Here is a 42,361-nt window from a genome sequence, read left to right as displayed (position 1 = left end):
TGTGCGGCTGCGCTTCGCTTGCCGCGAGCGGGGGCTCCGCCACCCGCACCCCCCTTGCGCCTTCGCTTCGCTCGGCTGCTGTGGTTGCTCGCCGCTGACACGGTTCCAGCTGGGGCTGAGCGCCGCGTCGACGGTTCCGGCTGGGGCTGGCCGGTCTTGCACGGTTGTGTGCTCGGGGTTGCTCGCTCCTAAACGGCTCAGGTTGGGGTCGGCCGCCGCCCGACAGCTTCCGGGCTGGGTTGCTCGCCGCTGGACAGTTGCCGCTGCGGCTTCTCGGCCTGCGCGGTTGCCGGTTCGGGTTGCCCGCGTCGGAACAGGTGCCGGATGCGGAGGGCAGTCGGCGGTTCATCTGCCCGGCCCGCGGATCTGTCTGACCGGTCGGTGGATCTGTCCGGCCGTCGGCGGAGCCGGCTGGGATGTACGATGGGCGTCTAATTTGACGGCTATCGAAGGAGGCTGGGGTGGTTGGACTTCCCGAGGTGATGCGGGGGTTGGAGCAGCCGACGTTGGATGGGCCTGGAGCTCTGCGGCTCGTGGATGGGATTGGGGTGCCGGTCGCGGGGGCCGGGGAAGTGTTGGTGCGGGTGGGGGCGGCGGGGGTGAACTTTGCGGATGTGATGCAGACGCGGGGGACGTATGACGGTGGGCCGCAGGCGCCTTATCTGGCTGGGTTTGAGGCTGCGGGGGAAGTGGTTGCGCTCGGAGAAGGGGTGAATGCGGTCTCGGTGGGGGATCGGGTGATCGGGACTGGCTATGGGGCGTTCGCCGAGTACATGGTGATGGGGGCGGACTCTGTGGCGGCGGTGCCGGCTGGGTGGAGCGATGAGCAGGCGCTGGGGTTGGTGTTGAACTGGGCTACCGCGCTGGCGGCGTTGCGGCCGTTGGGGAGGTTGGGTTTGGGGGAGACCGTGTTGGTTCACGCCGCGGCGGGTGCGGTCGGGCAGGCGGCTGTGCGGATGGCGAAGTACTACGGGGCGACTGTGGTCGGGACCGCCTCTGCTGAGAAGCATGAGGTGGTACGGCGGTTGGGGGCTGATCACGTGATCGACTACCGGACCGCGGATCTGACGGGAGAAGTACTGCGACTCACTGGCGGCCGGGGCGTGGACGTCGTACTCGAGTCCGTTGGGGGCGAGACGTTCCGTCAGAGTGTGGCTGTGGCGAAGCGGGTGACGGGGAAGGTGATCGTGTACGGCGTCGCTGGTGGGGAGGCGTCGATCAGCAACTGGGAGCTGAACTTCAGGCACCAGGTGCACGTGATCGGACTGCACATCGGCGTGCTGACTCAGCAGGCGCCGGAGATCTTCGCCGAGTTGATGGACGAGCTGAACCGTCTGATCGCATTGGGTGTCTACCCGCCGGGGGAGCCAACTGTGTACGACTTGGCCGATGGTCCGAAGGCTTTGGCCGAGTTGGAGGCGCGCGCGACGGTCGGGAAGATCGCGCTCAGGCCGTGACGGACTGAGCCACGCGGAGGCCTAGGTCTTCGATGGCGAAGGTTGGGTGGGAACGGCGCCGGACGGTAGAGCCCACGGAGCGTTCGGGGTCGTCGAAGCCGCCGCCGCGGAAGATGCGGTAGGAGCCGTACGTCGCTGGGTCGTAGAGGTCCCAGCACCATTCCCAGACGTTGCCGAGCATGTCGTGCAGTCCCCACGCGTTGGGAGCCTTCTGGCCGACGGTATGCGCTCGCCCACCCGCGTTGTCGGCGTACCAGGCGATGTCGTCGAGGGGGCCGTAGCGGTACGCCGGGATGCCTGTGGTGCAGGCGTGTTGCCACTCGGCCTCCGTTGGCAGGCGGTAGCCGGGTGAGGTCCAGTCGCACGTGATCTCTTCACCATCGATCGCATACGCGGTGGAGAGACCGTCGTCGGCGGACAACTTGTTGCACAGGGCAACTGCGTCGTACCAGCTGAGGCCGGTCAGAGGTCTGTTGTCAGTTCCGGCGACCGGGTAGCGGGCGAGTCGGAAGTCGGACAGCGTTACCTGCCAGCGGGTGTTGAGGCGGTCGTCCCGGAGGGCGATGGTGCCCGCTGGGATGTCGACCATGGGAAGCATCGTCCAACCGTACGTGCGTCAGTAGTACCTCCTCAGCTTCGGCCATAGCGTGGACCAGGGCTCGGCGGTTCCGGCGCACTGGACGATCACAGTGCCGTCCTCGTCGTTGGAGACGATGTTGTCGATCGTGCCGACCTGTGAGCAGTCCCGGAAATGGTCCTCGAATGATGGGGTCCGCTCCATCTCGACGAGAAGGACCGGTCCGGTGTTGGTGTCCGGCGGGATGCCCCAGTCGGCGAAGCTCATGTGACCGGAGTACGCCGGTGGCAGTCCGTGGGAAGGTCCGTAGCGGAGTAGCGCGCCGGCTTCGCCGTAGTTGCCGGCGAAGATCGTGGCTGTCGATCGTTGTTCCGGTGGGATTCGCTCCCACGCGGCCGCGACGGCGGTCGTCAACGTCGGCCAGCCGATCTGCTCGCCTTGCTCCTTGTTCACCGGGATCACGAAGTCGACGGCCGACGCTGGAAGCACCGGCAAGGTGAACAGGGCTGAGGTTAGAGCGGTGAGTACGAATCCGACGAACGCGGCAGTCCGGTGGCGATCGATCCAGCCGAGCGCTGGCTCGCAGCCGGCTGCCACGAGTACGAGCAATAAGGGCAGGGCGTAGTACGACTTGCCGCCGACTGCTAGCACGACGACGCACAGCAGCGGATAGGCCAAGGCGACGGATCGGGCCCACGGCATCCGCCACAGTCGGCGGAATCCTGCTATCCAGATCGGCACCAGGAACGGTGACAGTTGCAGGAGCTGGAGGGGGATGAACATGATGCGGTTCTCGGTGCCGTCGTCTTCGCTGATGCCGCCTGCGACGGTGAGTTGGGGCCAGTCGTGCTGGAACTGCCAGATCACGTTCGGCAGGGCGACCAGGCCGGCTACCGCGATGCCGGCCGGCAACCACCAGGACCGCAGCACGTCGCGGGGACCGACGGCAAGCAAGGAGATGAGCAGGGCGGCGATCGGGAGTACGACGAGGTACTTGTTCTCCAAGGCGATGCCGGCTGTCAGGCCGAGCGCGAGCCACCAGCGGCCGTCACCGGTTCGGAGGAGCTTGACCGCGAAGAGGCCGATCAGCATCCATGCCAAGAGGTCGTAGGTTGCCGTCGATACCAGGTGGCCGACGCCTACCACGAACCCGGATACCGCGGCGCAGACTGCGGCTAGTAGTTGGCCGCGGCGGTCGCTGCCGAACTCTCTTGCGATTAGTGCCACTACGATGACTGTGATCACGCAGCTGATAGTTGATAGCACGCGGAGGCCCATCACGGTGTCGCCGAACACGGTCGTTGAGAGCCGCGCGAGTAGTGGGGTCAGTGGTGGCTGGTCGATGTATCCCCAGGCGAGGTGGCGGCCGGCGGCCATGAAGTAGAGCTCGTCGCGGTGGTACCCGTACCGCCCGGACAGGGCCGTCAGCACGAGGCCGACGATGACCGCGACGGACACGACGGGGCGAGCTGCGAAGGCAGGCACTGGTGGGCGGGTCATGCAGGGAATGTTGTCAGCCGATCGGGTCCCTCGCCAGGAACTGATTCGGAACTTCCAGAGACGCCACCGACAGAGGCCGCCACCGGGAGCAACTGCAGGCGGTCACCAGCGGTAGCTCACTCCACCCGCGGTGGGTAGCCGCCGGCGGTAGGCCACGCCGCGCACGGAGAGTAGCTGGGACCGGACACTGTCAGTGAGGGATGATTTGATATGTCAACCGGACAACAGGTGAGGTGACGGCGTGGCGTTGTTGTACGAGCGGATCTGCGCGGAGGTTCTGGAGCAGATCCGGCGCGGTGTTCTCCGGCCGGGTGATCGGGTGCCGTCGGAGATGGAACTGGCCGCGCAGTTCCAGGTCAGCCGGATCACCTCGAAGCGAGCCCTCGAGGTGCTGCGGGAGGCCGGGCTGGTCGAGCGCATCCGCGGCAAGGGGACGTTCGTCGTACGACGGCTGCCCGATCTGACCGGGGTCACGGTGCCGCTCCGCGGACGCCCGCGGCAGGAAGCCCGGTCGATCGCGCTCATCGTGCCGGACATGTCGGAGGCGTACGGCCTGGACCTGCTGAACGCGATCGAGGAGCGCTGCGCGGAGTACGGCGCCCACCTGGTCATCCGGCGAACCCACGGGCGGCAGACCGACGAGGAGAAGGCCGTGGACTCGCTGGTGACGTCCGTGGACGGCCTGATCGTGTTCCCGGTGCACGGCGACTTCTACAACGCCAGCCTGCTCCGGCAGGTGCTGGCCGGCTATCCGGTGGTGCTCGTCGACCGGCATCTGTCCGGGATCCCGGTCTCGGCGGTGCACACCGACAACGTGGCGGCCGCACGGGCGCTGACGTCACGCCTGCTCGACCAGGGGCACCAGCACATCGCCTTCCTCTCCCCACCGCCGGTGAACACGTCCTCGATCGAGGAACGGCTGGAAGGGTTCCGATCCGCGTTCGGAGAGCGCGGACGGGCCTATGAGTTGACCGATCTGCGCAGCACACTGCCCGGCTCGACCACCACCGAGAGCGTGCGGGCGGACATGGAGGTGATCCGCGCGTTCCGCGACCGGCTGCCGGAGGTGACGGCGTACTTCGCGTGTGAGTACAACCTGGCCCGGATGGTGGATCGTGCGTTGGGCGGCGACCGGGTGATCGCGTGTTTCGACTCACCGGGGGACTCCATCGGCGGACCGCCGTACCTGCACGTGAAGCAGAACGAGACGGAGATGGGGCGGCGTGCAGTCGATCTGCTGCTCGCTCAGCTGCGTGGTGAGGCGGTGCCGAGCGTGTCCATGGTGCCGTTCGAGATAGTCGATGCCGTCGGCAACACCTGACTTTCGGCAGTACGGCGGTAGCCGCGCGACTGTGTAGCGTCTGGGCATGAAGTGGCGGCGCCTGGGAGACGTGGGCCTATGGGCCGCGCTGAGCTTCCTCGTGCTCGCGGAGAGCGGTGCCCGCAGCGATCCGTACTGGTTCCAGGCCGCATGCATCGGCGTACTGTTGCTCGCCATCTTCAACCGCCGCAGATGGCCGCTGGCGTCCCTGACTGTGGTCGCGCTGGCGGAGATCCTCATCCTCGCCTTCGCACTCGGTACGACGAACGGCGTGCAGATCGCACTGGTCCCGGCGATCACCTTGCTGAGCTATCTGGCTGGACGGCGAGAGACACAGCTCAAGCACTTCGTGATGGTGTGCAGTTGGTCGCTCAGCGGCATGCTAGTGCTCGCACTCCTCATCCAGAGAGACACTCAGGTCACCGAAGCGATCCTGAGCTGGCTGCTGATGCTCCTGCTCGCTCTGCTGTTCGTCGTGCTGCCGTGGCTGATCGGCCGGTACCGCGCACAGCAGGCGTTGCTCGCCACGGCCGGCTGGGAGCGGGCCGAGCGGATCGAGCGTGAGCAGCGGATGGCGATCGACCAGGAGCGGTTGCGAGAGCGCTCTCGGATCGCCGAGGACATGCACGATTCGGTCGGCCACGAGCTGAGTCTGATCGCACTGCAGGCTGCTGCTCTGGAGCTCGATCCCTCGTTGCCGGAGCAGCACCGAAGCGCCGCAACGTCCTTGCGTGAGGCGGCGGCCACGGCGACCGAGCGGCTCGGCGAGATCGTCAGCGTGCTGCGGGATGCGGATGCGGATGCGGATGCGCCGGTGGTGCCGCACGACGAGACTGTCGGCGCACTGATCGACCGGGCCGCCGCATCCGGGCTGGCGGTGCGCCTGATCGAGGAGGGCGACGGGGAGTGTTCTCCGATGGTGGATCGGGCCGTGCATCGCGTCGTCCAGGAGTCGCTGACCAATGCCAGCAAGCACGCACCGGGTGCGGTGGTGACGGTGACGGTCACGTCCACTGATGACGACGTACGCGTTGCGGTCGCGGACACGGGTGCCACGCGGGCCCTCCAGTCCAGGTCCACGAGCGGCCGTGGACTAGAGGGGCTGAGAGAGCGGGTCCGGCTGGTCGGCGGATCGTTGACAGCCGGGCCGCGAGACAGCGGTGGCTTCGAGGTGGTCGCAACGATTCCCCGAGCAGGTGGCCGTCCGGAGCCGCCGGCGGTTCCCACTGCGGCGGTCGAACGGGCCACGGTACGCCGGAGTGCCCGGCGCGGCCTGATCACCGCCATCGCCGCGCCGCTGATCCTCGGCGCGGTCGTCGGTGTGGTTGCCTTGGGCTACTACCTGGTGGCCGGCTACAGCTCGATCCTGCGGCCGAGTCAGTACGACGCCCTGACCCTCGGGCAGTCCGAGGACGAGGTGCGCAAGGCACTTCCCGCAATGCAGATGATCGACCCGCCCACCGAGCGCTATGACCCGCCGGCCGGGTGGAGTTGCCGCTACTACCGTCCGGACGGTCCCTTCTCGATCAACTACGCCTACCGGCTGTGCTTCAGCGAAGGCGTTCTCGTCGCCAAGGCGATCGCGCAGACCGGTTCAGTGCCACCGACCCCGGAGGGGAACAGATGATCAGGGTCATGCTGGCCGACGACGAGGCGATGGTGCGGGCCGGCGTACGCGCGATCCTCGGCACCGACGACGCGATCGAGGTCGTTGCCGAAGCAGCCGATGGGGTGGAGGCCGTGGAGGCGGTACGGCGGCATCGGCCGGACGTCGCCGTACTCGACATCCGGATGCCACGGATGGATGGACTGGCCGCGGGTGCCGAGATCCGGCGGATCGTGCCCGAGACGGCGGTAGTCATGCTGACGACGTTCTCCGAAGACGCGTACATCGCCCGTGCACTCGGCGACGGCGCGAGTGGCTTCCTGCTGAAGTCCGGCGATCCGCGGGAGCTGATCGCCGGCCTGAAAGCTGTCGCGGAAGGCGCCGCCTATCTGTCGCCACGCGTTGCCCAACGCGTGATTGCCGAGCTCAGCGCCGGATCCGGTGGCGGTGCGATGGCCCGGGCCGCGGCTGCGAAGGAACAGGTCGCCGTACTGAGTCCACGCGAGCTGGAGGTGCTCGGACTGGTCGGTGCCGGATTGTCGAACGCCGAGATCGCCGGACGGCTCTTCCTGGTCGAAGGGACCGTGAAGGCGTACGTCAGCGCCATCCTGCTCAGACTGGCGGTGAAGAACCGGGTCCAGGCCGCGATCGTCGCCTACGAAGCCGGTCTGGTGACCTCCTGAGCAGTCAACTGACGCCGGGGTACTCGTCGTGGCGACGCTCCGGGTCGTGACATGGTGAGGACACCGTGTCATGGGATAGTGGTCCCTCCCGGAGCCGTCACCTCCGGAACGCACCCAGCAGCCTCCGGGGGCACCGCCCCCTCTCAGAGAATCGGGGATCCAGGTCGTGACCGACTCGCATAACTCCGGACAGCACAAGGACCGGGAAGCGGCGGCGGCCGAGGTCCGGAGAATGTGGCAGCCGACCCCTTCCTGGAGTCAGCCGGACCCCAACCATGACGCCGACCCGGAAGCCGCCGAGACCGACGAGAAGCCGGACGCGCTCTCCCCGGAGTTCCAGAGCGACTTGTGGTCCCGCCAGGCCGGTCAGCAGGCGCCCTGGACCCAGCCTCAGACCCCGCCCCCGGCCCAGCCGCCGACCCCGTCCTGGACGCAGCCGGCCGCGGAGTCCAACGGCTCGTGGACCCAGCCGGCCGCCGAGTCCGACGACTTCGACGAGTCGGGCGACACCGAGGCCGCCGAAGCCACGCCGGAGCAGGCTGACGGTCAGACCGACGTCGGAACGACGCCTCCCGCGCCACAAGGACCTAACACGCCGGTCTTCGGCGGCTCGTCCTTCCACGGCTCCGGCTCAGGACAGAGCCCGGCCGGTGGCCCGGCGCAAGGCGGTCAGCAGCTGTCCCCGGCTGCCCAGCACTTCTTCCCGCAAGGCATCCCCGGTCAGCACCCTCCGCAGCAGCAGCGCGAGGTGTCCTACCGCACCGACGAGCTGATGCAGGCCCTGCCGCTGCCGCGGGAGGCTCCGGCCGAGCGCGGCGTACGGAGTGTGCTGAAGCTGCGTCCGGGCACCTCCGAGCGGTCGGAGCGGATCGCGCGGGCGACTGCCGCGACCGCGTTCCGCCGCCCGGTGACGATCGTCGTCGCGAACCCCAAGGGTGGCTCCGGCAAGACGCCGACCACGCTGCTGCTCGCCGGTGCGCTCGGTCAGGCCCGCGGTGGCGGTGTGGTCGCGTGGGACAACAACGAGCTGCGCGGAAACATGCACCTGCGCACGCACGACACGAACGCCCGGTCCACCGTCACGGACATGCTCCAGGCGATGCAGATGCTGACCCAGCCGGACGCCCGGCTCGGCGACGTGGCGGCGTACCTGCGGCACCAGGTCGCCGGTCAGTACGACGTCCTGACCTCGGCAACCACGACGTACGCGCAGATCGAGGCGAAGGACTTCGACCAGATCCACCGGCTGCTGAGCCGCTTCTACAAGGTGCTCGTGATCGACACCGGCAACAACGAGGGCTCCAGCAACTGGCGCGAGGCGATGAAGGCGGCCGACGCCCTCGTCATCCCGATCAAGTGGAAGAGCCTGTCCTGCGCGGCCGCGGTGCAGATGCTCGAGGAGCTCGACAACCAGGGCCCGGAGGCGCAGCGCCTGATCCGCCGCGCGGTGATCGCGGTCTCGAACGGTCCCGGCGACGTGAACAAGGAGGTCGAGAAGCAGCTCCGCCCGTACTTCGAGTCCCGTGCGGCCGCTGTGATCGACATCCCGACCGACATGCACATCGCCGCCGAGGGTCCGCTCGACCACTCCGCCCTCCAGCCGGCCACCCGTCGCGCCGGCCTGGAGTTGGCGGCCAAGGTGTCCGAGCAGGTCACGATCGCCCTGAACGTTCCTCGCTGAGGACGGCCGGCGCGGGCGTGATCTCAAGCGTCGCGTTTCGTGAGAACGCGACTGCCGAGCGTTAGACCGCCTACCGCCCAAAGGATGAGCACTGCGGCGCTCAGAGTGGGGGAGAGCGGGTCGGTGGTGCCGGTCAGGTAGTTCTGGCCGGCACCGCCCGGCAGCAGGGCCGCAAGCCAGACCAGTGGGCGCAGTGAGCTCTGGCTGAGCATCAGCGGGACGACCAGGAGCAGCAGGAACGCCACAGTCAGAGTCCCGGCCGTACTGCGGACGACCCACGCGATCCCAGCGGCGAACAGTCCGGCCGCGGTCGCGTAGAAGCCGACCGACAGCAGGTCCACCGCGAACGAGCTCCCGTCCCAGTCGGCCCAGGAGCCCGCAGCCAGTCCGCCCACAATGGATGCGACCGCGGCCAGCAATAGTCCGTAGCCGAACAGCACCGGTGCCAGTACGACCGCCTTCGCCAGTACGACGTTGCGCCGGACCGGAGTCCACTGGAGCGTGGAACGGATGCTGCCAGTTGCGTACTCGGACGTCACGGTCAGCAGTGCGAAGGCGGCCACGACCACCTGCACGATCAGGATGACTGACGAGCCGAAACCACCGACCGCCTGCTTCCCCGCGAGATCGCCCGGCTCGAGATGGGTGTTCTCGTAGGCGAGGTTGAAGCCGTACTGGAGGCCTAGGAGCGCCGTCAGCAGTGCGGCCGAGACGATGTTCAGCCAGCTGGACCGGACTGTCCAGAGCTTGGTCCACTCCGAGCGGACGGCGTTCATCGCTTCCCTGCTTCCATGAGTTGAGGCTCTACCTGAGCTTGAGGTTTCCTTCGGCGCAGCCGATGCCGGACGAGCTCGACGATGAGGGTCACCATGAGCGCCAGACCGATGCCGAGGATCACGCCCTTGAGCGGGTTGTCCTCGAAGGCCTTACCGCCGATGTAGCCGACCAGGGTGCAGTACAGACCCCAGCTGGTGGCAGCCAGCCCGGCGTACGTCGAGAACTTGCGCAGGGGGTAGCGCACCGACCCCATCGTCAGCGTGACGGCGGTGCGCCCGCCGGGCACGTACCGAGCGACAACGAGCACCAGTCCGCCTCGCTCAGCTAGCGCTCGCCGTGCCCACAGCACAGCTGCGTGCCGTCTGGTCCCTGGCTTCATCCGGTCCAGGAGCCGTCCACCGGCGCCGCGGCCGAGCGCATAGGACACGTGGTCGCCGATGAACGCGCCGATCGCCGCGACCACGATCACGGCGTACAGGTTGGGTTCGCCGTTGGCCGCTGCGAACACTCCCGCGGTGACGACCAGCGTCTCGCTCGGGATCGCCGGGAAGAAGCCATCCAGCGCGGCGAAGCCCCACAATGCGAGGTAGATCCACCACGAGGACATCAGCTCTTCGGCGAAGTGCAGGAGCTGGTCACTCACGATGCCACCGCCACGCCGTACTGAACGCTGTCCGCGGTGAGCTCCATGTAGGCCTCCTCCAGCGAGGCCCGCTCGGTGTGCAACTCGTGCAGCCGTACGCCGAGCTCGTGAGCCAGATCGCCGACCCGCTCCACCGGTACACCGGTCACGACCAGCCGATCATCCGAGGACGTGGACTCCACTCGTTCCGCCTCTCCGATCAGCCGGTCCCGCAGGACGGCGCGCTGCCCATGATCGGGGACGCGGATCGCGACCGTGGTGCGGGACGACCCCGCAATGACGTCCGCCACGGGTGCGTCGGCGATCAGCCGGCCACGGCCGATCACGACGAGCTGGTCGGCGGTCAGCTGCATCTCACTCATCAGATGGCTGGACACGAACACCGTCCGGCCCTCGGCCGCGAGTGAGCGCATCAGTTGGCGGACCCAACGGACGCCGTCGGGGTCGAGGCCGTTCACCGGCTCGTCGAACATCAGCACCTCGGGATCACCGAGCAGTGCGCCCGCGATGCCGAGGCGCTGGCCCATGCCGAGCGAGAACTGCCCGGACCGCTTCCGGGCGACCGAGTCCAGGCCGACGACCGACAACACCTCGTCGACCCGGCTGACCGGGAGGCCGTTGCTGCGAGCCATCGCGATCAGGTGGTTGCGGGCCGTCCGGCGCGGGTGCAGTGCCTTGGCATCCAGCAGCGCGCCGACTTTGGTCAGTGGTGCCGGCCAGGCGGCGTACGGGCGTCCGCCGACCAGCGCAGTGCCTTCGGTCGGAGCGTCGAGGCCGAGGATCATCCGCATCGTGGTCGATTTGCCGGCGCCGTTCGGGCCGAGGAAGCCGGTCACCCGGCCGGGAGAGACGGTGAGGTCGAGCGAATCCACCGCACGGGTGTCGCCGTACCTCTTGGTGAGTCCTTCGAGAGTGATCACGCTCTTGAACCTAGGAATTCGGGCACCCCGGCCACATCGGACCAAGGGCTGGCCCGACCCCCGACTTTCGTCAGGTCCCGCGAGCCTGTGGATACGCCGTCAGGGCGCGGCGCCGGAGTCGATACCATCTGTGGCGTGACCGGCAATCGGCCGGCCACGCGGACCCGAGGAGTGAACGTGTCGGAAGTCAAGGTCCATCTGATCGGCGTCGAGGGCGAGGCTGAGCGGAGTGTGACCGAGACGACGACGATCGGGGAGCTGTTCGCCGAGATCTTCGGCCAGGACCGCTCCGCCATCGCCGCCCGCGTCAACGGTGAGCTGCGGGATCTGTCCCGGGTGGTCGCGGACGGCGACGAGATCGAGCCCGTGAAGGCATCGTCGGAGGACGGCCGGGCGATCATCCGGCACTCGACCGCGCACGTGCTCGCGCAGGCCGTGCAGGATCTGTTCCCGGACGCGAAGCTGGGCATCGGCCCGCCGGTGGAGAACGGGTTCTACTACGACTTCGACGTCCCCACGCCGTTCACGCCGGACGACCTGGGCAAGCTCGAGAAGAAGATGCAGCAGATCATCAAGGAGCGGCAGCGGTTCAGCCGGCGGGTGGTCTCCGACGACGACGCGCGGACCGAGCTGGCCACCGAGCCGTACAAGCTCGAGCTGATCGGCATCAAGGGCTCCGCGGCCGATGCGGCCGAAGGGGCGAGTGTGGAGGTCGGCGGCGGCGAGCTGACGATCTACGACAACGTCCGGCGTGACGACAGCGTCGCGTGGAAGGACCTGTGCCGTGGCCCGCACGTCCCGGCCACGGGGTACCTGGGCAACTTCAAGCTGATGCGGACGGCCGCGGCGTACTGGCGGGGGAGCGAGAAGAACCCGCAACTTCAGCGGATCTACGGCACGGCGTGGGAGTCCCGCGATGAGCTGAAGGCGTACCTGACCCGCCTCGAGGAGGCGGCCAAGCGCGACCACCGCAAGCTGGGCAGCGAGCTCGACCTGTTCAGCTTCCCGGACGAGATCGGCTCGGGGCTCGCGGTGTTCCACCCCAAGGGCGGCGTGCTGCGGAAGGTGATGGAGGACTACTCCCGCCAGCGGCACGTCGAGGACGGGTACGAGTTCGTCTACTCGCCGCACATCACCAAGGCGCAGTTGTTCGAGACCTCGGGCCACCTGGACTGGTACGCCGACGGCATGTACCCGCCCATGCACCTGGACGAGGAGCGTGGCGCGGACGGGCAGATCCGCAAGCAGGGCCAGGACTACTACCTGAAGCCGATGAACTGCCCGATGCACAACCTGATCTTCGCCGCCCGCGGCCGGTCCTACCGGGAGCTGCCGCTGCGGCTGTTCGAGTTCGGCACGGTCTACCGGCTGGAGAAGTCCGGCGTCGTGCACGGCATGACCCGGGCTCGCGGTTTCACCCAGGACGACGCGCACATCTACTGCACCCGTGAGCAGATGCGCGACGAGCTGCGCGACCTGCTCACGTTCGTGCTCGGCCTGCTCGCCGACTACGGCCTGGACGACTTCTACCTCGAGCTCTCGACCAAGAACCCGGACAAGTTCGTCGGGTCCGACGAGGTCTGGGACGAGGCCACCGAGACCCTGCGGGAAGTTGCCGAGGGCTCCGGTCTCGAGCTGGTCCCGGACCCGGGCGGTGCCGCGTTCTACGGTCCGAAGATCTCGGTCCAGACCAAGGACGCGATCGGCCGGACCTGGCAGATGTCGACGATCCAGCTGGACTTCAACCTGCCGGAGCGGTTCGAGCTGGAGTACACGGCGCCGGACGGTTCCCGGCAGCGGCCGGTGATGATCCACCGCGCGCTGTTCGGCTCGATCGAGCGCTTCGTCGCCGTACTGACCGAGCACTACGCCGGCGCCTTCCCGCCCTGGCTGGCCCCGGTCCAGGTGATCGGCATCCCGATCACCGACGGCCACGTGGACTACCTGTACGACGTCGCCGCGCAGCTGAAGGCGCAGGGGATCCGGGTCGAGGTGGACTCCTCCGACGACCGGATGCAGAAGAAGATCCGGAATGCGCAGAAATCCAAGGTGCCGTACATGCTGATCGCCGGTGACGAGGACATGGCCGCCGGGTCGGTGTCCTTCCGCTACCGCGACGGCACGCAGAAGAACGGCATCCCGATCGCCGACGCCGTCGCCGAGATCATCGAGTCCGTCCAGAAGCGCATGCAGGTATGACAGGTACCCCCGACGACCCGTCCGCCACCGATCAGCCGTTCCCTGCTGGCGCGCCGGACTCGCCGTACGCGCCGGATGAGCTCGAGGTGCAGGACGGGGTCGGGGTGCCGGATCCGTTCATGCGGTTGTGGACGCCGCATCGGATGGCCTACATCGAGGGTGAGAACAAGCCGACCAGTTCGGAGGCCGGCTCGGGGTGCCCGTTCTGCCGGCTGCCGGGTCTGCCGGATGCCGATGCGCTGATCGTGCACCGGGGCGAGGCGGCGTACGCGGTGCTGAACCTGTATCCGTACAACCCCGGTCACCTGATGGTCGTGCCCTACCGGCACGTCGCCGACTACACCGAGCTGACAGCCGACGAGGTCACCGATGTCTCCACGCTCACCCGGCAGGCGATGCAAGCGATCCGGACGGTGTCGGGAGCGCACGGCTTCAACATCGGCATGAACCAAGGCGAGATCGCCGGCGCCGGGATCGCGGCCCACCTGCATCAGCATGTCGTACCGCGGTGGGCCGGCGACACCAACTTCATGCCGGCCATCGCCCACACCAAGGTCCTGCCGCAACTACTCCCGGACACCAGAGCGTTGCTCGCCAAGTCCTGGCCCAGCGAGCCGTAAACGCAGATCGCCCCACCCGAAACAGCGGGTGGGCCGATCGTCGAGCTACTCGCCGGCCGCCGGACTGGACCGGAAAGTTGGTCAGCGCAGGAACAGCGGCAGCAGAGGGTCGACGATTCCCATCAGGGTGTCCAGTGAGACCTCGCGCGCGGGGTTGGTCAGGCAGGTCACCCGGACGACGCGGCGGCCCTGGCGGAAGACCAGCTCACCCTGCTCGGGCAGGTAATAGCCGGGTTGGCCGATCGGGGCGAGGCGAGGTGGGGGCGTTCCCTGGGCCTCCGGGATGCTCGGCTGGTCGAACGCCTCCACGATCGACACCGTCGCGTCGAACGTCCCCCAGATGCAGGTCAAGGCGCCGTTCACCCGGTAGTCCCGCCGCAGTTGGACGTGCAGCCCGACGAACCGCTCGGCCGCCGAGTTGGACACCTGGCACGCCGCGTCCGCCTGCCGCGCCGGCCGAAGAGACCTGGGTACGGCGTCCCGCGCAGCTGCCGCGATCTCGACAGCCTTGGCCCGGTCGATTCCGTCCGCGGTACTGCGGTCGATCCCACCGGCCGGGGTGATCCGCACAGCCCGGTCGCCGACGCGGAAGACCAGGCGCGACTCGGCGATCCGGGCCTCCGGGCCGAGCTCGGACAGCGGCTCGACGGTGCCGGCGTCGGCCATCAGCCGGCTGAGGGAGTCGGGCTGGCTCGGGAGCGCACTGACGCCGATCGTCACGACGCGGTCCTGGACGAGCAGGGTGCACAGGTCCATCGACGGGAGGCCGCCGTCGTTCCAGGCGTTCGGCTTCGCGGTGACGGGGACGCGAAGTTTCGCGGTCAGCGTGCGGGCGATCGCCGTACACACCTGCGGTCCGGGGGCGCCCGCCGTACCGTCCAGCCCTTCGGCCTGTGGGGGAGCGATCACGGTGGGCACGACCGCTGGGGCCGCTGTGATTCGTGGCTGAGAGTGGTCGGCCTTCCGCGCGACCGAGCACCCGGCGGTCGCCACCAGCACGGCGACCACGCCCGCCAGCACCCGTCGCATCCGGCACCTCCCTGCCCCCAGCATCGCGCGATCGCAGGTCTCCCGCAGGCTGAATGGAGTGCCTTGTCACCGGATGGTGATCCGGCTGGACTACGATCGCGTCGCCATGCTTAACAGATTCCGGCAGTTCTGGACCAAGGTGATCGCCCCGATCGCCAACCTCCTGCTCAAGCTCGGCGTGAGCGCCGACGCGGTCACGCTGGTGGGCACCCTCGGGGTGTCCGCCGCTGCGCTGATCTTCTTCCCACGCGGCCAGATCTGGCTGGGCGTGGTGATCATCACCTGCTTCGTGTTCTCCGACATGATCGACGGCTACATGGCCCGGACCTCGGGGACGTCGTCGAAGTGGGGGTCGTACCTGGACTCCACACTGGACCGGCTCGGCGACGCCGCGATCTTCGGCGGCCTGGTGATGTACTACGCCAACGCGAACGCCGGCGACTCCACGCTGATGGCCGCGGTCACCCTGTGGGCGCTGGTGATGGGCGCGACCACGTCGTACGCGCGGGCGAAGGCGGAGAGTCTGGGCCTGAAGGCGAGCGGCGGGCTGGCCGAGCGGGCGGACCGGCTGGTCTCGGTGCTCGTGGTCGGCTTCTTCTCCGACGTCTTCAACCTGCCGATCCTGCTGGAGATCGTCCTCTGGGCGCTCGCCGTCGCCAGCACGATCACGGTGATCCAGCGGACGCTCGGGGTCCGCAAGCAGGTCCTGGCCGACCCGGCCAACGCAGGCCTGGACACGCCGCCGCCGGCCGAACCCGACGCGAAGAGCTGACGAGTGGACAGCCTTCGCCAGCGGGCTGTCGATCTGGCTTTCGCCCTCGCATGGCTCCTGGTACGACGCCTGCCCGAGCGGACCGTTACCTGGCTGTTCCGCCAGGTCGCGGACCGCGTCGTACGGCGCAACGGCCGGGGCGTACGGCGGTTGCGCGGCAATCTGGCCGTGGTCTGTCCGGAGGCGAGCCCGAGTGAGCTCGATGCGCTGTCGCTGGCGGGGATGCGCTCGTACCTGCGCTACTGGCAGGAGGCGTTCCGGCTGCCGGAGTGGACGGACGAGGAGATCGTCGGCAGTGTCCGGACGGTCAACGAGAAGCTGCTGCGGGATGCGTACGCGGCGGGTCGCGGGGTGATCTGTGCGCTGCCGCACCTGGCGAATTACGACCACGCGGGCGCTTGGGCGGGCCTGACCGGGATGCCGGTCTCCACCGTGGCCGAGCGCTTGCAACCCGAGTCGCTGTTCGACCGCTTCATCGCCTACCGCAAGAGGCTGGGGATGGAAGTCCTTCCGCTGACAGGCGGTGACCACGACGTCACCGGCGTACTCGCGGAGCGCCTGCGCGCGGGTGGTTTCGTCTGTCTGGTGGCCGATCGGGACCTGTCCGAGAGCGGTGTCCCAGTGACTTTCTTCGGCCGCCCGTCCCGGATGCCGGCCGGCCCGGCTGCCCTCAGCCTGCGAACGGGCGCACCCCTCATCCCGGCCACCCTGCATTACGACGGCCCCGACCTCGTCATCACGTTCCACGACACGATCGACCCCGAAGGCGGCACGAGCGCGATGACCCAACGCTGTGCCGACGCCTTCGCCGCCGGCATCGCCGCCCACCCCCAGGACTGGCACATGCTGCAGAGGATTTTCCTCGACGAGTAAGAATCATCCCGTGAGGATCGGTGTGGTGTGTCCGTACTCGCTGGGGACGCCTGGTGGGGTGCAGAACCACGTTCGCGATCTTGCCGAGGCGCTACTCCAGGTGGGGCATGAGGTGTCGGTGCTCGCTCCGGTGGACGCTTCTGACCGGGTTCCGCCGTACGTCGTCTCGTCGGGCCGGGCGGTCGGGGTGCCGTACAACGGGTCGGTCGCGCGGGTCACCTTCGGGCCGCGGACGGCGGCCCGGGTGAAGAGCTGGCTGGCCGAGGGTGACTTCGACGTGGTCCACGTGCATGAGCCGACCACGCCGAGTGCGTCGATCATCGCGCTCTGGTCGGCCGGTGGGCCGTTCGTCGCGACGTTCCACACCTGGCAGGTTCGGTCGCGTGCGATGAGTGCGGCGTCCAGCCTGCTGCGGCCGGCGCTGGAGAAGATCGATGCCCGGATCGCCGTCTCGGAGAACGCCCGGTCGATGATGGTCCAGCACATCGGCGGCGAGGCCGTGGTCATCCCGAACGGGCTGTACACGGACCGCTTCAAAGGCAGCCCGCGCCGCGAGTGGCAGGGCGCTGACGGCACCATCAGCATCCTCGGTCGTCTGGACGAACCCCGCAAAGGACTCGGCGTCCTGATGAAGGCGGTCCCCGCCCTGGTCGCCGAGCGGCCTGGCCTGAGGGTGCTCGTCGCCGGCGCGGGGCAGGCCGACGATGCTCGCCGGGTGCTCCCGGCGCATTGTCGCGACAACGTCCTGTTCCTGGGCGCAGTCGATGACGAGGCCCGTGCGGACATGCTGGCCGGTTCGGATCTCTACATCGCGCCCCATCTGGGTGGTGAGAGCTTCGGCATCGTGCTGCTCGAGGCCATGGCAGCCGGTGCTCCGGTGCTGGCGAGTGATCTGGCGGCGTTCCGTCAGGTGCTCGACGGTGGTGCGTTGGGGGAGCTGTTCGAGCCGGGCAACGTGCAGGAGCTCACCACGCGCGCACTGCGCCTCCTGGACGCGCCCAAGGAGCGTGACCGGCTCCGCGCTGCTGGACTGAGCGCCGTACGGCGCTATGACTGGTCAGTGCTGCTCCCGGAGCTGATGTCCGTCTATGAGCTCGTGGCTCGGCGGTAGCGCTCCGCCAGCACCTGCAGGTACTCCGTCAGCTCCGGAGGCCCATCGCGTACGTCGAAGTCCGCGTCGAGCAGACTCAGGTGGACCGCCAGGCTCTGCACCGTGTCCGCCCCAGTCTCAAGCAGACACGTGCGCGAGCCGATCGGCTCGACCACCCCAACCGCAGGCGTCAGCCGTTCGGCCAGCGCCGCCGCCGGAACATGTACGACGACCGCTGCGCGGTACCGCCAGGCCGCTGCGGACACCCGCCGGGACACGTACGCCGCAACGTCGCCACCCTCGGGCAGGTCACGCGGACTGAACCGCGGACCGGTCGGGATCCGCGGCTGTACCCGATCGACCCGAAACGTCCGCCAGTCCTGCTTCTCCAGGTCGAACGCGACCAGATACCAGCGCCGACCCCAGTTGACCAACCGATGCGGCTCTACCCGCCGGAGCGTCGATTCACCGCCGTGAGCCGAGTAGTCGAACCGCAACTGCTCCCTGTCCCGGCACAGCCCAGCCAACTGCGTCAGCAGCTCAGGATCGACCTCTGGACCAGCCAGGTCGGACGGGACCTGCACGGTGTAGCTGGCCAACGCACTGACTCGCCTGCGTAGCCGAGACGGCAGCACCTGCTCCAGCTTGGTGAGGGCGCGCAGTGACATCTCCTCGACACCCGCAACGCCTGCTGCCTTGCGCAGACCTATGACGACCGCCACCGCCTCGTCGTCGTCCAGCAACAGTGGTGGCAGCGTCCCGCCGGCGCCCAGCCGGTACCCGCCCACTGAGCCACGCGTCGCGTCGACCGGGTAGCCCAACGCCCGCAGCCGCTCGATATCGCTCCGGACCGTCCGCGGACTCACCTGCAACTTCTCGGCGAGCTCAGCACCGGTCCAGTCGCGGGGTGACTGCAGCAAGGTCAGCAGCTTGAGCAGCCTGGCGGAAGTCTCGATCATGTCCGGAAGTCTGCCAGGTCATTAGGAAGCTATCCCGCCTAATGGACTTCTAGCGTTGAGCCATGACGAACAACACCGAGATCCGACCCTTCCGCATCGAGATCCCGCAGGCCGACCTGGACGACCTGCGCGACCGGCTGGCCCGGACCCGCTGGACCGGCGAGCTCGACATCGATTACACCGGCGCCGTCCAGACCGGACCACTCCCGCCCGAGTGGGAGTACGGCGTACCGCTGTCCTACGTGCGGCGGCTGACCGAGCAGTGGCTGACGACGTACGACTGGCGCGCGCGGGAGGAGCGGCTGAACTCCTACCCGCAGTTCGTGACCGAGATCGACGGGCAGACGGTCCACTTCCTGCACGTCCGCTCGGCCGACCCGGACGCGATCCCGCTGATCCTGACGCACGGCTGGCCGAACACCTTCCTCGAGTACGTCGACCTGATCGAGCCGCTGACCGCGCCGGCCAACGGCGAGCAGGCGTTCCACCTGGTCATCCCGTCCATCCCGGGCTTCGGCTTCTCCGGACCGACGCACGAGCGAGGCTGGAACCGCTACCGCACCGCGGCCGCGTGGGCCGAGCTGATGCGCCGGCTCGGCTACGAGCGGTACGGCGCTCACGGCAACGACGGTGGTTCGTACGTGTCGCCGGAGGTCGGCCGCGTCGACCCGGAGCACGTGATCGGCGTACACGTGACGCAGCTGTTCTCGTTCCCGAGCGGGAACCCGGGTGAGCTGGACAACCTGACCGCGGAGGAGGAGGGGTACCTGCAGTTCCTGCAGTTCTTCAACGACAACATGGGTGGGTACGCGAAACTGCAGGAGCAGACCCCGCAGAACGTCGCGCACGCGCTGGCCGATTCGCCGACCGGGCAGCTGGCGTGGGTTGCGCAGCTGCTGAGCGGGTGCAGCGACGAGCACGTGCTCACCAACGCGACCATCTACTGGCTGACGAACACCGGTGCGTCATCGGCTCGCTTCTACTACGAGGACAAGCACGCCGAACACCCGAAGGAGCCCACCACCGCGCCGACCGGGCTGGCCAGCTTCGCGTTCGACTTCCGGCCGCTGCGCCGGCTCGCCGAGCGGGACCACGCGAACATCGTGTCCTGGCACGAGTTCGACCGCGGCAGCCACTGGGCGACGCAGGACGCGCCGGATCTGCTGCTGCAGGACCTTCGGGGGTTCTTCGCGGCGCTGAAGTGATCAGCGGCGAGTACGGAAGGCATTGAGGAGTGCACTGCGGGCGTCACCCGGCAGGGCGTCGGCGGGCAGGCCGGTGAGGGCCTGTGCCGTCTGGCGCATCTGCTCGAGGTAGCGCCCGCAGCCGTCGCACAGGGCGAGGTGGTCGATGAAGTCCTGCTCCGCCTCAGGGCTCAGGGCACCCTCGAGGAACGCCGTCACCTGCTCGACGAACTCACGACATTCCAATTCGCTCATGAGTAATAATCCTCCAGTTTGCCGCGCAGGAACGCACGCGCTCGATGCAACAGCACCCGTTGATTGGCCGGCGTGATCCCGAGCAGTTCGCAGACTTCGTCGTACGGGCAGCCCTCGATGTCTCGCAGTACGACGACGACCCGCTGGCGCTCGGGGAGCTCGGCCAGGGCCTCGGTCAGGTACGCGCGGACCTCACCACTCAGCAGACCCTGCTCGGGCGACGGCCAGGCCGCCGGAAAGTCCCACCAGTGGCCCGGGAACGGGTCGCCGGCCGGGCGGAAGCGGCTCGGGTCCACGGTCGGGCCGGAGTCGTCGACGCTGCTCATCGGAACGACCTTGTACTCGCGGACGCCGCGGCGCTTGGCCGTATTCGTGAGGATCCGGTAGACCCAGGTCTTGAGCGAGGAGCGGCCTTCGAACCGGTCGATGCCCTCGATCACCGCGAGCCATGTCTCCTGCACGACCTCCGCGGCCGACTCCTCGGTCGACACGAACGACCGGGCCAGCCGCAGCATCCCGCCGGACCACCCATCCAGCAGCGTCGCGAACGCGTCCTCGTCCCCGGTCCGCAACCGCTCGAGGAGGACGTCGTCAGCCATCGGCTCAGCGTAGCGGGACCGCATGCCGCTGAACCCAGACGAGTGCGGCACCGGCCAAGGCGACCGCGCCGGTGATCATCCAGCCGGACACGTAGACGCCGGCCTGCTTGCTCAAGGCACCGAAGACGAGCGCGAACGGGGTGAACAGCAACCACGAGACCGCACTGATCCCGGAGGCCACGCCGGTCCGGATCGTCGACGGTACGGCGTCGTGCAGCAGGTGGCTGAGGTGGATGCCGATGACCACCAGTAGGAAGGTCAGCGCGACCATGGCGGCGGTCAGCGCGGCCAGGTTGCGGCTCGTCGTCATGGTCAGACAGGCCGCGATCATGATCAGTACGACGAGTGCCACCGGGAGCAATCGGTCGAGGTGGAGCCGGCTCGCCAGCAGGCCGCCGATGCCGAGCGTCCCGACCAGGAGCGCCCAGAACGGTCCGTAGTACGAGGCCTGTGTCTTCAGGGTGATCAGCCACAGCGGACCGAACTCGAACATCGCTTGCAGGAGCATCGCACCCATGACGGTGGCCGCCGCGATCGGGACGAGCCGGCCGCGGTGGGTGATCGCGCGGTAGGTGACGACCAGGTGGTCCCGCAGTGAGGTCCGCTCGCTGACCTGGTGCAGCCTGGGCTCGCGGAACCGGCTCAGCGCGACGAGGTAGAGCAACGCGAACGGCAGCGTCAGGAAGTACGTCGCCCGTGGCGAAAGCGCAGCCGCGATCCATCCACCGGCCAAGGCGCTTCCGACCAGCGCGACGCTCTCGACGAACCGCACCCAGCCGATCCGCCGCTCGTACTCCGCACTGTCCCCGGTCTCCTCGAGCACCACGTCGTACACGATCGCCTCGACGGTTCCGGAGTACATCGCGAAGTAGATCCCGAGGATCAGCGCCGCAACGATGTACGTCACCACGTTCTGGCTGATCGCGCCGATGAACACGCTCACCAGCAGCGCCACTCCGGCCACCATCAGTACGCCCCGCCGCGACCACCGATCCGCCAGCACCCCGGAGACAACCTCCGCCACCGGCACCAGCGCCGCGTACGCCGCGGCCATCAGGCCGATCGTCGCCGCGTCGAAGCCGATCCCTACCAGGAACAACTTCTCGACCGGTACCCAGAACCCGACGCCCTGCAGGAAGCCGGCAACCCACAAGGGCACGAGCCGCGCACCCACGTGCGGACGAGTCTGCAACATGACAACTCCAGGGCTGAGTGGATCCGGTCAGCCCTGCAGTGTCATGAGGGTGGAGAAGCGTTACACCAGCTTCGCGGCGGTGGCGTTGATCGCGTCGAAGTCGCCGGGCGCCGGGTGCCAGGGGAGCTGTAGCGGGTCGTCCTGGTAGCGGGGGATGACGTGCAGGTGGGTGTGGAAGACGGACTGCCAGGCAGCCTCGCCGATGCAGCTGAGGAGGTTGGCGCCGTCGGCGTCCAGGCGCTCGATCACCCGGCCGACGAGCGACTGCGCGAGCAGAGTCGCAGCGATGAGGTCCTCGGCATCGGCCTCGCGGAGGTCGGTGGAGTGGGCCCGCGGGATCACCAGCAGATGCCCGGCGGTCGCCGGGTTGATGTCCATGAAGGCGATCGCCTGGTCGGTCTCGGCCACCCGCGTCGACGCAATGGTGCCGGCCACGATCCCGCAGAAGAGACAGTTCTCGCTCATCGGCCCAGGCTATACACTGCGCGAGCCGAACCCTGCCCATCCTTGGGCCCACCTCGAGGAGCCCGATGTCGGACGAACTCCTGCGGCCGACCATCGCGGCCGCCGCCCGATCCACGGCCCGCCCGTGGCGGCTGCTGTACCTGGGGTACGTCGCTGTGCTCGGCGGGATCCTGCCCGCCACCTGGCTCTCGTTCGTGAACAGCCGCCGCCTCGGAGTCAGTCCGGCCCGGCGACTGCTGATCGTCGTCATCGGGCTGACCGGACTCGTCGCCGAGATCCTGGTGGCCGGCTGGCTGTTCGGCGGCGACGACGGCCAGGCTTTGGCGCGGCTGACGCCGGTCCGCGTGATCGCCGCGCTGGCCTACCTGGTCCAGATGCGCCTGCAGCTCCCGATGGAGCGTGCGTTCCAGTTGCGTGGCGGCGAGCACGCGACCCGGTTCGGCGCCGGCCACATCGTCCTGATCGGAGTCGGTGTCATGGTTGAGGTCCTGATCGTCCTGGTGGCCGGATCATGACCGAACCGGCGGAATCCCGCCTGCAACTGGCCGGCCACTGGCTGCAGATCGGCCGTCCGGAGCGAGCGCTGGGCGAGCTCGACGCGCTGCCCGGCGATGCGGCGCTCGACGTGCGCGCCTACCTGTTCCGCGGTACGGCGCTCCACCAGCTGGATCGGAACGCCGAAGCCATCGACGTACTGCAGGACGGGCTCGGCCGGCACGGACCGTTCCCGCCGCTGCTGCAGGTGCTGGGCTACGCGCTGCGGGCCGAGGGCCGGCTGTCCGAGGCCGAGTCGGTGTTCCTGCAGGGGCTGAGTCTCGACCCGACCGACCCGGATCTGCTGATCGGGTACGCCCGCGTGTGCTTGGCCGCCGGACAGGTGGAGAAGGCGAGCGCGCTGGTCGAGCGGGCGGCGTCGCAGGTTCCCGAGAGCGTCGTGGTCTCGGCGGCCCGGGCCGAGGTCGCGTTCGCGCTCGGCAAGGACCGGGACATGCGTCGGCACAGCGTGGAGGCGCTGTCGCACGATCCCGAGGACCCGCACGCGCGGGCGTTGCACGGCACCGCCTCGATGCTGACGGGTGACGCCCGTGCCGGGTACGACTCGCTGCGGTCCGCGGCCGCGTCCCAGCCGGGTGATGCCGACCTGCGTGCCGCTGCTCGTGAGGCCAAGCTGGTCAACCATCCGCTGATGCTGCCGCTGCGCCCGTTCGCGCGGTTCAACCCGCTGGTCGTCTGGATCGGCGCGGTGGCGATCATCTACGGTCTCCGGATCGCCGGTCTGGGGCCGCTGTCGTTCGCCTTCGCCATGGTCTGGCTCGCGTTCTGCGTCTACTCCTGGGTGGTCCCACCGCTAGTCCGCCGCTGGCTCAACAGAAAGTGGGGCCAATGACTGTGCTTTTGGCCTCGCCTCCGGCTCGGCGGGTCATGGGGCTCTACTCCCGGCCTTCCCCCGTCGCTCCGATCGCTGCGCTCCCTCCGCTCCTCAGTCCAGGCCGGGAGGCCCCATGACCAACGACCGGATTGCCGCGTTGCGGAAGGCGGTTGAGGCCACGCCGGATGACGTGCTGCTGAGGCTGGTGCTGGCTGAGTCGCTGGTGAACGCGGATGCCACGGAGGAGGCCCTCGACCAGTACGTCGTACTGCTCGATCAGCATGGTCTCCCGGATGATCAGTTCGTGCCGGTCGGCGAGTTGGCCGCGGCGAACGGGCGGCTCGCGCTCCTGCGCAACCTGCTCGAGGCGGCCCGGCAGCAGGGTGTGGTCGAGGGGACCGGCCGGCTCCAGCAACTCGTGGACGGCATGATCGCCGAGCGCAGCGGCGTACGGATCAAGGTCGGCCCTGAGGAGGAGCTGGACCCCCTGACCGCGGACACCGCCAAGGAGACCACCACCTTCGACCAGGTCGGCGGGATGGAGGACATCAAGCGGGTCATCCACCGGATGGTGATCCTGCCGCTGAGCCGCCCGGAGCTGTACGAGAAGTACGGCCGGAAGTCGGGCGGCGGCGTGATGCTCTACGGCCCGCCCGGCTGCGGCAAGACGCTGCTCGCGCGGGCGACCGCGGGGGAGTGCGGCCTGCCGTTCATCAACGTCCGGATCGAGGACGTGATGGACCCGTACCTCGGCGTCTCGGAGCGGAACCTGCACGCCGCCTTCGAGCGCGCCCGAGCGAACGCGCCGTGCGTCCTGTTCCTCGACGAGCTCGACGCGCTGGCCTTCGCGCGGCACAAGCACGGCGGATCCGAGGCTCGCCGGCTGGTCGACGTACTGCTCCAGGAGCTCGACGCGATCGGCTCCGAGAACGAGGGCCTGCTCGTACTCGCGGCAACCAACGCACCCTGGGACGTGGACGAAGCGATGCTCCGGCCGGGCCGCTTCGACCGGGTGATCTTCGTCCCGCCGCCGGACGAGGCCGCCCGCGCCGACATCCTGTCCGTGCTGGTGAAGGACGTACCGGCCGACGGGCTGGATCTCAAGGCGCTGGCCGGCCAGACGCCGATGTTCAGTGGCGCGGACCTGCGCGCGCTGATCGAGCGCGGCGTCGACCGCGTGATCGACGAGGCCCTCTCGTCCGGTGGCGAGCCGCCGTTGGGCACGCAGCACCTGGCCGAGGCGCTCACCACGGTCAAGCCGTCCACACTCGAGTGGCTGCACCGCGTGCGCTCGTACATCGAGTTCGCCAACCAGAGCGAGCGGTACGACGACGTCGCGGCGTACCTGAAGTCACGCGACGTCCGCCGCCGGCTCAGCCGAGACACCAAAGGCTGAGCCGGTGCGGAGTCGTCAGGAGGACGACTTGACCTTCGTCGCCGCGGAGTCCGGCATGGGCTCGTAGCGGGCGAACTGCCGGCTGAACGAGGCCGAGCCATGTGACAGCGAACGCAGGTCGATCGTGTAGCGGGTGATCTCCACCTGCGGCACTTCCGCCTTCACCAGTGTCCGATCCTCGCCGACCTTGTCGGTCCCGAGGAGGCGCCCGCGCCGACCGGACAGGTCGCTCATCACCGCGCCGACCAGGTCGTCCGGAATGAGCACCGACACCAGGTCGACCGGCTCCAGCAGATTCACCTTCGTCGCCGCCGCCGCCTCGCGGAGCGCGAGCCCGCCTGCCATCTGGAACGCCATGTCCGACGAGTCGACGCTGTGGGCCTTCCCGTCGAGCAGGGTGACGCGGATGTTCACCATCGGATACCCGGCGGAGACACCTCGCTCCATCTGTGCCCGCACGCCCTTCTCGACGCTCGGGATGAACTGCCGTGGCACCGCGCCGCCGACCACCTTGTCGACGAACTCGAACTCCGCTCCCTCCGGCAGCGGCTCCACCTCGATGTCGCAGACGGCGTACTGACCATGGCCGCCGGACTGCTTCACGTGCCGTCCGTGCCCCTTCGCCTTCCCACCGAACGTCTCCCGCAGCGGCACGCGCAACTCCACCGTGTCCACGGTCACGCCGTACCGGCTGGACAAGGCATCGAGTACGACGTCCGAGTGAGCCTCACCCATGCACCAGAGCACGATCTGGTGCGTCTCCGGGTTCTGCTCGATCCGTAGCGTCGGGTCCTCGGCGGCCAGCCGCTGCAACCCGACACTCAGCTTGTCCTCGTCGGTCTTCGCATGCGCCTGGACGGCGATCGGCAGCAACGGCTCGGGCATGGTCCACGGCTTCAGCAGCAGCGGATCGGCCTTGTCGGACAACGTGTCACCGGTCTCGGCCCTGGTCAGCCGTCCGATCGCGCACAGGTCGCCCGCGACCACGGCCGGCGCCGGCCGCTGCACCTTGCCGAGCGGGAACGACAACGTGCCGATCCGCTCGTCCTCGTCGTGGTCGGCGTGTGAGTTGTGCTCACCGAAGAACGACGTGAAATGGCCCGACACGTGAACCGTCGTGTCGGGCCTGATGGTGCCGGAGAACACCCGGACCAGGCTGACCCTGCCGACATACGGATCCGACGTCGTCTTCACCACCTCGGCGAGCAGCGGCCCGTCCGGGTCGCAGGTCAGGCCCTTGCGCGCGACTCCGTGCGGGGTGAAGACCTCGGGCAGCGTGTGCTCGGGCGGCGACGGGAAGCCGCTGGTGGCCACCTCGAGCAGCTCGAACGTGCCCACGCCGGAGGCGCTGCAGACCGGGATGACCGGGAAGAACGAGCCCCGCGCGACCGCGCGCTCGAGGTCCTCGATCAGCACCTTCTGGTCGATCTCCTCGCCCTCGAGGTACCGGTCCATCAGCGACTCGTCCTCGGACTCCTCGATGATTCCCTCGATCAGCGTGCCGCGGAGCTCCTCGATCTCGTCGCCGTACGACGGATCCGGGGCCGAGGGCGAACGTTTGCCGTCCGCGTAGCCGTAGTACGTCTGCGACAGCAGCCCGATCAGCCCGTCACCAGCGGGCAGGTAGAGCGGCAGGACCTTGTCGCCGAACGCGGCCTGCGCCGCGGCGAGCGCGGTCTGGTAGTTGGCCCGGGCATGGTCCAACTTGGTGATCACGACGGCGCGGGGCATCCCGACCTGGTCGCACTCCTGCCAGACCGACTTGGTCGGCTCGTCGACGCCCTCGCTCGCCGAGATCACGAACAGCGCGCAGTCGGCGGCGCGCAGCCCGGCCCGCAGTTCGCCGACGAAATCGGCGTACCCGGGGGTGTCGATCAGGTTCAGCTTGACGCCGTCGTGCGGCAGCGAGGCGAGCGACAGGCCCACCGAGCGTTGCTGCCGGATCTCGGCGTCGTCGAAGTCGCACACCGTGGTTCCGTCCAGGACGGTGCCGGGTCTGTTCAGGACGCCGGAGGCCACCAGCAGGGCCTCGACAAGGGTGGTCTTGCCGGACCCGGACGGGCCGACCAGCACCACGTTGCGGATGGCGTCCGGGCTGTCCACAGCGGGCGCGGCTCCGGTGCCTTGGGAAGTGTTCGTCTTGTCTGCCATGACGTTCCTCCTGGTCCACCCACCATTCCCCCAACGGCCACTTCGCACAAGAGCCATCACGGTCCGGATTCGCCTGACTCGTCAGCCGCTGCCCCCGCGGGCCGCCTCCCACCGGCGGACCCCCGCCGTAGGTACTGTCACGGCATGCGTAGGGCACTTCGCACCGCGATCGCCATGCTCGTCACCGCACTGGCCCTGGCCGGCTTCGCGCTCCCCGCGTCGGCCGCCACCGGCGACGAGGTGACGAACTTCGCGATCGACTACACCGTCACCCCGGACGGCGTGCTGCAGGTGAAGGAGACCATCGCGTACACCTTCGGCAGCACGGGCAGGCACGGCATCTACCGCGACCTGGTGACCCGGGAGCCGTACACGGACGACGATTCGAAGGACCAGAAGTACGAGGTCTCGAACATCACGGTGCACAGCGACGACGCGCCCGACGAATTCAGCACCAAGACGACATCGTCCAACCAAGGCCGGGACGAGACGCTGCGGATCAAGATCGGCTCCGTGGACAAGACGATCTCCGGGTACGACGCGACGTACGTGATCACGTACGACGTCCGCGGCGCGCTCCGGCACTTCGCCGACCACAGCGAGCTCTACTGGGACGCGACCGGATCGGCCTGGGACGCCGAGATCAAGCGCGTCGACATCCGCGTCACCGTCCCGGAGGGTGTGCAGCAGACCCAGTGTTTTCAGGGGGCGGCCGGATCGACGCAGGACTGCGTGAGCACCGTGAGCGGCGGCAAGGGGATCTTCGGCGCTGCCAACCTCGCTCTGGGCGAGCAGGTGACCATCGTTGCCGGGATCAAGGCCGGCGCGGTCAGCAACGACCGGCCGATCGTGGTCGACCCGCCGAGTTGGATGGAGCGCAACGGGCTGTCGTGGCCGGCGCTGATCGGCTCGGGCGCGGTGAGCCTGGCCGCGATCGCCGTGGCGGTGCTGTACGCGAAGAACGGGAACAAGGACCAGCGCTTCGCCGGGATGCCGCCAGGCACGTTCCCGCCGGACGGTGTTGCGGCCGAGCCGGTGAAGGACGACCTGACCGAGGACCAGATCCCGGTCGCGTTCGCCCCGCCCCGGATCCCGGTCGCCGAGGGCGGCCTGCTGATCGACGCGGAGGCGAACACGACGGAGACCGCCGCGACGCTCATCGACATGGCGGTGCGAGGCGGCGTACGGATCGAGAACACCGGCAATGACCAGAAGGCGGTGCTGCTGAACCCGGCGGTCGCGACCGCGCGGCACGAGCAGGTGCTGATGTCGGGGCTGTTCCCGACGCTGCAGCCGGGGTCGGAGGTCCTGTTGCGCCGCGGTGCCGTGGGTGACCACACGATGCGGCGTGCGCACGACAAGATGATCGCGGCACTGCGGCATCAGGTGAAGCAGCGCGGGTGGTACCTGCGGATGCCGGCGGCCGTCGGCGGATCGGTGTTCAAGAAAGGCACCGGCTGTGCGTGCATGGCGATGATCGCGATCTGGGTGGTCGGCGCCGGGCTGGCCGGGACGATCACCGGCCTGGCGACCGGTGGATTCGGCCGCGGGGTAGTGATCGCGGTGCCGGTGATCGCGGTGATCGTTGCCGTCGGCATCTGGGTCGTCAAGCGCGGCAACGGACAGCGGAACCCGGCCGGTCGGGCGGTCGCGGATCAGCTGATCGGGTTCCGGAAGTACCTGGCCACCGCGGAGGCGGACCAGCTGCGGTTCGAGGAGGGGGAGGACATCTTCAGCAAGTACCTCCCGTGGGCGATCGCGTTCGGGCTGGCCGACCGCTGGCAGAAGGTCTGCGAGCAACTGGTCGCCGCAGGCCGCCTGACTCCCGACCCGTACTGGTACAGCGGTCCGTCGTACTACACCTCCGGCTGGACCGCCGGGTTGGTCGGCTCCACCCTCGCCAGCAGCTTCGACCCGCCGCCCGCCCCGGCCAGCAGCGGTGGAGGCGGCGGCAGCTCCTCCGGCTTCAGCGGCGGCTCCTCCGGCGGTGGAGGCGGCGGAGGAGGCGGCGGAAGCTGGTAAGCGCTAGACAGCGCCGCCGGCGGCGGGAGGAGCTGTCGGGTCGTTGCCGCCGTCTCCGATGACCTCGCGGGCGAGGAAGTCTTCCAGGTGGAACAGGTTGTCACCGGCCCGCTTCGCGACGTTGACGAGCGTCTTCATCGCGGCGACCTCCTCGACCTGCTCCTTCAGGAACCACTGCATGAACTGCTCGCCGACGTAGTCCGACTCGTCCCGCGCCGTCCGGGCCAGCGTCTCGACCTGCTTGGTGACCGTGATCTCCTGCGCCAGCGCCAGTTCCAGCGGGTCCAGCGCGGTCTTGAAGTCCGACTGGACCTCGCCGACCGACGGGATGTGCGGCCGGATGTCCTTGTCCAGCAGGTACTGGACCATCATCATCGCGTGGTTCCGCTCTTCCAGGGACTGCTTGTAGAAGTGCGACGCGAGCTGCGGAAGATCCTGCTCGTCGAACCAGACAGCGACCGCGACATACTGCTGTGACGCGGTGAATTCGTTGCGGATCTGTTCTTGCAGAAGTTTCTCGTACGTGCTCATTGCGTCAATCTAGTGGCCACGACCGGATTTCACACGCTTGGCGAGGCTGACCTAACCGTCGAGATTCCGTCCCAGTTCGAGCACCTCGATACCACCGCCGGGCAGGCTGATCCGCACCGTCGACCCGTCCACCGCGACATCGATGCCCTCGGCAAGCGCTTGCGGCCGGAGCGCGTCCCGCGTCAGCAGTACGGCGCTCACGAGCACGAGCGGCTCGCCGTGGTGCGGAGCCGTCACGTACGGCGTCGCCGAGTGCACACCGAACGGGTTCGCCCCGAGACCCCGGTGCACGCCGGCTTCGTCGTACCCGTGCAACCCGACGACCGCGGACAGCACTCCGTCCTCGTTCCGCGCCGACGCGGACACCGAGCCGGCTGTTGCCTCAGGCAAAGACTCACCGGCGACCGCGAAACCACCGCTGCGCACCATCGAGCCGGCCGGTCCTTCCACCAGGGCGCACCGGATCTCCCAACCGGCGTGGACGACCGACGCCGTCTCAATCCGCCACGGTCCGTCCGTACCCAGCCACGCTTTGTGCCAGGAGGACGCCGTACGCCCGCTCACACCGATCCGCCGGATCCGCCCGCGCGAACTGGACCGCCCGTCCGCGTCGACGAGCGAGATGAGGTTGTCGATGCGCGGCGCGTGGTCGGACAGCTCCGGCCCGGCGTGGTTCGCGTACGCCAACCGGTTGTAGTGCGCGTCCCCCTCCGGCTCCACACCCTCCGGCTCGGCGAACGGCGCGTGGTCGGCGCCATGGTTGACCAACTGCACGATCTGGTCGTGCCGGCTCGCGTGCACGATCCACCCCGGCGCGGGCATCGCCCGTACCTGGTCCGCGTCGTCGAGCGGGATCGAGTCCTCCGGGTCCGTCCACACCGGGTGCTCCGGCGGGAGCACCAGCCCGATGAACCCCTTCGATGCCCAGTACGGCGAGCCTGGACCGGAGTACTGCTGGGTGGTCGGCAGGAACGTGTCGTACCACCCGAGCGTCAGCAGACCACGCTCATCTGGCACACCATGCTGCACGAAGTGCCGCGCAATGCCCGAGCAAATCCGCCGCGTCTGACCGGGCGACAGGGGAGTGGCGTCCAGGACCGCCCCCATCCAGTACGGCGTCGCTGCGGCCATCCGGTAGGTCAGAGAGCGGCCCTGGTAGATCGGTGCGCCGTCGTTGCCGACCAGATGCACCGCGTCTTCCAGGAACAGCCGGAGCCGATCCCGGTACTGCGTCAACCGGTCCTCGTACGCCGCACCCGGCGTGGCAGCCGCCATCCGCGCCCACAGTCCGGGGTAGAGGTGCATGGCCCAGCCGATGTAGTTGTCGAAGTTCTGTCCGTCGCCATCGGAGTACCAGCCGTCACCGACGTACCAGTCCTCGATGCGGTCCAGCCCGCCGTCGATGTCGTCCTGTGAGTACGGCGCTCCGACCGACGCGAGGAACTGCTCACTCACGACCTGGAACAGCCGCCAGTTGTTGTCGTGCGTCGTGGAGCCGTTGAAGCCACCCAGCCACTCCGCGACGTGTTCCTGCGCGCGGGTGTCGAGCCGGTCCCAGATCCACTCCCGCGTCTCATGCAGTGCGACCGCGATCGCTGCTGCCTCGACCATCTGCTGTGAACGCGGGGTGAGCCGCAGCCACGCCTCCGGGTGGTCGGGATTCGCTCCGTTCGCGACACCCCGCGCGTACCGCTCGATCAGTTGCTCGCAGCCCTTGCCCTGCACGCCGGCGATGCGGAACGCGGCCAGCATGAAGGACCGCGCGAACCCTTCCAATGCGTCCGAGTCCGTACCCGACCGACTCGGCCGACCGGGCAGTGCGATCAGCGAGGCACCGGGGGAGAAGTACGGCACCAGCGAGTCGAGCAGGTGATCCGCCAGCGCCTCCCAGTGCGCGCGGCTCCACCCAGTCTGTCGCGACAGGACGCGGTCGGTGTGAGGTAGTACGAGGCGGGTCATGGGGCCTCCCGGTCTGGACTGAGGAGTGAAGGGAGCGAAGCGACTGGAACGACGAGGGAAGACCGGGAGCCGAGGCCCCATGACCCCGCCGGCGCCGAAGGCCCGGCCAAAAGCACTGTCATGCGAGCCTTCCGAGTTCGGTGGGGCTGATGGCGTGCCGCAAGGGCTGGCCGGCGACGATGCGTTCGAGCTCTCCGACGGCGAGTTCGCCGAGGCGGGCGATCTCGTTGCCGACTGCGCCGGCGACGTGCGGGGTGACGAAGACGTTCGGCAGGTCGAGCAGCGGCGAGTCCGGCGGCAGCGGCTCCGGGTCGGTCACATCGAGTACGGCGTCGATCCGGCCGGAGACGCACTCGCGGAGGAGCGCGTCGGCGTCGATGATCTTGCCGCGGGCCGTGTTGATCAGGACCGCGCCGTCCTTCAGCAGACCGAGCAGACGGGCGTCGACCAGGCCGACGGTCTCCGGGATCAGCGGCGCGTGCACGCTGAGGATCTCGCTCCGGCGGAACAGCGTGTCGTTGTCGACCAGCTCCGCACCGAGCTCGGCCGCCTCGGCCGTGGTCATGTACGGGTCGCTCATCAGCACCTGCAGATCGAACCCGCGCAGCCGCTCGGCCACCATCTTGGCGATCCGCGACGCCCCCAGCAGGCCGACCGTCGAACCGTAGCTGCCCGGCATCCCGTGCGGATCCGCCTTCCGCCGTTCCAGCCGGTACTGCGCCGCCAGCCGGAAGGCCCGCTTCCCGGCCAGCACGATCGCGGCGACCGTGAACTCGGCCACCGGCAGCGCGTTCGCGGTGGCCGCCGACGACACCTGGATCCCGCGGTCGAACGCGATAGGGTCGACGATCGCCTTGACCGATCCGGCGGCATGCAGGATCGCCTGCAGCTTGGGCGCCGCGTCGAGTACCTCCGGCCCGATTCGCGGACAACCCCAGCCGGTGACCAGTACGTCGACCTCCGGCAGCGCGGCCCGGATCGCGGGGTCGGCCAGGAAGCTGGTCCCGGGACCGACCGGCAGCACGGTCGCGACCGCCTCCAGGCGCTCGCGGACGCGCGGGACCAGCACACGGTCCCGGCTGGCGTCGTTCATCGCCAGCATCACGGTCAGGGCGGAATCTGGTTCGTCGGTCACGAAACCAACCTAGCAAGCGCTTTCCGAAGCTGTCTTCCCGGTGGCCGAATCTTGGAAGTCCCTGAAAGATTCCGGTCGCCGGAATGTGGGCCCGCACGTTCGGCGTTATGAGGTGAAAGGGCAGGATAGAGGGGCCTACCCGCCCTGCTGGCCACTGTATGAAGGAGACGACGATGCTGCGACCGGACGACCTCTACGAGATCGTCGACGAGTCGGTGGCGACCGGCCCGGCGGCGACGCCGAAGGTCTTGGTGCACTCGCTGGACGGGTTCATGGACGCGGGCCAGGCGGGCCGGGTGACGGCCGATCACCTGCTCGAGGTGCTGGACAGCCGGCTGCTCGCGCGGTTCGACGTGGATCTCCTGCACGACTACCGGGCCCGGCGGCCCGAGGTGACGTTCGCCGAGGACCGGTTCATCGACTACACCCCGCCGCAGCTGAATCTGCACCTGCTGACCGATGACGCGGGCGTCGAGTTCCTGCTGCTCGAGGGTGTCGAGCCGGACAACCACTGGAACCGGTTCGCCGGCGCGGTCCGGCAGCTGATCGAGCTGTACAACGTGACGCTCACGATCGGTGTCCACGGGATCCCGATGGGCGTCCCGCACACCCGTCCGCTCGGCCTGACCGCGCACGCGACCCGACCCGAGCTGGTCACCCGGTCGAACATCTGGGACGGCGAGATGCGGCTGCCCGCGAGCGCCGGCACGATGCTGCAGGTGCGCCTGGGTGAGGCCGGCAAGGACGCGATGGGCTTCGCGGTGCACGTCCCGCACTACCTGGCCGAGAACCGCTTCCCGGGTGCCGCGCTGGCCCTGGTGCACGCGATCTCCGCCGCCACCGGCCTGCTCCTCCCTAGCAAGGCCCTGCTCGACGAGGCCGCCGTCACCGGCCGGCTGGTCGACGAGCAGGTCGAGGCATCGGAGGACGCGTCCGCGGTGGTCAACGCCCTCGAGACGCAGTACGACGCCGCCGAGGGCTCACTGACCCGCAAGAGCCTCCTAGCGGACTCCACCCCGTCCGCCGAGGAGCTGGGCGCCGAGGTCGAGCAGTTCCTGGCCGACCTGAACCGCGAAGACGACCAGTAGCCTCCCCTCCGGGAGGGTACGGCGCGTGTGGCGGGCGGGTGCTGTCAGGATGAGGCATGCCTGAGTCGCTGGAGGATCTGGTCGAGCTGCTCGACCTGGAGATGATCGACGTCGACCTGTTCCGCGGCCGCCAGCCGCAGACGTCGATGCAACGCGTGTTCGGCGGTCAGGTGCTGGGCCAGGCGCTGGCCGCCGCGAGCCGGTCGGTGGACCCCGAGCGGGTGGTGCACTCGCTGCACGGCTACTTCCTGCGCGCCGGCGACACCGCCGTACCGATCGTCTATCGCCCGGAGCCGACCCGGGACGGCGGCACGTTCAGCAGTCGCCGGGTGGTCGCGTCGCAGAACGGGAAGCCGATCTTCTACATGTCCGCGTCGTTCCAGCGGCCAGAGCCCGGGCTCGACCACCAGGATCCGATGCCGGACGACGTCGTACCACCGGAGGAGGCGCCGCGGCTGGCGACCGTCCTCGAGGCGCGCTCGGGCCGGCCGGCCGCCGACTGGGACAAGGAGTGGGCGGCCCTCGACGTACGCCTGGCCGGAGTCACCGGCCGGCAGTTCTGGATCCGGGCCGCGGGCAAGCTTCCCGACGATCCCGCCTTGCACGCTTGCGTTCTCGCCTACGCCAGCGACCTGACGTTGCTCGGGGCAAGCTTGTTGCCGCACGGCATCGTGATCGGCGACCGTCGGATCCAGCCCGCCTCTCTCGACCACGCCCTCTGGTTCCACCGGCCGTTCCGCGCCGACGAGTGGCTCCTCTACGACCAGTCGTCCCCCTCCGCCTCCGGAGCCCGGGGCTTCGCCACCGGCCGCCTCTACACCGAATCCGGCAGCCTGATCGCCTCCGTCGCCCAGGAAGGCCTGATCCGCCCCGTCGGCCTCGACCTGGACACCTCGAAGTAGCTTTCCTCTCCGGATTCCTCTGATACCGTGGAGGCATGTCGAAGCGCGCTGTAGTCACGACGACGCCGGAGTTCGTCCCGGCGCGCTGACACCTGACTGTCTGACAAAGCCCCGGGGCGAGTGCCCCGGGGCTTTGTTGTGCTCTGTGGTTGCTCGCCCCAAACCATGGAGGAAATCATGTACGACCACCGCAAGCTCGGCCGCGAACTCGGCCTGTTCGACTCCGACCCGCTGATCGGCGCAGGTCTGCCGTACTGGCTGCCCGCCGGTGCCGCCGTCCGGCACGCCTTGGAGAGCTACATCGCCGAGGTGGAACGAAGAGCCGGCTACCAGCAGGTCTACTCACCCGTGCTCGGCAAGCGTGAGCTGTACGAGATCTCGGGCCACTGGGCGAAGTACCACGAGGACATGTACCCGCCGATGGATATGGGCGGTGAGCAACTGGTCCTGCGGCCGAGCATCTGCCCACACCACGCGCTGATGTACCGCTCTCGCTCGCACAGCTACCGCGAGCTCCCGCTCCGGTTCTCCGAGCTCGGCGGGCAGTACCGCGCCGAACTCTCCGGCGCCATCGGCGGCCTGAACCGGGTCCGCGCCATGCAACTCAACGACGCGCACATCTTCTGCCGCCTCGACCAGGTCGCGGCAGAAGCAGAGGGCGCTCTCCGACTGATCAATCAGGCGTACGCCGACATGGGCATCAGCGCGTCCCGCTACGTGCTCGCCCTCCCGTCTGAGGACGCCGACTTCAACAGCCCCTCGAGCAAGTACGTCGGTGACGCCGCGAGCTGGGCGCAAGCCGCCGGCCTGCTGCGCGACGTGCTGAAGAACGCCGGCATCGACTACGAGGACGCACCGGGCGACGCCGCGTTCTACGGACCGAAGATCGACATCCAGATGATGGATTCGGCCGGCCGTGAGTTCAGCCTGTCGACCATCCAGATCGACTTCCACCAGCCCGCGGCCTTCGACCTCGAGTACGTCGGTGCCGATGGCAACAAACATCGCCCGGTGATGGTGCACCGCGCGATCGTCGGCAGCATCGAAAGAGCGGTCGCTCAGCTGATCGAGGTGCACGGCGGCGCGTTCCCGGCCTGGCTCGCGCCGGTGCAACTCGTCGTACTCCCGATCTCCGACGACGAGGACAAGGTCGCCGTCGAGGTCGCCCGGCGGGCGTCGGACCGGGGGCTCCGGGTCGAGGTCGCGCACGCGGACGAGGGCAGCCTCGGCGCACGCATCCGCGAGAACCGGCTGGCGCCGTACCAGGCGGTCATCGGCGCGCGCGAGGCCGCGGCCGGTCTCGTCGCCGTCCGCCAGCGGGACGGTCAGCAGCTCGCCGCGGCCGAGATCGGGATGGCCCTCGACGAGCTCCGGGACAGCTGCCAGCCGCCCGCGCTCAGGTCGCAGTGTGTGAGCGCCGGCGCAGGATCCAGGTCGCGATCGGTACCACGATGATCGTCCCGATCAGGGCGCTCAGGAGTCCGCCCCAGTCGAAGATGTCGTCGTCACCGATGCCGAGGCCGAGCGTGAAGATCACGTAGCCGAGCAGGGCTCCGAGCAGGCCGAGTCCGATCGACACCAGCCAGGACTTCGGCCCGCTCATGTGCCGGAAGGCGTCACCGGGCACGAGCATCCTGGCCAGGACTCCGCAGACCAACCCGAGTAGCAGTGCTCCTATCATGTCCACCCCTCCTATGGTTCGGAGTGTCCTCCACGTTCCCCGCGGAGTCGAGTGGGTCAGCTCTCCTGCAGCTGTCCGATCAAGTGGGTGAGCTCGTGCTTCTCGTCGTACAGGGCGAAGTCGGTGGTCTTGCCGGACTGCTCGAAGCCGAACTGCACTCGCGACGGCAGCAGCAGCGGTTTGCGGAAGTCGACGCGGACAGTGAAGGCGTCCGGCAGTTTCCCGGCGCGCTCGATCGAGGCGAGCGCGGCGGCCTTGGCCCACATGCCGTGCGCGATCTGGCGTGGGAACCCGAACGCCTGAGCGGTCAGCTTGAACAGGTGGATCGGGTTCCGGTCGCCGGACGCCCCGGCGTACCGGCGGCCGAGGTTGCCGCGCAGGTCCCACCACGCGGTGGGGTCGAGCTCGGGGTCCTTCAGCAGGTCGACGTGCGCCGACTCCGTCCCGGACGAGCGGCTCAGCAACGTGGTCAGGTCGGTCCACACGACCTCGCCGTCGACACTGACCTCGCTGACCACGTCGAAGACCGTGCCCTTGGGGTGCGGGCGCTCCGCCGTACTGTGCACCCGGATGGCCGGCTCGGCGTGGATCGGGAGCGGCTGCCGCTGGGTGATCGTGTTGGACAGGTGCACGATCCCCATCGGCTTGTACGGGAACGACGGGTCGGACATCAGATCCAGGTGCAGCGGGAACGCGAGAACATGCGGGTACGTCGTCGGCAGCGCCGGGCCGGCCGGGAACCCGGTGACATCCCGGTACGCCGACAGGTGGTCCTGGTCGATCGCGGAGCGGGGGAGCTCCAGCGTGAGGCCGTCGGCGTCCGGCTCGTAGTCGGCCCGACGCAGTGTGGCTTTGACCGTCCGCGCGTAGAGCGAGCCGAATCCGGGGGTGTCGTCGTACCGTCGGGTCGGCATGTCAGGCGCCCAGCATGCTCTGGCCGCAGACCCGGACCACGTTGCCGGTCACGCCCGCCGACGCTGGATCGGCGAACCAGGCGATCGTCTCGGCCACGTCGATCGGCCGCCCGCCCTGCTGCAGCGAGTTGATCCGGCGGCCGACCTCGCGGATCGCGAACGGGACCTTCGCGGTCATCTCGGTCTCGATGAAACCGGGCGCGACCGCGTTGATCCGGATGTTCCGATCGGTCAGCGTCGGCGCGAGCGCCTGGACCAGGCCGATCACGCCGGCTTTCGAGGTGGCGTAGTTCGTCTGGCCGTTGTTGCCCGCGATCCCGGCGATGCTTGCGACGCCGACGATCGAGCCGCCGTCCCGGAGCGCACCGGACTCCAGCAGATGCTTGGTGATCCGCTCGGGGGCGCGCAGGTTGACGTCGAGGACGGCGTCCCACGCGTCGGTGCGCATGTTCACCAGCCGCTTGTCCCGGGTGATGCCAGCGTTGTGGACGACGATGTCGAGCCCGCCGTGCTGCTCCTGAGCGTGCGCCGCGATCCGCTGTGCCGCGTCGACCGCGGTGACGTCGAGGAGGAGCTCGCTGCCCCCGATCTTCGAGATCACCTTGCGCAGCGCGTCCGCGTTCTGCGGTACGTCGACGCCGATGATGGTCGCGCCGTCCCGGGCCAGCGTGCCCGCGATCGCCGCGCCGATCCCACGAGCCGCGCCGGTCACCAGGGCCACCCGGCCCGCGAGCGGCCGAGCCGGGTCGTTGCTGACCAGGGGGCCGGTCCCGATCCGGGCGACCTGTCCGTCGACGTACGCCGACTTGGGGGAGAGGAAGAAACGGAGGGTCGAGTCCAGCTGCTCGTGCGCGTCCGGAGCGACGTACACGAGATTGACCGTGGCGCCGCGCTTCACCTCCTTGCCGAGGCTTCGCGTGAAGCCCTCGAGGGCGCGCTGCGCGATCTGCTGCTCGATGGACTGCGCGAGCTCCGGCGTACGGCCGACAACGATGACGCGGCCCGCCGCCGCGAGCTGGCGGACAACGGGGGAGAAGAAGCGCTGCAGGCTGGTCAGGTCGGCCGTCGAGGTGGCTCCGGTCGCGTCGAAGACCAGCGCCTTCGGCCGGATCTCGCTCGACGCGATGCCCTCGGTCGCCGTACTGAACGAGGCTCCGATGTCCCGCAACAGCGCCTGGATCGCCTTGCCGGCGTCGGTCTCGGAGATCGCGCCGAAGACGACCGGCCCGTCGATCACCGGCGAACCCTCGGTCCAGCGTTGCAGCGGCGTCGGGTCGGGCAGACCCAGGTTCTTCACCAGGGTCTGGCCGAGCGGCGTCCGGGTGAAGGTCTGGTAGCGATCCGTCATTCTCTGCTCCTACTTCTCGAGGATGGCGACGACACCTTGACCGCCCGCGGCGCAGATCGAGATCAGGCCCCGCCCACCGCCGTTCTCGTCCAGTTGCTTGGCCAGCGCGGCGACGATCCGTCCACCGGTCGCGGCGAACGGGTGACCCGCCGCCAGCGAGCTGCCGTTCACGTTCAGCTTGTCCCGGTCGATCTCGCCGAGGGGCGCGTCCAGGCCGAGCCGTTCCTTGCAGAAGATCGGGTCCTCCCACGCCTTCAGGGTGGACAGCACCTGGGACGCGAACGCCTCGTGGATCTCGTAGTAGTCGAAGTCCTGGAGGGTCAGCCCGGCTCTGGCCAGCATGCGCGGTACGGCGTACGCGGGGGCCATCAGCAGCCCCTCGGCGCCCTTCACGTAGTCGACCGCCGCGGTCTGCGAGTGGGTCAGGTAGGCGAGCGGCCTGAGGCTGTGCTTTTGTGCCCATTCCTCGGTCGACAGCAGCACGGTCGACGCACCGTCAGTCAGCGGGGTCGAGTTGCCGGCCGTCATCGTCGCGGTCTCGCCCTTGCCGTACACCGTCTTGAGCTTGGCCAGCTTCTCCAGACTCGTGTCGGGGCGGAGGTTCTGGTCCTTCTCGAGGCCCAGGTACGGCGTGATCAGGTCCTGCTGGAAGCCGCGATCGTACGACTTGGCGAGGTTGACGTGGGAGCGATACGCCAGCTCGTCCTGCGCCTCCCGGGTGATGCCCCACTCGAGCGCGGTCAGGGCCGCGTGGTCGCCCATGGACTTCCTGGTCCGCGGCTCGGCGTTGCGGGGGATCTCGGGTACGACGTCCTTCGGGCGGACGCGCGCGAGCACCTTGAGTCGATCCTGGAACGTCTTGGCCCGGTTGAGGTCGAGCAGGATGTTGCGGAGCTTGTCGTTGACCGCGATCGGCGCGTCGGACGCGGTGTCCACGCCGCCCGCGATGCCGGCGTCGATCTGGCCGAGGGCGATCTTGTTGGCGACCAGGATCGCCGCCTCGAGCCCGGTGCCGCACGCCTGCTGGATGTCGTACGCCGGGGTCGTCGGGGCGAGCTTGGAGCCGAGAACCACCTCGCGCACCATGTTCCAGTCGCGGGCGTGCTTGAGGACGGCACCGGCGACCACTTCGCCGAGCTCCTGACCGCCCAGGCCGGTCCGGTCGACCAGGCCGTTGAGCGCGGCGGTGAGCATGTCGGAGTTGGAGGCGTGCCGGTAGGTCTTGTCCTGCCGGGCGAACGGAATCCTGTTCCCGGCGACAACGGCCACCTTGCGCGGTTCGGTCACGGTTTCTCTCCTGCTCTGCTGGAGCGGGTGGTGCTTCTGGGAAGTGCTTTTCGACCTACTGCGGTCGCGAGGGTGGCGGTGATCGCGGTCGCCCGGACGGTGGCGACATCGGCATGATGCACCACCGGATGCCCCGGCTGCCCGCTCGACACGATCAACCCGACCCTTGCCATGTGCAACGACCCGAGGGTCTGCATGTAGAGGTGATTGGCCAGGTACGCCGTGTCGACCCCGTCGAACACACCTGACCGCTGACCTGCCTCGAGGATATTGGCGATCCGCGCCAGCGCCGCGGCCATCGCCGTACCGAGTTTGGTCATGACCGGCTCGGTGATCTCGCCGAACAGTTCGTCGCCGGTCCGCCGGAGCAGGCTCATCGCGCAGTCGGCGAAGGCCGGATACTCCAGGCAGAAGTCGACGAAGACCTCGGACAAGGCCTTGAGGCGGTTCAGCGGCGCCCGGCGCGGGTTGTCGACTTCGTCGAGCCTTTGATCGAGCTCGCCCAGGTAGTCGACCAGGGTGAGGGCGAACAGCTCCTCCTTGCCGGCGAAGTGCCGGTAGATCAGGGCCTTGTTGATCCCCACGCGCTTGGCGATATCGTCGATCTGTGCGTCGATCGTGCCCCGCTCGTCGAACAGTTCACGGGTTGCGCGGATGATGTCCCGCTCCCGGTCGCGACGACGCTCCGCCGTGGTCCGGCGGCGTCCGATCGCGAGCAGCGCGGAGCTCATGGATCGATCTTAGCCATAGCGGTACCCCTTGGTGCAAACGACGGTTACACTCGTCGGTAACATTGCGCTGTCGTGTCTTCTTCGCCTCGGAGGCTGAAAGATATGTCCGATCCCAAGGCCGCGGTCTCGGCCGACGTGATGACCCTCGCCGGTGAGCTCGGCGCCGAGCGGTCGAAGGCAGGCTGGAGCACCTTCTCGCTCGCCCTGAACGAGGAGCAGAAGGAGATCCGCGACTGGGCCCACACCTTCGCCGCCGAGGTGATCCGTCCCGCCGCGGCCGAGTGGGACGAGCGCGAGGAGACTCCGTGGCCGGTGATCCAGGAGGCCGCGAAGATCGGTCTGTACGGCCTGGACGCGAACGTGAACCTCTTCGTCGACCCTTCCGGCCTGCTGATGCCGCTGGTCCACGAGGAACTGTTCTGGGGTGACGCCGGCATCGCGATGTCCCTGAAGGGCACCGGTCTAGCGTCGTCCGCGATCTTCTCCAACGGCACGCCTGAACAGTGGAGCCAGTGGATGGGGCGGTGCTACGGGACGCCGGACGACGTGAAGGTTGCCGCTTTCTGCTCGTCGGAGCCGGGGGCGGGGTCTGATGTGTCCGCGATCCGTACGCGCGCGACGTACGACCCGCGGTCTGATGAGTGGGTCATCAACGGGCAGAAGGCATGGGCGACGAACGGCGGGATCGCCGACATCCACGTGGTGGTCGCGACGGTCGATCCGGCTCTCGGGACCAAGGGGCAGGCGGCGTTCGTCGTACCCAAGTCTGAAGTGCGCGGGCTGGAGCAGGGCACGAAGCTGCGCAAGCACGGCCTGCGCGCGTCCCACACCGCCGACGTCTTCTTCGACAACGTCCGCATCCCGGCTTCCAACGTCCTGGGCGGAAAAGAGAAGCTCGAGGAGCGGCTGGCTCGCGCCCGCTCGGCTGACGGTCGCCAGGGCCGCAACGCCTCGATGGCCACCTTCGAGATCACCCGCCACATCGTCGGCGCCCAGGCCATCGGCATCGCCCGCGCCGCCTACGAGGTCGCCCTCGACTACGCCAAGACCCGCGAACAGTTCGGCCGCCCGATCATCGACAACCAAGGCATCGCCTTCAAACTCGCCGACATGGCCATGGAAATCGACGCCGCCCGGCTCTTGGTCTGGCGCGCCGCCAACATGTCCGCCGCCCTCATGCGCGGCGAAACCCCCGACTACCGCCACGGCGAAGGCTCCATGGCCAAACTCAAAGCCGGCGAGGTAGCCGTCCGCGTCACCGAGGACGCCATCCAAATCCTCGGCGGCAACGGCTACACCCGCGAGTACCCCGTAGAACGCATGCACCGAGACGCCAAGATCTACACCATCTTCGAAGGCACCAGCGAAATCCAGCGCCTGGTCATCGCCCGCGCGATCTCCGGCATGCGCATCCGGTAGGCGTTTCCGCAGGTCAGAGGCTG

Annotated in this window: 39 protein-coding genes; 19 read left to right on the top strand and 20 right to left on the bottom strand. The window is 68.7% G+C overall.

All coding sequences use genetic code 11. From position 1 onward, the window contains the following. Positions 1-482 precede the first annotated feature (482 nt). Positions 483-1,457, top strand: a complete 975-nt coding sequence (locus AB0E63_RS38840; RefSeq protein ID WP_360377553.1) for an NADPH:quinone oxidoreductase family protein — start codon at positions 483-485, stop codon at positions 1,455-1,457. On the opposite strand, the gene AB0E63_RS38835 is transcribed toward AB0E63_RS38840, so the two are convergent. Both AB0E63_RS38835 and AB0E63_RS38830 read right to left on the bottom strand, forming a co-directional pair. Further along, positions 1,447-2,055 (bottom strand): SUMF1/EgtB/PvdO family nonheme iron enzyme, encoded by a 609-nt coding sequence (locus tag AB0E63_RS38835; RefSeq protein WP_360377548.1) that lies wholly within the window; start codon positions 2,053-2,055, stop codon positions 1,447-1,449. The genes AB0E63_RS38840 and AB0E63_RS38835 overlap by 11 nt on opposite strands. Positions 2,056-2,073: 18 nt before the next feature. Further along, entirely contained in the window at positions 2,074-3,534 is a 1,461-nt protein-coding gene (locus AB0E63_RS38830; RefSeq protein ID WP_360377546.1) for a glycosyltransferase family 39 protein, read from the bottom strand. 241 nt (positions 3,535-3,775) lie between these two features. Here AB0E63_RS38830 and AB0E63_RS38825 point away from each other — a divergent pair, with 241 nt between their 5' ends. The 4 genes from AB0E63_RS38825 to AB0E63_RS38810 all read left to right on the top strand — a co-directional run bounded on the left by AB0E63_RS38825 (position 3,776) and on the right by AB0E63_RS38810 (position 8,825). After that, positions 3,776-4,855: a GntR family transcriptional regulator gene (locus tag AB0E63_RS38825; protein WP_360377544.1), complete on the top strand. Its 1,080-nt coding sequence runs from the start codon at positions 3,776-3,778 to the stop codon at positions 4,853-4,855. Positions 4,856-4,901: 46 nt separating this feature from the next. Further along, entirely contained in the window at positions 4,902-6,482 is a 1,581-nt protein-coding gene (locus AB0E63_RS38820) for a histidine kinase (RefSeq protein ID WP_360377542.1), read from the top strand. Continuing rightward, positions 6,479-7,144 carry a response regulator transcription factor gene (locus AB0E63_RS38815; RefSeq protein ID WP_360377539.1) on the top strand — a complete coding sequence of 222 codons (666 nt, stop codon included), beginning with the start codon at positions 6,479-6,481 and terminating at the stop codon, positions 7,142-7,144. Before AB0E63_RS38820 ends, AB0E63_RS38815 begins: the two co-directional genes overlap by 4 nt. 166 nt (positions 7,145-7,310) lie before the next feature. Further along, on the top strand, positions 7,311-8,825 hold the full coding sequence (locus tag AB0E63_RS38810) for an AAA family ATPase (RefSeq protein WP_360377537.1): 1,515 nt from the start codon (positions 7,311-7,313) through the stop codon (positions 8,823-8,825). 23 nt (positions 8,826-8,848) lie between these two features. Here the strand turns inward: AB0E63_RS38810 and AB0E63_RS38805 are convergent, their stop codons facing one another. The 3 genes from AB0E63_RS38805 to AB0E63_RS38795 are packed head-to-tail and all read right to left on the bottom strand — an operon-like array spanning position 8,849 to position 11,165. Beyond that, the gene (locus tag AB0E63_RS38805) at positions 8,849-9,601 is read right to left on the bottom strand and encodes an ABC transporter permease (RefSeq protein WP_360377534.1); all 753 of its coding nucleotides are present in this window, start codon (positions 9,599-9,601) and stop codon (positions 8,849-8,851) included. Next, positions 9,598-10,245, bottom strand: coding sequence for a DedA family protein (locus AB0E63_RS38800; protein ID WP_360377531.1), 648 nt, complete (start codon positions 10,243-10,245; stop codon positions 9,598-9,600). Before AB0E63_RS38800 ends, AB0E63_RS38805 begins: the two co-directional genes overlap by 4 nt. Further along, positions 10,242-11,165: an ATP-binding cassette domain-containing protein gene (locus tag AB0E63_RS38795; RefSeq protein ID WP_360377528.1), complete on the bottom strand. Its 924-nt coding sequence runs from the start codon at positions 11,163-11,165 to the stop codon at positions 10,242-10,244. The genes AB0E63_RS38800 and AB0E63_RS38795 overlap by 4 nt, the downstream gene beginning before the upstream one ends. A gap of 177 nt (positions 11,166-11,342) precedes the next feature. Between AB0E63_RS38795 and thrS (AB0E63_RS38790) the strand changes: the two genes are divergently transcribed. After that, positions 11,343-13,364 (top strand): threonine--tRNA ligase, encoded by a 2,022-nt coding sequence (thrS, locus tag AB0E63_RS38790; protein WP_360377526.1) that lies wholly within the window; start codon positions 11,343-11,345, stop codon positions 13,362-13,364. A gap of 119 nt (positions 13,365-13,483) precedes the next feature. Beyond that, positions 13,484-13,984 (top strand): HIT domain-containing protein, encoded by a 501-nt coding sequence (locus AB0E63_RS38785; RefSeq protein ID WP_360377551.1) that lies wholly within the window; start codon positions 13,484-13,486, stop codon positions 13,982-13,984. An 81-nt stretch (positions 13,985-14,065) separates the two neighbouring features. Here AB0E63_RS38785 and AB0E63_RS38780 read toward each other — a convergent pair whose 3' ends face one another. Further along, positions 14,066-15,013: a hypothetical protein gene (locus AB0E63_RS38780; protein ID WP_360377523.1), complete on the bottom strand. Its 948-nt coding sequence runs from the start codon at positions 15,011-15,013 to the stop codon at positions 14,066-14,068. Positions 15,014-15,119: 106 nt separating this feature from the next. Between AB0E63_RS38780 and pgsA the strand changes: the two genes are divergently transcribed. Genes pgsA through AB0E63_RS38765 form a run of 3 tightly spaced genes read left to right on the top strand, consistent with a single transcriptional unit; the run spans position 15,120 to position 17,769 of the window. Beyond that, positions 15,120-15,785, top strand: a complete 666-nt coding sequence (gene pgsA, locus AB0E63_RS38775) for a phosphatidylinositol phosphate synthase (RefSeq protein WP_360377521.1) — start codon at positions 15,120-15,122, stop codon at positions 15,783-15,785. Positions 15,786-15,788: 3 nt separating this feature from the next. Next, on the top strand, positions 15,789-16,658 hold the full coding sequence (locus AB0E63_RS38770) for a phosphatidylinositol mannoside acyltransferase (RefSeq protein WP_360377518.1): 870 nt from the start codon (positions 15,789-15,791) through the stop codon (positions 16,656-16,658). Positions 16,659-16,668: 10 nt separating this feature from the next. Then, positions 16,669-17,769, top strand: coding sequence for a glycosyltransferase family 4 protein (locus AB0E63_RS38765; RefSeq protein ID WP_360377516.1), 1,101 nt, complete (start codon positions 16,669-16,671; stop codon positions 17,767-17,769). Here AB0E63_RS38765 and AB0E63_RS38760 read toward each other — a convergent pair. Beyond that, the gene (locus tag AB0E63_RS38760; protein ID WP_360377513.1) at positions 17,745-18,707 is read right to left on the bottom strand and encodes a transcriptional regulator; all 963 of its coding nucleotides are present in this window, start codon (positions 18,705-18,707) and stop codon (positions 17,745-17,747) included. The genes AB0E63_RS38765 and AB0E63_RS38760 overlap by 25 nt on opposite strands. Before the next feature lie 62 nt (positions 18,708-18,769). Between AB0E63_RS38760 and AB0E63_RS38755 the strand changes: the two genes are divergently transcribed. Beyond that, positions 18,770-19,912 (top strand): epoxide hydrolase family protein, encoded by a 1,143-nt coding sequence (locus tag AB0E63_RS38755; protein ID WP_360377510.1) that lies wholly within the window; start codon positions 18,770-18,772, stop codon positions 19,910-19,912. Here AB0E63_RS38755 and AB0E63_RS38750 read toward each other — a convergent pair whose 3' ends face one another. The 4 genes from AB0E63_RS38750 to AB0E63_RS38735 are packed head-to-tail and all read right to left on the bottom strand — an operon-like array spanning position 19,913 to position 22,405. Continuing rightward, on the bottom strand, positions 19,913-20,146 hold the full coding sequence (locus AB0E63_RS38750; RefSeq protein WP_360377508.1) for a zf-HC2 domain-containing protein: 234 nt from the start codon (positions 20,144-20,146) through the stop codon (positions 19,913-19,915). It abuts the gene before it with no gap. After that, on the bottom strand, positions 20,143-20,745 hold the full coding sequence (locus AB0E63_RS38745; protein WP_360377505.1) for a sigma-70 family RNA polymerase sigma factor: 603 nt from the start codon (positions 20,743-20,745) through the stop codon (positions 20,143-20,145). Before AB0E63_RS38745 ends, AB0E63_RS38750 begins: the two co-directional genes overlap by 4 nt. A gap of 4 nt (positions 20,746-20,749) precedes the next feature. After that, on the bottom strand, positions 20,750-21,940 hold the full coding sequence (locus AB0E63_RS38740) for an MFS transporter (RefSeq protein ID WP_360377503.1): 1,191 nt from the start codon (positions 21,938-21,940) through the stop codon (positions 20,750-20,752). A gap of 60 nt (positions 21,941-22,000) precedes the next feature. Continuing rightward, positions 22,001-22,405 carry an HIT domain-containing protein gene (locus tag AB0E63_RS38735; protein ID WP_360377501.1) on the bottom strand — a complete coding sequence of 135 codons (405 nt, stop codon included), beginning with the start codon at positions 22,403-22,405 and terminating at the stop codon, positions 22,001-22,003. A 65-nt stretch (positions 22,406-22,470) separates the two neighbouring features. On the opposite strand from AB0E63_RS38735, the gene AB0E63_RS38730 reads away from it, so the two are divergent. The 3 genes from AB0E63_RS38730 to AB0E63_RS38720 all read left to right on the top strand — a co-directional run bounded on the left by AB0E63_RS38730 (position 22,471) and on the right by AB0E63_RS38720 (position 25,170). Continuing rightward, positions 22,471-22,920, top strand: coding sequence for a hypothetical protein (locus AB0E63_RS38730; RefSeq protein ID WP_360377499.1), 450 nt, complete (start codon positions 22,471-22,473; stop codon positions 22,918-22,920). Further along, complete coding sequence (locus tag AB0E63_RS38725; RefSeq protein ID WP_360377496.1) at positions 22,917-23,792, top strand: tetratricopeptide repeat protein; 876 nt, start codon at positions 22,917-22,919, stop codon at positions 23,790-23,792. Before AB0E63_RS38730 ends, AB0E63_RS38725 begins: the two co-directional genes overlap by 4 nt. Positions 23,793-23,907: 115 nt before the next feature. Further along, the gene (locus AB0E63_RS38720) at positions 23,908-25,170 is read left to right on the top strand and encodes an AAA family ATPase (RefSeq protein WP_360377494.1); all 1,263 of its coding nucleotides are present in this window, start codon (positions 23,908-23,910) and stop codon (positions 25,168-25,170) included. Between the two features lie 15 nt (positions 25,171-25,185). On the opposite strand, the gene AB0E63_RS38715 is transcribed toward AB0E63_RS38720, so the two are convergent. Next, positions 25,186-27,321: an elongation factor G-like protein EF-G2 gene (locus AB0E63_RS38715; RefSeq protein WP_360377492.1), complete on the bottom strand. Its 2,136-nt coding sequence runs from the start codon at positions 27,319-27,321 to the stop codon at positions 25,186-25,188. A 144-nt stretch (positions 27,322-27,465) separates the two neighbouring features. On the opposite strand from AB0E63_RS38715, the gene AB0E63_RS38710 reads away from it, so the two are divergent. Then, a complete protein-coding gene (locus AB0E63_RS38710; RefSeq protein ID WP_360377489.1) occupies positions 27,466-29,343 on the top strand; it encodes a DUF2207 domain-containing protein in 1,878 nt (625 codons plus the stop codon). Between the two features lie 3 nt (positions 29,344-29,346). On the opposite strand, the gene AB0E63_RS38705 is transcribed toward AB0E63_RS38710, so the two are convergent. The 3 genes from AB0E63_RS38705 to AB0E63_RS38695 form a co-directional block, all read right to left on the bottom strand. Next, positions 29,347-29,874 carry a ferritin gene (locus tag AB0E63_RS38705; protein WP_360377487.1) on the bottom strand — a complete coding sequence of 176 codons (528 nt, stop codon included), beginning with the start codon at positions 29,872-29,874 and terminating at the stop codon, positions 29,347-29,349. A 51-nt stretch (positions 29,875-29,925) separates the two neighbouring features. Next, positions 29,926-31,833, bottom strand: coding sequence for a DUF2264 domain-containing protein (locus tag AB0E63_RS38700; RefSeq protein ID WP_360377485.1), 1,908 nt, complete (start codon positions 31,831-31,833; stop codon positions 29,926-29,928). A gap of 118 nt (positions 31,834-31,951) precedes the next feature. Beyond that, the gene (locus AB0E63_RS38695) at positions 31,952-32,968 is read right to left on the bottom strand and encodes a hydroxyacid dehydrogenase (RefSeq protein ID WP_360377482.1); all 1,017 of its coding nucleotides are present in this window, start codon (positions 32,966-32,968) and stop codon (positions 31,952-31,954) included. A 173-nt stretch (positions 32,969-33,141) separates the two neighbouring features. Here AB0E63_RS38695 and AB0E63_RS38690 point away from each other — a divergent pair, with 173 nt between their 5' ends. From AB0E63_RS38690 to thrS (AB0E63_RS38680), 3 genes are all read left to right on the top strand, one after another. After that, positions 33,142-34,056: a PAC2 family protein gene (locus tag AB0E63_RS38690; protein WP_360377479.1), complete on the top strand. Its 915-nt coding sequence runs from the start codon at positions 33,142-33,144 to the stop codon at positions 34,054-34,056. 56 nt (positions 34,057-34,112) lie between these two features. Continuing rightward, positions 34,113-34,958 carry an acyl-CoA thioesterase II gene (locus AB0E63_RS38685; protein ID WP_360377476.1) on the top strand — a complete coding sequence of 282 codons (846 nt, stop codon included), beginning with the start codon at positions 34,113-34,115 and terminating at the stop codon, positions 34,956-34,958. A 177-nt stretch (positions 34,959-35,135) separates the two neighbouring features. Next, positions 35,136-36,413, top strand: coding sequence for a threonine--tRNA ligase (thrS, locus tag AB0E63_RS38680; protein ID WP_360377473.1), 1,278 nt, complete (start codon positions 35,136-35,138; stop codon positions 36,411-36,413). On the opposite strand, the gene AB0E63_RS38675 is transcribed toward thrS (AB0E63_RS38680), so the two are convergent. Genes AB0E63_RS38675 through AB0E63_RS38655 form a run of 5 tightly spaced genes read right to left on the bottom strand, consistent with a single transcriptional unit; the run spans position 36,355 to position 40,919 of the window. Next, entirely contained in the window at positions 36,355-36,639 is a 285-nt protein-coding gene (locus AB0E63_RS38675; protein ID WP_360377471.1) for a hypothetical protein, read from the bottom strand. The genes thrS (AB0E63_RS38680) and AB0E63_RS38675 overlap by 59 nt on opposite strands. A 56-nt stretch (positions 36,640-36,695) precedes the next feature. After that, positions 36,696-37,553: a MaoC/PaaZ C-terminal domain-containing protein gene (locus AB0E63_RS38670; RefSeq protein ID WP_360377468.1), complete on the bottom strand. Its 858-nt coding sequence runs from the start codon at positions 37,551-37,553 to the stop codon at positions 36,696-36,698. Between the two features lies 1 nt (position 37,554). Next, positions 37,555-38,901: a 3-oxoacyl-ACP reductase gene (locus AB0E63_RS38665; RefSeq protein WP_360377466.1), complete on the bottom strand. Its 1,347-nt coding sequence runs from the start codon at positions 38,899-38,901 to the stop codon at positions 37,555-37,557. Positions 38,902-38,910: 9 nt separating this feature from the next. Then, positions 38,911-40,188, bottom strand: coding sequence for an acetyl-CoA C-acetyltransferase (locus AB0E63_RS38660; protein WP_360377463.1), 1,278 nt, complete (start codon positions 40,186-40,188; stop codon positions 38,911-38,913). Next, positions 40,185-40,919 carry a TetR/AcrR family transcriptional regulator gene (locus AB0E63_RS38655; protein WP_360377461.1) on the bottom strand — a complete coding sequence of 245 codons (735 nt, stop codon included), beginning with the start codon at positions 40,917-40,919 and terminating at the stop codon, positions 40,185-40,187. The genes AB0E63_RS38660 and AB0E63_RS38655 overlap by 4 nt, the downstream gene beginning before the upstream one ends. 102 nt (positions 40,920-41,021) lie before the next feature. On the opposite strand from AB0E63_RS38655, the gene AB0E63_RS38650 reads away from it, so the two are divergent. Beyond that, entirely contained in the window at positions 41,022-42,338 is a 1,317-nt protein-coding gene (locus AB0E63_RS38650; RefSeq protein ID WP_360377458.1) for an acyl-CoA dehydrogenase family protein, read from the top strand. Positions 42,339-42,361: the final 23 nt, after the last annotated feature.

The organism is Kribbella sp. NPDC026596, assembly GCF_040638415.1.
In the GTDB taxonomy this organism is placed as follows: domain Bacteria; phylum Actinomycetota; class Actinomycetes; order Propionibacteriales; family Kribbellaceae; genus Kribbella.
The sequence above is the reverse complement of the archived record's forward strand: the minus strand, read 5'-3'. Positions and strand labels throughout refer to the sequence as shown.

Excerpts from the sequence above, each read along its gene's own strand:
- AB0E63_RS38840 (WP_360377553.1), top strand. The coding sequence starts at position 483 with ATGCGGGGGTTGGAGCAGCCGACGTTGGATGGGCCTGGAGCTCTGCGG.
- AB0E63_RS38835 (WP_360377548.1), bottom strand. The coding sequence starts at position 2,055 with ATGCTTCCCATGGTCGACATCCCAGCGGGCACCATCGCCCTCCGGGAC.
- AB0E63_RS38830 (WP_360377546.1), bottom strand. The coding sequence starts at position 3,534 with ATGACCCGCCCACCAGTGCCTGCCTTCGCAGCTCGCCCCGTCGTGTCC.
- AB0E63_RS38820 (WP_360377542.1), top strand. The coding sequence starts at position 4,902 with ATGAAGTGGCGGCGCCTGGGAGACGTGGGCCTATGGGCCGCGCTGAGC.
- AB0E63_RS38815 (WP_360377539.1), top strand. The coding sequence starts at position 6,479 with ATGATCAGGGTCATGCTGGCCGACGACGAGGCGATGGTGCGGGCCGGC.
- AB0E63_RS38805 (WP_360377534.1), bottom strand. The coding sequence starts at position 9,601 with ATGAACGCCGTCCGCTCGGAGTGGACCAAGCTCTGGACAGTCCGGTCC.
- AB0E63_RS38785 (WP_360377551.1), top strand. The coding sequence starts at position 13,484 with ATGCGGTTGTGGACGCCGCATCGGATGGCCTACATCGAGGGTGAGAAC.
- AB0E63_RS38780 (WP_360377523.1), bottom strand. The coding sequence starts at position 15,013 with ATGCGACGGGTGCTGGCGGGCGTGGTCGCCGTGCTGGTGGCGACCGCC.
- pgsA (WP_360377521.1), top strand. The coding sequence starts at position 15,120 with ATGCTTAACAGATTCCGGCAGTTCTGGACCAAGGTGATCGCCCCGATC.
- AB0E63_RS38760 (WP_360377513.1), bottom strand. The coding sequence starts at position 18,707 with ATGATCGAGACTTCCGCCAGGCTGCTCAAGCTGCTGACCTTGCTGCAG.
- AB0E63_RS38755 (WP_360377510.1), top strand. The coding sequence starts at position 18,770 with ATGACGAACAACACCGAGATCCGACCCTTCCGCATCGAGATCCCGCAG.
- AB0E63_RS38750 (WP_360377508.1), bottom strand. The coding sequence starts at position 20,146 with ATGAGCGAATTGGAATGTCGTGAGTTCGTCGAGCAGGTGACGGCGTTC.
- AB0E63_RS38745 (WP_360377505.1), bottom strand. The coding sequence starts at position 20,745 with ATGGCTGACGACGTCCTCCTCGAGCGGTTGCGGACCGGGGACGAGGAC.
- AB0E63_RS38740 (WP_360377503.1), bottom strand. The coding sequence starts at position 21,940 with ATGTTGCAGACTCGTCCGCACGTGGGTGCGCGGCTCGTGCCCTTGTGG.
- AB0E63_RS38735 (WP_360377501.1), bottom strand. The coding sequence starts at position 22,405 with ATGAGCGAGAACTGTCTCTTCTGCGGGATCGTGGCCGGCACCATTGCG.
- AB0E63_RS38730 (WP_360377499.1), top strand. The coding sequence starts at position 22,471 with ATGTCGGACGAACTCCTGCGGCCGACCATCGCGGCCGCCGCCCGATCC.
- AB0E63_RS38725 (WP_360377496.1), top strand. The coding sequence starts at position 22,917 with ATGACCGAACCGGCGGAATCCCGCCTGCAACTGGCCGGCCACTGGCTG.
- AB0E63_RS38720 (WP_360377494.1), top strand. The coding sequence starts at position 23,908 with ATGACCAACGACCGGATTGCCGCGTTGCGGAAGGCGGTTGAGGCCACG.
- AB0E63_RS38715 (WP_360377492.1), bottom strand. The coding sequence starts at position 27,321 with ATGGCAGACAAGACGAACACTTCCCAAGGCACCGGAGCCGCGCCCGCT.
- AB0E63_RS38710 (WP_360377489.1), top strand. The coding sequence starts at position 27,466 with ATGCGTAGGGCACTTCGCACCGCGATCGCCATGCTCGTCACCGCACTG.
- AB0E63_RS38705 (WP_360377487.1), bottom strand. The coding sequence starts at position 29,874 with ATGAGCACGTACGAGAAACTTCTGCAAGAACAGATCCGCAACGAATTC.
- AB0E63_RS38700 (WP_360377485.1), bottom strand. The coding sequence starts at position 31,833 with ATGACCCGCCTCGTACTACCTCACACCGACCGCGTCCTGTCGCGACAG.
- AB0E63_RS38690 (WP_360377479.1), top strand. The coding sequence starts at position 33,142 with ATGCTGCGACCGGACGACCTCTACGAGATCGTCGACGAGTCGGTGGCG.
- AB0E63_RS38685 (WP_360377476.1), top strand. The coding sequence starts at position 34,113 with ATGCCTGAGTCGCTGGAGGATCTGGTCGAGCTGCTCGACCTGGAGATG.
- thrS (WP_360377473.1), top strand. The coding sequence starts at position 35,136 with ATGTACGACCACCGCAAGCTCGGCCGCGAACTCGGCCTGTTCGACTCC.
- AB0E63_RS38675 (WP_360377471.1), bottom strand. The coding sequence starts at position 36,639 with ATGATAGGAGCACTGCTACTCGGGTTGGTCTGCGGAGTCCTGGCCAGG.
- AB0E63_RS38670 (WP_360377468.1), bottom strand. The coding sequence starts at position 37,553 with ATGCCGACCCGACGGTACGACGACACCCCCGGATTCGGCTCGCTCTAC.
- AB0E63_RS38665 (WP_360377466.1), bottom strand. The coding sequence starts at position 38,901 with ATGACGGATCGCTACCAGACCTTCACCCGGACGCCGCTCGGCCAGACC.
- AB0E63_RS38655 (WP_360377461.1), bottom strand. The coding sequence starts at position 40,919 with ATGAGCTCCGCGCTGCTCGCGATCGGACGCCGCCGGACCACGGCGGAG.
- AB0E63_RS38650 (WP_360377458.1), top strand. The coding sequence starts at position 41,022 with ATGTCCGATCCCAAGGCCGCGGTCTCGGCCGACGTGATGACCCTCGCC.